55 protein-coding genes, 2 tRNA genes and 1 other RNA gene (2 of these 58 running past the window's edge) are annotated in these 56,136 nt (G+C 56.0%); 42 read left to right on the top strand and 16 right to left on the bottom strand.

Features of this window, described 5'->3' with window-relative positions:
• The 4 genes from BQ8290_RS14530 to BQ8290_RS14515 form a co-directional block, all read right to left on the bottom strand.
• On the bottom strand, window positions 1-150 hold the 5' portion of the coding sequence (locus BQ8290_RS14530; RefSeq protein WP_108791485.1) for a SnoaL-like domain-containing protein. 210 nt of this gene lie to the left of the window's left edge; the window shows 150 of its 360 coding nt (coding positions 1-150); its start codon is at window positions 148-150; the stop codon falls past the left edge of the window.
• 145 nt (window positions 151-295) lie between these two features.
• Entirely contained in the window at window positions 296-889 is a 594-nt protein-coding gene (locus tag BQ8290_RS14525; protein ID WP_108791483.1) for a uracil-DNA glycosylase family protein, read from the bottom strand.
• Window positions 886-2,703: an ATP-binding cassette domain-containing protein gene (locus tag BQ8290_RS14520; RefSeq protein ID WP_108791481.1), complete on the bottom strand. Its 1,818-nt coding sequence runs from the start codon at window positions 2,701-2,703 to the stop codon at window positions 886-888. Before BQ8290_RS14520 ends, BQ8290_RS14525 begins: the two co-directional genes overlap by 4 nt.
• A gap of 83 nt (window positions 2,704-2,786) precedes the next feature.
• Window positions 2,787-4,349 carry an amidohydrolase family protein gene (locus BQ8290_RS14515; RefSeq protein ID WP_108791479.1) on the bottom strand — a complete coding sequence of 521 codons (1,563 nt, stop codon included), beginning with the start codon at window positions 4,347-4,349 and terminating at the stop codon, window positions 2,787-2,789.
• A gap of 133 nt (window positions 4,350-4,482) precedes the next feature.
• Here BQ8290_RS14515 and BQ8290_RS14510 point away from each other — a divergent pair, with 133 nt between their 5' ends.
• The 5 genes from BQ8290_RS14510 (at window position 4,483) to BQ8290_RS14490 (ending at window position 8,622) form a co-directional block, all read left to right on the top strand.
• Complete coding sequence (locus BQ8290_RS14510; RefSeq protein WP_108791477.1) at window positions 4,483-5,238, top strand: SIMPL domain-containing protein; 756 nt, start codon at window positions 4,483-4,485, stop codon at window positions 5,236-5,238.
• A gap of 66 nt (window positions 5,239-5,304) precedes the next feature.
• The gene (locus BQ8290_RS14505) at window positions 5,305-5,655 is read left to right on the top strand and encodes a PepSY domain-containing protein (protein ID WP_108791475.1); all 351 of its coding nucleotides are present in this window, start codon (window positions 5,305-5,307) and stop codon (window positions 5,653-5,655) included.
• 127 nt (window positions 5,656-5,782) lie between these two features.
• Entirely contained in the window at window positions 5,783-6,463 is a 681-nt protein-coding gene (locus BQ8290_RS14500; protein ID WP_108791473.1) for a response regulator, read from the top strand.
• Window positions 6,464-6,638: 175 nt separating this feature from the next.
• Complete coding sequence (locus BQ8290_RS14495; protein WP_337661519.1) at window positions 6,639-7,979, top strand: sensor histidine kinase; 1,341 nt, start codon at window positions 6,639-6,641, stop codon at window positions 7,977-7,979.
• Between the two features lie 157 nt (window positions 7,980-8,136).
• Entirely contained in the window at window positions 8,137-8,622 is a 486-nt protein-coding gene (locus BQ8290_RS14490) for a hypothetical protein (protein WP_337661451.1), read from the top strand.
• A gap of 71 nt (window positions 8,623-8,693) precedes the next feature.
• On the opposite strand, the gene BQ8290_RS14485 is transcribed toward BQ8290_RS14490, so the two are convergent.
• On the bottom strand, window positions 8,694-9,023 hold the full coding sequence (locus BQ8290_RS14485; protein ID WP_108791469.1) for a chorismate mutase: 330 nt from the start codon (window positions 9,021-9,023) through the stop codon (window positions 8,694-8,696).
• A gap of 67 nt (window positions 9,024-9,090) precedes the next feature.
• On the opposite strand from BQ8290_RS14485, the gene BQ8290_RS14480 reads away from it, so the two are divergent.
• The 9 genes from BQ8290_RS14480 to BQ8290_RS14440 all read left to right on the top strand — a co-directional run bounded on the left by BQ8290_RS14480 (window position 9,091) and on the right by BQ8290_RS14440 (window position 19,284).
• Window positions 9,091-10,101: a polyprenyl synthetase family protein gene (locus BQ8290_RS14480; protein WP_108791467.1), complete on the top strand. Its 1,011-nt coding sequence runs from the start codon at window positions 9,091-9,093 to the stop codon at window positions 10,099-10,101.
• Window positions 10,102-10,120: 19 nt separating this feature from the next.
• Window positions 10,121-12,583: an ATP-dependent helicase HrpB gene (gene hrpB, locus BQ8290_RS14475; protein WP_108791465.1), complete on the top strand. Its 2,463-nt coding sequence runs from the start codon at window positions 10,121-10,123 to the stop codon at window positions 12,581-12,583.
• A gap of 86 nt (window positions 12,584-12,669) precedes the next feature.
• Entirely contained in the window at window positions 12,670-12,948 is a 279-nt protein-coding gene (locus BQ8290_RS14470) for an NADH dehydrogenase ubiquinone Fe-S protein 4 (protein ID WP_108791463.1), read from the top strand.
• Window positions 12,949-12,983: 35 nt separating this feature from the next.
• Window positions 12,984-13,078, top strand: an RNA gene (gene ffs / locus BQ8290_RS14465) — signal recognition particle sRNA small type.
• Between the two features lie 119 nt (window positions 13,079-13,197).
• Window positions 13,198-15,021 (top strand): DNA polymerase III subunit gamma/tau, encoded by a 1,824-nt coding sequence (locus BQ8290_RS14460; protein WP_337661450.1) that lies wholly within the window; start codon window positions 13,198-13,200, stop codon window positions 15,019-15,021.
• A 34-nt stretch (window positions 15,022-15,055) separates the two neighbouring features.
• On the top strand, window positions 15,056-15,397 hold the full coding sequence (locus tag BQ8290_RS14455; RefSeq protein ID WP_108792471.1) for a YbaB/EbfC family nucleoid-associated protein: 342 nt from the start codon (window positions 15,056-15,058) through the stop codon (window positions 15,395-15,397).
• Window positions 15,398-15,442: 45 nt separating this feature from the next.
• Window positions 15,443-16,213 carry a hypothetical protein gene (locus BQ8290_RS14450; RefSeq protein WP_108791461.1) on the top strand — a complete coding sequence of 257 codons (771 nt, stop codon included), beginning with the start codon at window positions 15,443-15,445 and terminating at the stop codon, window positions 16,211-16,213.
• Between the two features lie 120 nt (window positions 16,214-16,333).
• On the top strand, window positions 16,334-18,754 hold the full coding sequence (gene lon / locus BQ8290_RS14445) for an endopeptidase La (RefSeq protein WP_108791459.1): 2,421 nt from the start codon (window positions 16,334-16,336) through the stop codon (window positions 18,752-18,754).
• Between the two features lie 257 nt (window positions 18,755-19,011).
• Complete coding sequence (locus BQ8290_RS14440) at window positions 19,012-19,284, top strand: HU family DNA-binding protein (RefSeq protein ID WP_108791457.1); 273 nt, start codon at window positions 19,012-19,014, stop codon at window positions 19,282-19,284.
• Between the two features lie 114 nt (window positions 19,285-19,398).
• On the opposite strand, the gene BQ8290_RS14435 is transcribed toward BQ8290_RS14440, so the two are convergent.
• Window positions 19,399-20,283: a hypothetical protein gene (locus BQ8290_RS14435; protein ID WP_337661449.1), complete on the bottom strand. Its 885-nt coding sequence runs from the start codon at window positions 20,281-20,283 to the stop codon at window positions 19,399-19,401.
• Window positions 20,284-20,318: 35 nt separating this feature from the next.
• On the bottom strand, window positions 20,319-21,116 hold the full coding sequence (gene rlmB, locus BQ8290_RS14430) for a 23S rRNA (guanosine(2251)-2'-O)-methyltransferase RlmB (protein ID WP_108791455.1): 798 nt from the start codon (window positions 21,114-21,116) through the stop codon (window positions 20,319-20,321).
• A gap of 182 nt (window positions 21,117-21,298) precedes the next feature.
• Here rlmB and BQ8290_RS14425 point away from each other — a divergent pair.
• Window positions 21,299-21,384: transfer RNA gene (locus tag BQ8290_RS14425), tRNA-Tyr, on the top strand.
• 24 nt (window positions 21,385-21,408) lie between these two features.
• On the opposite strand, the gene BQ8290_RS14420 is transcribed toward BQ8290_RS14425, so the two are convergent.
• The gene (locus tag BQ8290_RS14420) at window positions 21,409-22,488 is read right to left on the bottom strand and encodes a hypothetical protein (RefSeq protein ID WP_108791453.1); all 1,080 of its coding nucleotides are present in this window, start codon (window positions 22,486-22,488) and stop codon (window positions 21,409-21,411) included.
• Between the two features lie 43 nt (window positions 22,489-22,531).
• On the bottom strand, window positions 22,532-23,626 hold the full coding sequence (locus BQ8290_RS14415) for a phosphotransferase family protein (RefSeq protein ID WP_337661448.1): 1,095 nt from the start codon (window positions 23,624-23,626) through the stop codon (window positions 22,532-22,534).
• Window positions 23,627-23,723: 97 nt separating this feature from the next.
• Here BQ8290_RS14415 and BQ8290_RS14410 point away from each other — a divergent pair, with 97 nt between their 5' ends.
• Entirely contained in the window at window positions 23,724-24,866 is a 1,143-nt protein-coding gene (locus tag BQ8290_RS14410) for a beta-ketoacyl-ACP synthase III (protein ID WP_108791451.1), read from the top strand.
• Here the strand turns inward: BQ8290_RS14410 and BQ8290_RS14405 are convergent.
• Window positions 24,827-25,954, bottom strand: coding sequence for a phosphatase PAP2 family protein (locus tag BQ8290_RS14405; RefSeq protein WP_108791449.1), 1,128 nt, complete (start codon window positions 25,952-25,954; stop codon window positions 24,827-24,829). The genes BQ8290_RS14410 and BQ8290_RS14405 overlap by 40 nt on opposite strands.
• Window positions 25,955-26,153: 199 nt before the next feature.
• Between BQ8290_RS14405 and BQ8290_RS14400 the strand changes: the two genes are divergently transcribed.
• Window positions 26,154-26,903 carry a phosphatidylserine decarboxylase gene (locus BQ8290_RS14400; protein ID WP_108791447.1) on the top strand — a complete coding sequence of 250 codons (750 nt, stop codon included), beginning with the start codon at window positions 26,154-26,156 and terminating at the stop codon, window positions 26,901-26,903.
• A gap of 79 nt (window positions 26,904-26,982) precedes the next feature.
• Window positions 26,983-27,786, top strand: a complete 804-nt coding sequence (locus BQ8290_RS14395; protein WP_108792465.1) for a CDP-alcohol phosphatidyltransferase family protein — start codon at window positions 26,983-26,985, stop codon at window positions 27,784-27,786.
• A gap of 6 nt (window positions 27,787-27,792) precedes the next feature.
• Here the strand turns inward: BQ8290_RS14395 and BQ8290_RS14390 are convergent, their stop codons facing one another.
• On the bottom strand, window positions 27,793-28,071 hold the full coding sequence (locus tag BQ8290_RS14390; RefSeq protein ID WP_108791445.1) for a hypothetical protein: 279 nt from the start codon (window positions 28,069-28,071) through the stop codon (window positions 27,793-27,795).
• Window positions 28,072-28,361: 290 nt separating this feature from the next.
• On the opposite strand from BQ8290_RS14390, the gene rpsB reads away from it, so the two are divergent.
• Both rpsB and tsf read left to right on the top strand, forming a co-directional pair.
• A complete protein-coding gene (gene rpsB, locus BQ8290_RS14385; protein WP_108791443.1) occupies window positions 28,362-29,111 on the top strand; it encodes a 30S ribosomal protein S2 in 750 nt (249 codons plus the stop codon).
• A gap of 121 nt (window positions 29,112-29,232) precedes the next feature.
• Window positions 29,233-30,159, top strand: coding sequence for a translation elongation factor Ts (gene tsf, locus BQ8290_RS14380; RefSeq protein ID WP_108791441.1), 927 nt, complete (start codon window positions 29,233-29,235; stop codon window positions 30,157-30,159).
• 125 nt (window positions 30,160-30,284) lie between these two features.
• Here the strand turns inward: tsf and BQ8290_RS14375 are convergent, their stop codons facing one another.
• Complete coding sequence (locus BQ8290_RS14375) at window positions 30,285-31,481, bottom strand: indoleamine 2,3-dioxygenase (RefSeq protein ID WP_108791439.1); 1,197 nt, start codon at window positions 31,479-31,481, stop codon at window positions 30,285-30,287.
• A gap of 112 nt (window positions 31,482-31,593) precedes the next feature.
• Between BQ8290_RS14375 and BQ8290_RS14370 the strand changes: the two genes are divergently transcribed.
• Window positions 31,594-32,037, top strand: coding sequence for a winged helix-turn-helix transcriptional regulator (locus tag BQ8290_RS14370; RefSeq protein ID WP_108791437.1), 444 nt, complete (start codon window positions 31,594-31,596; stop codon window positions 32,035-32,037).
• 52 nt (window positions 32,038-32,089) lie between these two features.
• On the opposite strand, the gene BQ8290_RS14365 is transcribed toward BQ8290_RS14370, so the two are convergent.
• Window positions 32,090-32,893 (bottom strand): metallophosphoesterase, encoded by an 804-nt coding sequence (locus tag BQ8290_RS14365; RefSeq protein WP_337661447.1) that lies wholly within the window; start codon window positions 32,891-32,893, stop codon window positions 32,090-32,092.
• 226 nt (window positions 32,894-33,119) lie between these two features.
• Between BQ8290_RS14365 and pyrH the strand changes: the two genes are divergently transcribed.
• The 10 genes from pyrH (at window position 33,120) to rpmE (ending at window position 42,740) form a co-directional block, all read left to right on the top strand.
• On the top strand, window positions 33,120-33,842 hold the full coding sequence (gene pyrH, locus BQ8290_RS14360) for a UMP kinase (RefSeq protein ID WP_108791433.1): 723 nt from the start codon (window positions 33,120-33,122) through the stop codon (window positions 33,840-33,842).
• A 3-nt stretch (window positions 33,843-33,845) separates the two neighbouring features.
• Window positions 33,846-34,403, top strand: a complete 558-nt coding sequence (frr, locus tag BQ8290_RS14355; RefSeq protein ID WP_108791431.1) for a ribosome recycling factor — start codon at window positions 33,846-33,848, stop codon at window positions 34,401-34,403.
• Between the two features lie 51 nt (window positions 34,404-34,454).
• Entirely contained in the window at window positions 34,455-35,177 is a 723-nt protein-coding gene (gene uppS, locus BQ8290_RS14350) for a polyprenyl diphosphate synthase (RefSeq protein WP_108791429.1), read from the top strand.
• Window positions 35,164-35,904 carry a phosphatidate cytidylyltransferase gene (locus BQ8290_RS14345; protein ID WP_108791427.1) on the top strand — a complete coding sequence of 247 codons (741 nt, stop codon included), beginning with the start codon at window positions 35,164-35,166 and terminating at the stop codon, window positions 35,902-35,904. The genes uppS and BQ8290_RS14345 overlap by 14 nt, the downstream gene beginning before the upstream one ends.
• Before the next feature lies 1 nt (window position 35,905).
• Complete coding sequence (locus BQ8290_RS14340; protein ID WP_108791425.1) at window positions 35,906-37,069, top strand: 1-deoxy-D-xylulose-5-phosphate reductoisomerase; 1,164 nt, start codon at window positions 35,906-35,908, stop codon at window positions 37,067-37,069.
• On the top strand, window positions 37,062-38,198 hold the full coding sequence (gene rseP / locus BQ8290_RS14335) for an RIP metalloprotease RseP (RefSeq protein WP_443112327.1): 1,137 nt from the start codon (window positions 37,062-37,064) through the stop codon (window positions 38,196-38,198). Before BQ8290_RS14340 ends, rseP begins: the two co-directional genes overlap by 8 nt.
• 202 nt (window positions 38,199-38,400) lie before the next feature.
• Complete coding sequence (bamA, locus tag BQ8290_RS14330; protein ID WP_443112342.1) at window positions 38,401-41,130, top strand: outer membrane protein assembly factor BamA; 2,730 nt, start codon at window positions 38,401-38,403, stop codon at window positions 41,128-41,130.
• A complete protein-coding gene (locus tag BQ8290_RS14325; RefSeq protein WP_108791420.1) occupies window positions 41,130-41,816 on the top strand; it encodes an OmpH family outer membrane protein in 687 nt (228 codons plus the stop codon). Before bamA ends, BQ8290_RS14325 begins: the two co-directional genes overlap by 1 nt.
• Before the next feature lie 42 nt (window positions 41,817-41,858).
• Window positions 41,859-42,347: a 3-hydroxyacyl-ACP dehydratase FabZ gene (fabZ, locus tag BQ8290_RS14320; RefSeq protein ID WP_108791418.1), complete on the top strand. Its 489-nt coding sequence runs from the start codon at window positions 41,859-41,861 to the stop codon at window positions 42,345-42,347.
• Window positions 42,348-42,515: 168 nt separating this feature from the next.
• Window positions 42,516-42,740: a 50S ribosomal protein L31 gene (rpmE, locus tag BQ8290_RS14315; RefSeq protein WP_108791416.1), complete on the top strand. Its 225-nt coding sequence runs from the start codon at window positions 42,516-42,518 to the stop codon at window positions 42,738-42,740.
• A 132-nt stretch (window positions 42,741-42,872) separates the two neighbouring features.
• On the opposite strand, the gene BQ8290_RS14310 is transcribed toward rpmE, so the two are convergent.
• Window positions 42,873-43,508, bottom strand: coding sequence for a 2OG-Fe(II) oxygenase (locus BQ8290_RS14310; RefSeq protein WP_108791414.1), 636 nt, complete (start codon window positions 43,506-43,508; stop codon window positions 42,873-42,875).
• 241 nt (window positions 43,509-43,749) lie between these two features.
• On the opposite strand from BQ8290_RS14310, the gene BQ8290_RS14305 reads away from it, so the two are divergent.
• From BQ8290_RS14305 to BQ8290_RS14260, 10 genes are all read left to right on the top strand, one after another.
• Window positions 43,750-43,826, top strand: a tRNA-His gene (locus BQ8290_RS14305).
• A 65-nt stretch (window positions 43,827-43,891) separates the two neighbouring features.
• On the top strand, window positions 43,892-44,959 hold the full coding sequence (locus BQ8290_RS14300) for a Glu/Leu/Phe/Val dehydrogenase dimerization domain-containing protein (protein ID WP_108791412.1): 1,068 nt from the start codon (window positions 43,892-43,894) through the stop codon (window positions 44,957-44,959).
• A gap of 218 nt (window positions 44,960-45,177) precedes the next feature.
• The gene (ccmC, locus tag BQ8290_RS14295; protein ID WP_108791410.1) at window positions 45,178-45,939 is read left to right on the top strand and encodes a heme ABC transporter permease CcmC; all 762 of its coding nucleotides are present in this window, start codon (window positions 45,178-45,180) and stop codon (window positions 45,937-45,939) included.
• On the top strand, window positions 45,939-46,085 hold the full coding sequence (gene ccmD, locus BQ8290_RS14290; protein ID WP_108791408.1) for a heme exporter protein CcmD: 147 nt from the start codon (window positions 45,939-45,941) through the stop codon (window positions 46,083-46,085). The genes ccmC and ccmD overlap by 1 nt, the downstream gene beginning before the upstream one ends.
• A gap of 19 nt (window positions 46,086-46,104) precedes the next feature.
• Entirely contained in the window at window positions 46,105-46,566 is a 462-nt protein-coding gene (gene ccmE / locus BQ8290_RS14285) for a cytochrome c maturation protein CcmE (RefSeq protein WP_108791406.1), read from the top strand.
• 14 nt (window positions 46,567-46,580) lie between these two features.
• Window positions 46,581-48,620 carry a heme lyase NrfEFG subunit NrfE gene (locus BQ8290_RS14280; RefSeq protein ID WP_108791404.1) on the top strand — a complete coding sequence of 680 codons (2,040 nt, stop codon included), beginning with the start codon at window positions 46,581-46,583 and terminating at the stop codon, window positions 48,618-48,620.
• Entirely contained in the window at window positions 48,620-49,144 is a 525-nt protein-coding gene (locus BQ8290_RS14275) for a DsbE family thiol:disulfide interchange protein (RefSeq protein ID WP_337661446.1), read from the top strand. Before BQ8290_RS14280 ends, BQ8290_RS14275 begins: the two co-directional genes overlap by 1 nt.
• The gene (locus BQ8290_RS14270; RefSeq protein ID WP_108791400.1) at window positions 49,141-49,581 is read left to right on the top strand and encodes a cytochrome c-type biogenesis protein CcmH; all 441 of its coding nucleotides are present in this window, start codon (window positions 49,141-49,143) and stop codon (window positions 49,579-49,581) included. The genes BQ8290_RS14275 and BQ8290_RS14270 overlap by 4 nt, the downstream gene beginning before the upstream one ends.
• Window positions 49,581-50,222, top strand: coding sequence for a tetratricopeptide repeat protein (locus BQ8290_RS14265; RefSeq protein WP_337661445.1), 642 nt, complete (start codon window positions 49,581-49,583; stop codon window positions 50,220-50,222). The genes BQ8290_RS14270 and BQ8290_RS14265 overlap by 1 nt, the downstream gene beginning before the upstream one ends.
• A gap of 110 nt (window positions 50,223-50,332) precedes the next feature.
• Window positions 50,333-52,267 (top strand): KUP/HAK/KT family potassium transporter, encoded by a 1,935-nt coding sequence (locus BQ8290_RS14260; RefSeq protein WP_108791396.1) that lies wholly within the window; start codon window positions 50,333-50,335, stop codon window positions 52,265-52,267.
• 121 nt (window positions 52,268-52,388) lie between these two features.
• Here BQ8290_RS14260 and BQ8290_RS14255 read toward each other — a convergent pair whose 3' ends face one another.
• Together BQ8290_RS14255 and BQ8290_RS14250 are read right to left on the bottom strand one after the other, a co-directional pair.
• Window positions 52,389-52,946, bottom strand: coding sequence for a TetR/AcrR family transcriptional regulator (locus tag BQ8290_RS14255; RefSeq protein WP_337661444.1), 558 nt, complete (start codon window positions 52,944-52,946; stop codon window positions 52,389-52,391).
• Window positions 52,947-53,100: 154 nt separating this feature from the next.
• A complete protein-coding gene (locus tag BQ8290_RS14250) occupies window positions 53,101-55,023 on the bottom strand; it encodes a DUF3604 domain-containing protein (protein ID WP_108791392.1) in 1,923 nt (640 codons plus the stop codon).
• 161 nt (window positions 55,024-55,184) lie between these two features.
• Between BQ8290_RS14250 and BQ8290_RS14245 the strand changes: the two genes are divergently transcribed.
• A protein-coding gene (locus tag BQ8290_RS14245) for a TonB-dependent receptor domain-containing protein (RefSeq protein WP_108791390.1) crosses the window boundary here: on the top strand, window positions 55,185-56,136 show its start. It continues 1,286 nt past the right edge of the window; only the first 952 of its 2,238 coding nucleotides appear in the window; its start codon is at window positions 55,185-55,187; the stop codon falls past the right edge of the window.

The following is a 56,136-nucleotide window of genomic DNA, read 5'->3' as shown; positions in this document are numbered from 1 at the left end:
CAACAACGCCTCGCGCCCTTGTGTACGGGCGGTTTCACCCTCCATGGGTTCAAGGCTGACAATGTCATCGGACCAATAGGCCTGATAGCCGGCTTCGTCTTCTTCGATGAGCAGTTTGACGAAATCACGGGCGATCTGAGTGGTGTTCATGGGGGGCTCCATTGCAAAATCGGATGAGCCGCAAGGGTGATCTTATTGCGGCGCGAAGTCCAAATCTTTTGCGCTTAGGACCGTGTAACATGCGGTCCATGTCTCCGGTTTGGTTCTGGCGCTGTGGCGGTTTGCAATCGCACCGTTATGGCAATCGTTTGGCGACCTCTTTGCGCAATCGCGGCAAAACCTCGCTTTCATACCATGGGTGTTTGCTCATCCACATGCGGACGCGCCAAGAGGGATGCGGCAATGGCAGAATGGGCGCGGGATCGGCGTTGTCCAACCACGCGGTCCGAACACGTTCCGTCAATGTAAGCTTGCGCGTATCGGGAAGGTATTGGGATTGCGCATAGGCGCCAACCAACAGCGTCAATCGGGTTTCTGGCAACAAGGCAAGTATGCTGTCATGCCATGCGGGGGCACACTCTTTGCGCGGCGGAGCATCGCCGCTGTTCGCCTTGCCCGGATAGCAAAATCCCATTGGCATCAAGGCCAAGACATCGGGATCGTAGAACGTATCCTTGTCCATGCCCAACCAATCGCGCAATCGATCGCCGCTATCGTCATCCCATGGCACGCCGCTGGTATGGACGCGGGTTCCGGGTGCTTGTCCGATGATCAGAATGCGCGATTGCGGGGAGAATTGCACCACGGGGCGCGGGCCAAGTGGCAGATGTTCGGCACACAAAGTGCAGGCGGCGATGTCACGATGCAGGGCGGTTGCCTGATCGCTCATCCTTCCACCTGTTCGGCCAGCATCAGCCAGCGCTCCTCTGCTGCGTCCTTCTCCGAACGCGCGTTTTCGATGCCTTTAGAAATGGTGGCGAACCGTTTGGGATCGGAGGTGTAGAGTTCAGGATCGGCAAGGATCGCTTCGCCCTTGGTTATCGCCGTTTCCAAATCTTCGATGCGCGCGGGCAATTGCTCGTAATCGCGTTGATCTTTGTAAGAGAGCTTGTCGCTCTTTGGTGCGGCCTTCTTCGCCGGCGCAGCGGTATCGGTGGCAGATGCTGCCTTTGTCTTGCCTACGACCCGTTTGTTCCGCTTTGCCTCCCAATCGGCATAGCCGCCGGCAACAACGTCAACCGAGCCTGATCCATCCAAACCAAGCGTAACCGTCACTGTCTTATCCAGAAAGTCGCGATCGTGGCTGACGATCAAAACGGTGCCGTCGAAATCTGAAATGACCTCTTGCAAGAGGTCGAGTGTTTCGAGGTCAAGGTCGTTTGTGGGTTCATCAAGGACGAGCAGGTTTGCTGTGCGCGCAAATTCACGTGCCAAGAGCAAGCGGGACCGTTCGCCGCCCGATAGAATGCCGACGCGCGTGTCGACCAATTTGGGGTCGAACAGAAAGTCCTTGAGATAGGCCTGAACATGGGTGCGCGCACCGCGCACATCGATCCAATCGCCACCCTCGGCAAGGATATCGCGCACTGTCGCGTCCGGTTCGAGCAATCGGCGTTGCTGATCGATCATCACGCCGGTCAATGTGCTGGCGCGCGTGATGGTGCCGCTGTCGGGTTCCAACTCCCCTGTGAGCATCCGAAGCAATGTGGTTTTGCCCGCGCCGTTTGAGCCGACCATGCCGATCCGATCGCCGCGTTGAATCCTTAGCGAGAACGGTTTGATGACGGCTCGGCCGTCATAGGATTTTGTGATCTCTTCGGCGACAATCACCGATTTCGATTTGAACTCTGAATCGTTCGCCAATTGCAGCTTTGCCGAACCGCTGTCGGATATCATCGACGCGCGTGCCTCTCGCATTTGATAGAGCTTTTCGAGTCTGCCCTGATTGCGTTTGCGTCGCGCCGTAACGCCGCGTTCCAACCAATGCGCTTCAAGCTTGAGTTTCGCATCCAGCTTTTCAGCGGCTCGAGTCTCCTCGGCATAGACTTGCGCTTCCCAAGCCTCATACCCACCAAAGCCGACTTCCTTGCGGCGCAAAGTGCCCCGGTCCAACCACAAGGTCGCGCGGGTCAATCGTTTTAGGAAGGTCCGATCATGGCTGATCGTGATGAAGGCGCCTTTGTAACGCGACAGCCAATCCTCCAGCCAATCGATCGCGGCCAGATCAAGGTGGTTGGTCGGCTCATCCAAAAGCAACAAATCGGGTTCTTGCGCCAATGCCCGCGCAATCGCCGCGCGGCGCCGTTCACCGCCGCTCGCCGTGGCGGATTCGGTCGCCATATCGATCCCAAGTTGTCCCGCAATCGCATCCACTTCATGCGCGGCCGGTGCATCGTCACCGGCCATTGCGAAATCCATCAATGTCGCAAATGCGCTGAAATCTGGGTCTTGTTCAAGAAACACGATCCGCATGTTTGGTTTTACCCGCCGCGTCCCGCGATCGGATTCAATTTGATCGTCGATCAATTTCAGCAGGGTTGTTTTGCCTGCGCCGTTGCGGCCGATCAACGCCAGACGATCGCCCGGCATAATGTGCAAATCAATAGGTTCCGCGCCCACGCCCGGTTGGGGCCCGCCGAAAAGCCAGCGCGCGCCTTGTTGAAGGCCAAGGCCTTCCCAGGAAAGGATTGGAGGTTGTGCCATATTCGGCGCGAGTTAGGCGGTGGCACGGCACTCGGCAAGAGCGGATGCTTCAATCCAGACCCGCTGCATCCACAAATGGATGATTATGGCGTCGCCTCTTGTAGTTCAACCATGCGCGCGACATCTTCGAGCAAAGCGGGGGCATCGTAGACAATGCCGTCTTTGACGGTCCATCGCACGCCGCCAACGGTATCAATTCGATCCGTTTCTCGGTTGAGTCGACGATGGCCCGTGCCATACAATACCTTGAGATTGGCCAGTGGGTTTTCCGGCACGATGACTAGATCTGCCAACATTCCAGGACGGATAACGCCAAAGGGCGGCGCTTCGCCGGAGGCATCGTACAGTTCCGCCGCGCCGCTTTGCGTTGCGGCCTGTATCACTTCGAGAGGGGAGAGCCCCGCCTCGCGCAGCATTTCCAACTCGCTAATGTAAGAAAAGCCCCAAGTTTGATAAATGTAGCCGGGATCGGATCCCGCTGTGACCCGTCCGCCGCGGTCTTTAAAGTCGCGGGTTAGGGCAAACCAACGCTGGTAAAAGCGTCGCCATGCGATTTCATCTTCACTGGTCCAATCGTGATAATAGCTTCCGTGATTGACCAAGCTGGGTTCGAAAAACCGCATCAGCGATGGCAAGGTGTAACGGTCGTGCCAGTCGGCGTTGCGTGCCTTCATGACGTCGCGGCTGGCGGAATAAATGTTGAACGTTGGTGCAAGGGTTACATTTTCCGCCAGCAACAGATCGACATATTCATTCCACGCATCGCTGCCGGGTTCCACCGCTTGATCGGTGATCCGCGCGGCCCAACTAAACCGGGATTGTTCGTCCAAGTAATTGTAGTCGGGCGGGTATTGGGGAACAGTGCCGTCGCGCAATAAACTTTCAAAGTGTCCATAAAAGTGGGTGATGGATTGCAGACCGGATTTTGCCGCCTGCGCCGCGTTCATCCCGGCTACGCCGCGTTGCCCCAAATGGGCGACGGTGCCCATGCCGATCTTTTCCGCTTCATCAAGACCGGCTCTTACCAATTCGGGCGGGGCGAAATTGAAGAATTTCACCCCGACAAAGCCGCGCGCTTTTGCCTCGCGCACCCATGCGCGCGCGCCCGCATCGGTTGGCGTGAAATCGCCCGTTCCGAACACGGCATAGGGGAATAGACGCGGGGCGGTGATTGTGTTGGCCGCGCTGCGGGCGGCATCCGACACGCCGCGCGCATCAGGAAGAAAGTAGAATGGGACACCGCGCACCGATGTGACCCCATGTGCTAGCCACAATTTATAGCCATAAGATGGCTGGGGCGCTTTGCCTGGGTCGCCATTATGGCCGTGTGTATCTACGAAACCCGGCATCACATACATACCATCCGCTTCGACAACGTGATCTGCGGCGATGGTCGATCCGCCGCCGCGCACGATCCCCGCGATGCGGTTGCCACGAATGATAATGTCCACCGGCCCTTCGGGTGGGGCGCCGGTGCCGTCGATCATTGTCGCGCCGCGTATAAGGAGTGTTTCGTATGGCCCTTCGCCTTCGCCCGTTGGGCGATCCGGCACGTGTTCCATCGTTGTTTGCGCAAAAGAGGGCGCGGCGGTCGAAATCGAGCCGACAAGGCAAAGCGCAACGGCGGCTGCAATGGTGCGGATCATGGTGTTCTTTCCCCAAAGTATGAAATGCGGGTCTAGCGAGGGATTGGGGTAAGCGATACATCTTGAAATCGATATATTCAGTCATCCGTCATCCGCGCCCATGCAAAGGCATCGCAACTAAGAGGAACACAATATGATCAAATCCGCCCCATTTGCCCTTTGCGCCGCCTTGCTAGCATCGACCGGCATCGCCGCCTTTCCTGCCCATGCAACGACGGTGGAGATCGCGGCGGAAGGTCCCGTGATTGAATTGTCGGTGTATGAAACCGTCACGGCCGAACCCGATCTGGTGACAATTGGCGCGGGGGTTTCGACACAGGCGCCCACAGCCGTTGAAGCGATGCGGCAGAATTCGGTAGAAATGCGCCGGGTGATTGATCAAATTTTGGCGCTGGGCGTGGCGGACGAGGATATCCAAACCACCGGCATCAGTTTGAACGCGCAATATGATTATGACCGCGCAAACCAACGACAAGTGTTTCGTGGGTATCAGGTTTCAAACCGTGTGAGCGTGAAATTGCGCGATGTTGATGCGACGGGCGCGGCTTTGGATGCATTGGTGTCGGCGGGCGCGACCAATTTGTCGGGACCCAGTTTCAGCATCGAAGACGACGAAGCGGCCAAGGATTTGGCGCGTGCTCGCGCGGTTGAACGCGCCGAACAAAGGGCGCAAAGTTACGCCGAGATGGTCGGCTATGACGGGGTGAGGGTGCTTTCAATTAGCGAGGCAATCCAAGGCCGGAGCGCTGTTCCACAAATGGAGGCGCGCAGCGTGGCTCTGGATGTTTCTGCCTCGGCGCCTGTGCAACCTGGCCAAGTCAGCACAGGTGTTAGCATCACCATCAAATATGAGATGACGAACGCGAATGGCGAACCGACATCGTCATAACTTAACAGCAAACCCGATCATTATTCACAGCTTGTTCAAGGCGCTGTGTGTAGGCATGATAATACGATGTCACGCAAACGCTCTCTTTTGGCCGGAATGGCCGCCTCTGCCGTCCTAATCGGCCTTGGTGCTGTGTCTGCGGGATCGGCATCCGCATTGGCCGCGGATGGCGCCAGCAATCAAGACCAATCGCGCAGCGATCAAGGCGATGCCCGCCGTGAGATGCGGGCCGGCAATCAATTGTCCTTGCGAGAGATCGAACGCCGCATCCTGCCGCAAATGCGCGGGAGCGAGTATCTGGGGCCGTCCTACGACAGCACGGCGCGCGCCTACCGGCTCAAATTCATTCGCGAAGGGCGTGTGACCTATATTGATGTCGACGCGCGCACCGGCCGCATTATCAGCCGCGCGAATTAGGGTATCGTTTGACAATCTTAAACATTCGCCGGGGGACTAAGCGTGCGATGCAACGTGCCACTCGCTTGACGAGAGCACTGCAAACGCGCAGTCAACAGGCCAAGAATTTACAGAAAAATGGTGGATTATGCGCATTCTGATCGTCGAAGACGAACCCACTCTCGGCCAGCAATTGAAATCAACCCTCGAACAGACCGGTTATGCCGTAGATCTGTCGACGGATGGTGAAGATGGCCACTTTTTGGGCAGTACGGAGGATTACGACGCTTGTATCCTCGACCTCGGCCTTCCCGAGATAGATGGTCTGTCGGTCCTAGGCATGTGGCGCAAAGAGGGGCGTGATTTCCCTGTGCTCGTCCTAACCGCGCGGGATAGCTGGTCCGATAAAGTTGCCGGTTTGGATGCAGGCGCGGACGATTATCTCGCCAAACCGTTCCAAACCGAAGAGCTTATTGCGCGGCTGCGCGCTCTGATCCGTCGGGCATCGGGCAACACATCGAGCGAGCTGACCGCAGGCAATGTCCGGCTGGACACGCGTTCTGGCCGCGTGACGTTGGATGGTGAACCGGTCAAATTGACCGCGCAGGAATACAAATTGCTCAGCTATCTGATGCACCACAAAGGGAAAGTGGTGAGCCGGACTGAGTTGATCGAACACATTTATGACCAAGATTTTGACCGTGATTCCAACACGATCGAAGTTTTCGTCACCCGCATTCGTAAGAAACTTGGTGCAGAGGTAATCACTACGATCCGTGGCCTCGGTTACAGCCTCGACGACCCCGCAGACGCGCCAAGAGCCAACTAAAGGCGCGCGCGACCGCGAAGGGTCCAATCACGGAGCGGGCGCGGTAGACGCGCCTGAACCCGGTGTTGTGCCTGATATTGATCAGAACGCCATTGATGACGGCTCCGTTGGCGAAAGTGCGGTGTCGGGCGGAGCTGCATCCGCGCCCACCTCTCGAGCGAGCCTTGCCCGGCGCATGGGCTTTATCGCAGCGGGATGGATTATCGTTTTGCTTTTGGGCGGCGGCATCGCGCTCGAACGCACTTTGACCTCGCAAGTCAAAGAGAACTTTGATGATCAACTCCAATACCAATTGACCGCGATGATCACGTCGGCGGAGGTCGATTCATTCGGGGCGGTCTGGTTTGAACGCAGTTTGGGCGATCAACGCTATCTTGAGCCCAATAGCGGGGTGTATTGGCAAATCAGCGGCACCGGTTTTGATCCTTGGCCATCGCGCAGCCTTTGGGATCGCACCTTGGACCTTAGAGGTGCAAGCGATGAGGTCGGGCATTTCGACAGCGGGGTTCACTTCTACAACTCCGATCAATTCGAAGGCGAAAATCTGCGCCTTGCCGAACGCACGGTTATTCTGCCGGGCAGCGAGACGCAGTGGACTTTCGCCGTTGCGATGGCGACGGATCCTATGGATGAGCAAATCCAGCAAGTCCGGTCGATCCTAATCTGGAGCTTTGTCGTCTTGGGGCTTGGCCTTTTTGTCATGACCCTGATGCAGATCCGACTGGGTCTTTCGCCCCTGCGCAGAGTTCGCGCCGCAATCCAAAAATTGCGCACGACGGGCGAAAACCGGATCACCGATCCTTTGCCTGCAGAAGTCGAACCGTTGGTCGAAGAGGTCAACGCGCTGCTTGAACACACCGAGCGTCAGGCTGAGGAAGCGCGCACCCATGCGGGCAACCTTGCCCATGCGTTGAAGACACCGCTTACGGTTTTGACCAATGCGGCGACGGCGCGGGCGTCCGACCTTAACGAAGCGGTCTTTCGCGAAACCCGCACGATGCAGCGCCACGTGGATCACCACCTCGCAAGGGCGCGTGCCGTCGGACGCAGAGCCGTGGGCCAAGCGCACACTGATGTCCGTCAAAGCGCAGAAGCCGTGCGGCGGGCGGTCGAACGGCTGTATCCGAGCGGTCGATTGGACATTGCAGGAAGCAAAGACGCAATGGTTGCGATTGAGCGTCAGGATCTGGATGAGATACTTGGCAACTTGATCGAGAACGCGGCCAAATATGGCGGCGGCAGCGTTTTCGTGACGCTTGATGTCGATTCCGTCGAAGGTGAACCCAGCGGTCCTTTGTGCCGTATCTGGGTCGAAGATGATGGCGCAGGTATTCCAGAAGAAGAGCGCACCCGCATCTTTGATCGGGGCGCACGATTGGACACGGGTAAGCCGGGCACAGGCCTTGGCCTAGCGATTGTGCGTGACGTGGCCGAAATTTACGGTGGCTCCGTCACTCTGGGTGAGAGTGAAGATTTGGGTGGCCTATTGGTTGAATTGCGTTTGCCTAGAGCATGATTGACTGAAGCCTAGTGCCCTTGTCACGGCGCGAATATGCGAATTCATCCGGTGTTCAACGCTGTTTTGGGAACAACGCATTTCAAAGGGAGGCACCACAATGATTGTAAGAACAGCGCTTTCATTATCGGTCATGGTTTTGTTGGGGGCTTGCGCAATGGCACCCACCCAACAAAGGTTTGCCGGGGAACGCACCGTCTTTCACAATCCCTACGCATCGCCGGCATTGTCCAACGGCCCAGTCGGTCCGGGGGCTTGCGCAGATCAACCGGCAAGCGATCAATGCTGGATCGAAGGGCTCGTGTATCCCGGTCGCGGCAATTTCGCCTACGATCGAAATGGCAATCGGATTCAATTGTCTCGTTCGGATCGTAGAGAATTGCGCCGCCGGTTTGAACTCATCCGTGATCAGGCGGAAATCAATCGCCGTGTGGCGGAGTTCAACGCGCAGCAGGCGAATTTGCCACCCAATCCCGTTCCCAACGCCCCGCCAATCTTGGATCGCACCGCCGGTGGAACAGGCAATGGGCCGCCCGATCTGGGGCAGCCACCTTTGGAGGGTGGTAATTCAGGCGGCGGGAGCGATGGCCATACACCTACCCCACCGCCGCCGGTTCCTTCGGGTCAAAACCAACCGCGTTGACGCAATTTCGTTAAAACCAATCGACCTAAGCTGAGTGAACGGCAATTGGGCGCGCAGCCGGATCCATCCGATTATTTGCTGCGGGCCTTTTCATGGTGCCGGATCACTTCGTCGATGATGAAGCGAAGGAATTTCTCACTGAATTCCGGGTCCAAATCGGCGGCCTCTGATAGGGCGCGCAGACGCTCAATTTGGCGTTTCTCTCGCTCTGGATCGGCGGGCGGCAACGTCACCTTGGCTTTGTATTCCCCAACAGCTTGGGTGATACGGAATCGTTCGGCGAGCATATGAATGATCGCGGCATCGATGTTGTCGATGCTTTTGCGGAATGTCGCCAGCATTTGATCTTCGCCATCGGATGAGGCGGAGGATGATGACTGGCTTTGCGTTTCATGCGGCATAGGACGACAAATTAGCAGCAATTGAGCGCTTGCCAAGCATCCGAACCTGCCCTTATTGCGCATAACTATGTCCGCAGAAGTCGTTCCCTTGCCTCGTAAACAGCCGACCCTTGATCCTATGCTGGCTTTAACAGCCAATGGGATGAACTCGGTGAACGCTGTTATCCTTGACCGGATGCAGAGCGAAATTCCGTTGATCCCGCGCTTAGCTGGCCATTTGATTTCGGGCGGCGGCAAACGACTTCGCCCGATGCTGACGCTGGCTGGTGCGGAATTGGTCGGGTATCAGGGAACACGCCATCACAAATTGGCGGCGGCGGTTGAATTCATTCACACGGCAACATTGCTGCACGATGATGTCGTGGATGGCAGCGAACTGCGCCGTGGCAAGGCGGCAGCCAACATTATCTTCGGCAATCCAGCGACCGTTCTGGTCGGCGATTTTCTCTTCAGCCGCGCGTTTGAATTGATGACAGAGGACGGCTCCTTAAAGGTCCTCAAAATCCTAAGCCATGCGAGCGCAGTGATCGCCGAAGGCGAAGTGTCGCAATTGACGGCGCAACGCCAAATTGAAACGAGCGAAGAGCGCTATCTGCACATTATCGGAGCAAAGACCGCTGCCCTGTTCGCAGCGGCCAGTCAAATCAGCGCCGTCGTGGCAGAATGCAGCGAAGAGCAAGAGCGCGCCCTAGAAGATTTTGGCCGCAATTTGGGCGTGGCGTTCCAATTGGTCGATGATGCCATCGACTACGATTCCGACGCTGCGGAAATGGGCAAAGACCAAGGCGATGATTTTCGCGAGGGCAAAATGACCTTGCCGGTAATCTTGGCACATGCGCGCGGCGACGAAACAGAGCGAAAGTTTTGGAAAGACGCGATTTTGGGGCATCGCAGTTCAGACGAAGATTTGGCTCACGCCATTTCTTTGATCGAAAAGCACAACGCGTTGGAAGACACGCGTGATCGCGCGCGGCATTTTGTGAACCGTGCAATCGATGCGATTTCAATCTTCCCCGACGGCAAAGCTCGCGCGGCTATGACAGAGGCGGCTCAGTTCGCGGTCGCGCGCGGATATTGACCGCGTTGCTGCATCGGGCGTGAGCCCTGATCTTCCCATTTACGCTGTGCTGCCCGCTCTGCGGGATGCACTTTCACGTGCGGGGGCGGTTGGAGGTTCCGCCGTCCTAATTGCGCCGCCGGGTGCGGGCAAAACCACGGCGGTCGCGCCCGACCTGTTGAATGAGGCATGGTGCACAGGGCAGATTATTCTCACTTCCCCGCGCAGAGTTGCGGCGCGCGCCGCAGCGGAGCGAATGGCGGAGATGTTGGGTGAGCGGCCGGGCGAAACCATCGGCTATATGACCCGCCTCGACAGCAAATCGTCGGCAAAGACCCGCGTGCTGGTCGTGACAGAGGCCATATTGGTCAATCGCTTGATCGATGACCCTGAATTGCCGGGCGTTTCCGCAATCCTTTTTGACGAAGCGCATGAACGGCACCTCGACAGCGATCTGGGTTTGGCTCTTGCATTGGAGTCGCGCGACGTGTTGCGCGAGGACCTGCGCATTCTGGTTATGTCTGCCACGATCGATGGAGGTCGGTTCGCCGATTTACTGGGTGATGACGCGCCGACTATTGAAAGTGAGGGACGCAGTTTTCCCCTGACGATCAAGTGGTTTGGCGCCAATCCTACGCAACGGGTTGAAGAACAAGTTGCCGCCGCCGTGATGGCCGCATGGCGCGATGAAAAGGGCGACATTTTGGCGTTCTTACCCGGTGTTGGAGAGATCGAACGGACGCGAGAAAGGCTGGAAGCGAAATTGCCCGACACGCCGATTATGCCGCTTCACGGTCAAGTCGATCCGGCGGGACAGCGTGCGGCGATTCGCCGCGATGATCGCGGCCGGCGACGGATTGTTTTGGCCAGTGCGATTGCGGAGACGTCACTCACTCTCGATGGTGTTGCGGTTGTTGTCGACAGCGGTTTGGCGCGTTTTGCGGAACATGACCGTGCCGCTGGCACGACGCATCTGGTGACACAGCGGGCCAGCCAAGCGGCGGCGGCGCAGAGGGCGGGGCGTGCGGCGCGACAAGAGCCCGGCATCGCCTATCGGTTATGGGAAGAAGGCGGCCATTTGGGGCGACCCGATTTCGCACCGCCTGAAATTGAGACAGCGGATTTGTCCGCATTGCTGCTCAAATTGGCGAAATGGGGCGAGTCCGATCCTCAAGCGTTGCGATGGCTCGATCCACCGCCAAATGCATCGGTCGAAGCGGCCCGCAGCAATTTGGTGGCGTTGAATGCGCTCAATCCGGATGGACAGATCACCGAATGGGGCGTTGCGATGGCTTCTATGCCCATGGCGCCCACGCACGCCGCGGCTGTTATTCACGGTGCGCGATCTGGATGCGGAGAAGATGCTGCCCGGCTGGTTATGCTGCTTCAAGAGCGCGGATTGGGTGGACGCGGTGAAGATTTGGCGCAGCGCCTATCACGGTGGCACGGCGATCCGTCTAGGCGGGCGAAGAGCGCAGCACGGATCGCAAAGGGCTGGACGCAAAGCGCGGCGAATTTGTCTTTGGCCATTAGCGGCAATGCCATTGGAAACGACTTGGAACCCGCAGAATGTCTTGCGTTGGCGCGGCCCGATTTTGTGGCGAAGCGGCGCGATCCACAAGGCGCGCAATGGATCAGCGCGGGCGGCCGTGGGTTTCAACTGGATCCAGCGTCTCCTTTGGCGCGGGCGGAATGGATTGTGATCGGTGATGCGCAGGGACAGGCAAAGGGCGCCCGCATCACCGCCGCCATCGAATTGTCCGCCCCGCAAGTGGAGCGCTTGTTTGCAGAACAACTTCAAGAGCGATCCACAGCGCGTTGGAATCCCGAAAAAAAGCGAGTTGAAGCGCGACGAGAAAGGCGATTGGGGGCGATAACGTTGAAAAGCGGGCCCGACCCACAACCTGACCCCGATCTGTATGTGGGTATCCTTGTGGAGAATCTTCTGGATAACTTGGGGGAATATATGCCGCCGGGTTTCTTAGAGCGTGTCGCATTTGCCGAGATTGGCGAGCTTTCCGAAGAGAATTTGCGCGCGCAATCGTCAATTTGGTTGGAACCCTTATTGGCAGGACGGCGTGATCTTGAATTGGGGCCAGGGCGATTGTCCGATGCCGCGTTGTCTTTGCTCGATTGGGAAACCCGTCAATGGCTGGATGCTGCCGCACCTATTCAGTTCACCTCCGCCGCCCAGACACAGCACCGGATCGATTATTCCGGCGACGATGCACCCAGTGTGGAGGTGCGCGTCCAAGCGCTTTTTGGTTTGGATGAACATCCAATGGTTGGGCGCGGGCAGGGGGCGACCCCGCTTCTTCTAAAGCTCACCAGCCCAGCGGGGCGCCCAATTCAATCGACCCGCGATTTGCCGGGTTTTTGGCGTGGGTCATGGGCTGACGTGGCCAAAGATATGAAGGGGCGTTACCCCAAGCATCGCTGGCCAGAACAGCCATGGACAGAAAAGCCGAGCCTAAAAACCAAAAACGCCTTCAATCGAACCTGATTTTGGACTAACGCAGCGCTGCGCAGAGGGTTGGACCAAACCACCGCGACGCGGCCTAGGCCCGCTCAATCGAGGAATCAAGAAACATGTCCGCAAGAATTTATCAGCAACCCAAAAGCGCAATGCAATCGGGCAAGGCCAAGGTCGATACGTGGGTTCTGGAATTTGAACAAAGCGAGGCGCGTAGACCCGACCCGCTTATGGGATGGACCGGCAGCGGCGACACGCAGGCACAGGTAAAGTTGACCTTTCCAGACAAAGACGCGGCCAAGGCGTATGCTGAAAAACACGGTATTTCGGCCCGCGTGCATGCCACCCCTGCGAAGACTTTAAAGCTTCAGGCATACGCCGATAACTTCAAGTGAGTTGATTTTCGCGATCGGGCTCTCCATATGGCCCACCGGGAGTCGGGTGGACGTTTGCGTTCGCTCACCGGGTCAGGTCCGGAAGGAAGCAGCCCAGGTGAATTGCTGCGGGTCGCTCGGCTCCTTTTTTGAATGCACCGCGCTTTTTGGGGCGCTGGTCGGGCAGATTGCTCTTCACCTGTGCATTTACCCCAATTCTCCTGCAATCCCGGCGATGACAAAGCGCGCGCAAGCGCCTAGCTTGATTGCGTGACTGATTCCGATCCAAATCTGCCCGAAGACGAAGCGGAGAACACTCCGTCGGCCGCCGAGCTCGAAGCGGCGGGTCAAAATTCTATGTTCGGCGATGCGCCACCTGCCGAACCGGCGGCGCAGCCATCGCCAGAATCGAGGGGTGAACCGATGACTGGTGGGGCTCCAGCACAATCGCCGGAGGTCAATCAGCCTTATCGCGTCCTTGCGCGCAAATATCGCCCGCAAACCTTTTCGGAATTGATCGGCCAAGAACCGATGGTCCGCACGCTAGGCAACGCGATCGAGCGGGACCGGCTGGCGCATGCGTTTTTGATGACCGGCGTCCGCGGTGTCGGCAAGACATCGACCGCGCGGTTGATCGCAAAGGCGCTGAATTGTGTGGGACCAGATGGAACTGGCGGTCCAACGATTGATCCTTGTGGTCAATGCGAGCCATGTCGAGCGATCGCCGAAGGGCGTCACATTGATGTGATCGAAATGGATGCCGCGTCGCACACCGGCGTCGACGATGTGCGTGAGATCATCGAACAGGTCCGCTATGCGGCGGTTTCGGCGCGCTACAAAATCTACATCATCGATGAGGTTCACATGCTTTCCCGCAACGCTTTCAATGCGTTGCTAAAGACTCTTGAAGAGCCGCCTGCGCATGTGAAATTCCTATTCGCCACGACCGAAGTTGAAAAACTGCCGGTCACTGTTTTGAGCCGAACTCAACGGTTTGATCTGCGCCGCATACCGGCCGCTATGTTGGCACAGCATTTCGGCAAAGTGTGCTCCTTAGAAGGGGTTGAGGCGGAAGAAGAGGCGCTGCGCATTATCGCTGCATCGGCTGAGGGATCGGTTCGCGACGGCTTGTCGATTTTGGACCAGGCGATCGCCCACGCCGATATGGATGCAGACGGCAACGTATCGGCAGAACGTGTGCGCGATATGCTGGGCCTGGCCGATAAAAGCGCACAACGGCGTTTGTTGGGTGCGGTGATGGCGGGCGATGCGAAGGCTTTGCTTGATGGGATTGAAGAGCAATACGCTTTGGGTGTTGAACCTCTCGCGTTGATGCGTGCTCTGATGGATCTGGTTCATCGCATTACAATCGCTCAAGTTTCCGGCGGCGAACCCGATGCGCCGAGCGAGGATGAGCGCGCGGCATTGGCTGAATTTGCGTCCAAGTTGAGCACGCCTCAATTGCACCGCTTGTGGCAATTGCTGCTTAAGGGGCATGACGAAGTGCGTCAGGCGCCCGATCCGCTAGTCTCTCTGCAAATGGCGCTTTTGCGCGTGTTGCACGCGTCCGACATGCCGGATCCCGGTAAACTGGCAAAGCGGATTGAAGAATTGGCACAGGCCGGACCAGCGCCCAGCATGGATGGTGCCGGACCAGCGGCCGAAACCCAGACGGGACAAAGCTCTGGTGCTGCTTCATCGGGCGCTGCGGTAGACTGGGTTGAGCTCGTCGACCGGGTCGACAACGCCGGACAATTGCGCGTCGCCCAGATGATGCGCGATCGCGTGCGGGTGATCGAATTGAGTTCAGAACGGCTGATCTTTGAACAGGCCGACGACTACAGTGATGATCCTATCCCTGATATTCGCGACGCTCTTTTTAAATTGACCGGCAAACGGTGGTTGGTGGAACGCGGTTCGGGGGATGCGCAACCATCCCTTCGCGAAGCCAGCGACGCCGAAGCAAAGGCCGCCGAAGAACGGATTCGATCCAACCCGATGGTAAAGGCCGCATTCGAAGCATTCCATGATGCCGAATTGGTCGAACCGCAAAAGAATGTCGCGCGCGCAGCCGCTGGCGGCAAATGGAATTGACCTCAATAGAATTGAATTAAAGGACACCCCCGACATGAAAAGCATGGAAGAAATGATGCAAGCGGCACAGCAAGCCGCTGAGACGATCCAAAACCAAATGAACGATATGCAGGTGAAGCTGGATTCGATCGAAGTCGAAGGAACAGCCGGCGGCGGTCTGGTCAAAGTGCGTGCCACAGCAAAGGGTCGAATCCTTGGTGTCAGCATTGATGACAGCCTGATGAAGCCCGATGAAAAGCATATGGTCGAAGACCTTGTGACCGCGGCGTTCAACGATGCGCGGGACAAATCGGATCGTGTTTCGGAAGAGCAAATGAAAGAGATGCAAGGCGGTATGGGCCTCCCCGCAGGATTCAATCTTCCCGGCATGGGGTGAATTGGGGCGCTATTGGCCCGTCAAAATTTGCGTTGAGATTGAAACATGGGGCTGTTTGGGCCGTCTTTGCCGATTGATAGGGATGAGTTTGAATGGCTCTTGGCGTGCTTTGCGTGGATCGATCAGAAATTAAGCGCGCAGGGCGCGGCGGAAGGCTTTACGCCTCAACTTGTTCTGCCCGGCGACGCCATATTTACCGATGCGGCCACCGCCAGCGATCTTTTCGAAGCCGTGAAACACGCTGCGGGCTTGGGACGCTGGGAATGCCGGTTGGAAAAGGGCGATGCGCGGCCTGAACGGTTGAACACCGGTTTGGATACAGGGCCTTTTTCACACAGCAGCGCGTTGGGTACATTCAGCATCGAAGGCAACACTCCGGTTATCCGATACGATCCAGCTTTGTTAAAGACCCCTGATGCTCTGACCGCGACCTTTGCTCATGAATTGTCGCATTTGCTCATTCATTCGCTGGGAATGCCGCCCGGCGGCGAGCCTTTGGAAGAGCACGCAACGGACTGCATGGCTGTGTACTTGGGCTTCGGCGTGTTTCTGGCCAACAGCGCCCGCAACTTCCGCCAATTCAGCGATGGAGCCATGCAAGGGTGGGAATCGCAAGCCTCTGGATATTTGTCAGAGAATGCGTTGGTCACAACATTGGCGATTTTTGAACGCCGGTTTCAGACGCGGCCCGAAACGCCTCAAGCACTAAAATCCTATCTGCATCCGGTCCATCGCAAGGCTTTGCGGTATTTGGACAAGCGTCATCCGGACGTGAAATCTGATATAGCCAGCATCGAATTGAGCGAATGGGCTTGATTGATCGTGTGCCGAACCGCGCTTTGCACAGTTATTAGATTGCCCCCATTGCGGGCATAAAGACCGCATCCCATATTCATCGAAACGGCGCGCCCAAATGGCGGCCTTGGACAACCATTTATGACACAGCATTTTCCTCTCCTGCCATTGCGCGATATTGTCGTTTTCCCTGGCATGGTCGTGCCGCTTTTTGTGGGTCGCGATAAATCGGTCGCGGCGTTGGAAGCGGCAATGGAATCCAGCAAAGACATTGTTTTGCTGGCGCAACTTGACCCCGGCTGTGATGATCCGGGTGACGATGATTTGTATGATGTTGGCGTTGTGGCTCAAGTGTTGCAATTGTTAAAATTGCCGGATGGCACCGTGCGCGTTCTGGTCGAAGGAAGCGCGCGCGCCAATCTAAAATCGCTCAGCCCGCAAGATGGCTATGTCTTGGCCGAAGTGGCGCTTGACGAGCCAGAAACTGTTGCGGGCAGCGAAGTCACGGCTTTGATGCGTCAAGTGGTCGATCAATTTGGCGAATACGCCAAGCTCAACAAAAAAATGGGCGAAGAAACCAATGTCGATCTTACCGATGTTGATGATGCCGGCGTCCTTGCCGACACAATCGCCGCCGCGCTGAACGCGAAGGTTTCCGACAAGCAATCGCTTCTAACCGAAATCAGCCCGCTGCGGCGCTTGGAATTGGTCATGGCGTTTATGGAAGGGGAATTGTCCGTCCTTCAGGTGGAGCGCAAAATCCGTGGCCGCGTGAAGCGCCAAATGGAAAAAACACAGCGCGAATATTATCTGAATGAGCAGCTTAAAGCGATTCAAAGCGAGCTGGGCGGCAGCGACGGCGAGGATGGTGATGAGATTGCCGAACTCACCGAGAAGATTGAGAAAACCAAGCTTTCGAAAGAAGCGAAGAGCAAAGCGAAGCTGGAGCTGAAGAAACTCAAAGGCATGCAGCCCATGAGCGCCGAGGCGACCGTGGTTCGCAACTATCTCGACGTGCTGTTGGGATTGCCTTGGGGCAAAAAATCCAAGGTCAAGAAAGACATCGTCAAGGCGCAAGGCGTGCTGGACGCGGATCACTATGGCTTGGAGAAAGTCAAAGATCGGATCATCGAATATCTCGCGGTTCAGGCGCGCACGAACAAGTTGAAGGGCCCAATCCTTTGCCTCGTCGGCCCGCCTGGCGTGGGTAAGACGTCGCTCGGAAAAAGCATCGCAAAGGCAACCGGACGGGAATTTGTTCGCCAATCGCTGGGTGGTGTTCGCGATGAGGCGGAGATCCGTGGTCACCGGCGGACTTATATTGGTTCGATGCCAGGCAAAATTGTGACCAACCTAAAGAAGGCTGGGACCAGCAATCCGTTGTTCTTGCTCGATGAGATTGACAAACTTGGCCAAGATTTCCGCGGCGACCCAGCATCTGCGTTGCTTGAAGTGTTGGACCCGGAACAGAACAACAGTTTTCAAGATCACTATCTCGAACTGGATCTGGACCTGTCGGACATCATGTTTGTGACGACGGCAAACAGTCTGGACTTGCCACAGCCTTTGCTGGATCGGATGGAGATCATCCGGCTCGAAGGGTACACCGAAGATGAAAAGGTCGAGATCGCCAAACGGCATTTGATTGAGAAGCAAGTCGAACAGCACGGCCTGAAAAAGGGCGAATTTGAGCTCACCGATGAAGGTTTGCGCGATCTGATCCGGTTTTACACACGCGAAGCGGGTGTGCGCACATTGGAGCGAGAGATTGCTCGGTTGGCGCGCAAAGCCCTGCGCAAGATCCTGGAGAAAGAAACCACGAGTGTCACGGTGACGCCGGACAATCTTGGCGAATTTGCTGGGGTCCGCAAATTCAAGCACGGCATGAGCGAAGATGAACCGCAAGTTGGAGCGGTAACCGGATTGGCGTGGACATCGGTTGGCGGCGAATTGCTGACCATCGAAAGTGTAACGACACCGGGCAAGGGTGAGGTGAAAACGACCGGTAAGCTGGGCGACGTTATGCAAGAAAGCATATCGGCGGCGTTCTCTTTCGTGAAAGCGCGCGCGCCCACTTATGGAATCAAGCCATCATTGTTCCATCGCAAAAACGTGCACATCCACTTGCCAGAGGGCGCCGTGCCCAAAGACGGGCCCAGCGCGGGCATCGGGATGGTCACTTCCATCGTTTCAACATTGACGGGTGCCAATGTGCGCCCGGAAGTTGCGATGACAGGTGAAGTCACATTGCGAGGACGCGTTCTGCCCATTGGCGGATTGAAAGAGAAATTGTTGGCGGCGTTGCGCGGCGGAATAACCACCGTCCTTATTCCGGAAGACAACGTCAAAGATCTCGCTGAGATTCCTGACAACGTAAAAGAAGGTTTGGAAATCGTCCCAGTCAGCCACGTTGATCAAGTGTTGGAGCGGGCATTGACTGATATGCCAACACCAATTGAGTGGACCGAGGCGGACGATTTGGCCTCTCAACCAGGGGCTCAACAGAAAACTGGCCCATCGGGTAGCGGCGGGGCAGGTTCGGACGTGCCAACCGCACATTGATCGGTTAGAGGATCAGGCCTCGGCGCGAATCGCGTCGGGGTCGCATTCAAAATTCGGACAGTGTTGATGGCTGGGCCAGAGCGCATGGTGTGCGGGCGGACTGCGGTCTGTCGCAAAACACCATTTTCTGGCCAAAACCAGCGATTTTCTAGGCAATTTGCCTTTGACAGTTTTGTGAAAAAGGGCTCAACCTACGGCCTTTCGGCAGGGCGAGTCATCTACTACCGAATACGCATATCAAAGAGGGGAACGTAAAGATGAACAAGAATGATCTTATCAGCGCGGTTGCCGATTCCAGTGGCCTTTCCAAGAATGATGCATCCAATGCCGTAGAAGGCGTGTTTGAAGCCATTCAGAAAGCGCTCGCAGGCGGCGACGAAGTGCGTTTGGTTGGGTTCGGCACATTTGCCGTCGCAAAGCGCAAGGCATCGATGGGGCGCAACCCGCGCACTGGCGAACCGATGCCAATCAAAGCGTCGAACCAACCGAAGTTCAAGGCAGGCAAAGGCCTTAAAGACGCCGTAAACTAAGGCGTAAGGCCGCTCAAAGCGTTCGGGCAGCGTTTTGGGTGCACCAATTAGAAAACCCCGCCGGCCATTGTGGCAGGCGGGGTTTTTCTTTTGGCGGCGCAATGCCGACTGAAGTTACCGCGTCATATCGATCAAGGCGGTTGGCGCGGCCTGAGTGCGCGGCGAAATCGTCCAAACCAATTCGTCACCGCGCGCTGTGGGCACGCCGCCTTCATCGGTGTTGTTGGCGCGGATGATGCCACTGGTCACGATCGTGAAAGTGCCTTCCATCACCGCGACTTCGGGCATTTCCGAATTGCCTTGTTCCGCGCCCATAGCCGCGAGACCAGCCATACCGGCCATTCCACCCATCATTCCGCCCATCGGGCTGGCATCGTTTTGAGCGGCAAAGCCCGGCGCATTGATGCGAACCATGTTGGCGTCGCGCAAGTGGATTTGCACGAATGGGTTCATCATGGGGAATCCTTCGATCACGGGAAACATGAAATCATGGCTGAGTTCACCACTGACCGAATAACTGACGTCGAATAGTCCATCGCCTTTGTCTTCAACACGGTCCCACCCTTTTTGGCGCATCAACAGGTCCACCAATTCCGCGGCGGCTTCGGGATCCGTTGGGTCGATGCCGCCCATCATGGCCGACATTTGCTGTGCTTCTTGGGCGGCTTCGGCTGCACGCATTCCTGCGTTGGCATCCCAAGCGGCGCGTTGATCGCTCAATTCGGCCGCGGTGCATTCGCGGTCTTCATACGTATCTTCATCATAACAGTCATCTGCGACGAATTCGTCGGCGGCGGCGCCCATTTCGGCAAGGCTGGATAGGCCGAGGAAAAAGATCTCACCCTCGTAAGTGAAGGTGAAACGATCTTCTTCGGTGAGGATCAATTCGGATGTGAATTTACCGGGAGTGATGAAACAGCCCGAGAGAATCAGGGACAGTCCGGCTAGCAATGCCGCCGCCGCCATTCGTGGTGATCCCATCTTTGGCAAACTTTGCATATTCATATCGTTTAATCCCCCCAATAAGATTTCGTTCAATCCATGCTGCGCGTCGCCGCAGCATACATCGCTATTGCTGCTGCATTCGAAACGTTAAGACTTTCAATAGCAGAAGTGATGGGCAAACGGGCCAATGTGTCGCAATGACCGGCGATATTGTGTCGTAAGCCTTCGCCTTCTGCGCCCAAGACGATCGCCATAGGGCCGGTCGTCATGCTTTCATCCAACGTCGCTTCGGCTTCGCCGGCCATGCCGATGCGCCAATATCCCGCCTCAGCCAAATCATCCAAAGCGCGTGCCAAATTCACCACTCGAACCCATGGCATGGTTTCCAGTGCGCCCGATGCCGATTTGGCGACAACACCGCTTTCAGGTGGTGCGTTGCGGTCCTGGGTCACGATGCACGCCGCGCCAAATGCCGCTGCAGAGCGCAGGATGGCGCCGACATTGTGTGGATCGGTAACTTGATCGAGCACGATGATCGGTTTGTTCGCTTCGCCCGTGGCGAATTCATCGAGGAAAGTGTTTTCCAACGCCTCGCATTCCAACACCAATCCTTGGTGCGGCGCATCTTTGGCCACCAACCGGCCTAGATCGCTGGGATCGGCAAATTCGACCGGGAACCCTTCGGGCAAATCACCATCGAGCGAGGCAATCCCTTCGCGCGTAGCCCACAATTTGCGATGCTGGCGGTCGGGATTTTTGAGAGCAGCCTCAACTGGGTGACGCCCCCAAAGACGCACATGGCCCGGATTCGTCCGGCCCGATCCACGACCGCCCTTCATCCGTCCTGCGCGCCCACGCAATGCGCGTTTGCGTTCAACCTTTGCCATTGAAATTCTCGCTTATCATCTGTGTTTTGCCGTCTGTCGGCGTGCTCTAAATTTGCCCCCTGCCAGTCGCCCCATTGACAGGCAAGCGCCCGTTCGCCATTGGGGCGCCTCTCGGCAGCGCGGTCGAAGTGACCGCGCCCTTTTTTCAAAGCGTGTTATGCGCGTTGTTAAAGCCCATATGTGGACAGGTGGCCGAGTGGTTAAAGGCAGCAGACTGTAAATCTGCCCGCGCAAGCGTACATAGGTTCGAATCCTATCCTGTCCACCATATGGCCCCCTTAGAACAAAGCGGTCACGCAGGGTCGGACAGGCCGGTTAGGGCCAATGGCGCGTAGTCTCCAATCGCCAATTGTTCAAAAGCACCCCAGCCAGTTTCACCCGTTTCGGATTCGACACGGCACATCATTTGAACATGCAGATTATCGGGGCGAATCGGATCAACCTGCATCAGATCAATATCTTCGCGTTCAATTTCCAATTCGCCATGATCAAGGCCATGCCCCCATTTGGGCGAGGTGTATCCAAGCCCGCGCATCTGAAACCGCGAAACTGGGGTGAGCGTGAAATTTTCGTCGCCGACGCGCAGCGTGCTTTCGCTCGGCCATCGAGAACCAGCCTGCAGTTGCGCACTTAGGGTCGCGTCGCTTGTGTGATGATGGTCGCTTTCACCGGCACCATCGGCGACGATCACCGCGCGCGTGTTCCAAGCTGCGCCATCGGGGTGTGCATTCAAGTGGAAGAACACGCTCCGGCTTGGCAGGTTGATAGGTGTCCATTGCCAAAAGAATTGCGGCACCGTTTGCGGCATTTGTGGATCGGCCTGACCAATTGGCCGGATCCCCCAGCTGCGATCGCGTGTCCCATGTGTTTGGGCGGATAGTTCGATGCGCGTGCCGTCTACGCTGACCCACCCATCGTAATGACCGTTTTGAGTCATCCGGGTGTAGTCCATGATCGTGCGCGGACCGCGTTTCCAGGTGAAGCGCGGCTCTTCGATGGGGAACGCGCGACCGGTGAATGTGATGTCGGCTTCGATACCTTCGCCTTTGACCACAAGTCGGAGGCGATTGAGAGGTTCGACAATCTCGATTGCTATACCGCCGCATTGCAGTTCCAATCGTTCCATGCCCATTTTTCGGGAGGCGTGGAGACAGTGTTGTGTTCGAGTTTCACCATCAGACCGGACAACACAGAAATGCGCATCCACGACATCTAGAGCCGGGTAAACGCCGAACGCTAGAGCGAAGAACGTTTCTCCGTCCGGTGAATACCCGTTGAAGAAATAGCGATCGTAGAAATTTCGGTCAGTCCCCGAATAGGCCACCGGTTCCGGCGTCTGGTGGAGCGGGAAATCGTCGCCTTTGCTCAGCATGGGTGGTTCCTTAGAAAATGGATATCTGCGTTCTGGATTACGGTTATGGGTTTGCAAACAGGTCCAGAGCGTTCGTATCCTGAACAAGCTCCAGCGCGCCACGGGCCATTGAAAGGAAGTTGGCATCGCCGCGCGGGGTTCGCACGACGTTGGCGGCGCTAAACACGGCGGTCGATACCCCCTGAATGGCGCCCAATCGGTATCCGTGATCAATGTCCGACCGGCCTAAGGCAACGCCGTGCTTTGCCATCTCCGCGCAATACAAGTTGAGCAATTCGTCTTCTGCGGATCGGCGAAGCTCTGAACCCGTTCCAGCACCAAGGAAATATCCGATATCAACCGCGCCATCTCCGGGCGTTAATGTTTGCCAATCGACAATCGACAACGGGTCCTTCCCGCCCTTTGCATCGAACAACATATTGTCGAGCCGAAAATCACCATGAACGAGGCAATGATGCGGAGCGTCACGTGAAAATATGGGGTCGGCCAACTCACCCATCCGCGCGACGATGCCCATCAATTCAGTAGGGAGATCGTTTGAATATCGTTCCAGAAATGTGGTCGTCGATGTTGGATACAGCGATTTGGCCATTGCGCGAATTTGCGGATCGGGCTGAATTTCGGCTGCAGCGGTGAATTGCGGCTTTCCCCAGCTTGGTCCGTGAAACGCGGCGGCCTGAATAATGGCGTGGCGCGCATCGTCGATCGAACAGCTCGACAATTGGTCCCCCTGCCGGGCGGGGCCCAAATCTTCCATCAACAAGACGAAATCGCCGTTGTCGGCAGCGATGGCGGCGTGGATGGGTTTGGGGGTGTTGACAGGCAAGTGCTGGGCAAAATCTCGATAAAAGCACACTTCGTGCAAATAGAGATTCATCATCTGGGCGGTTCCACGACTGGTGGGATCGCTGGCGGCAAATTTTCCGGCGATGGTCGATGGGCCGCATCCGTCGCGGTCGTATTCGAGTGTGAAACGGATCGAATCGCCCACTTGGCCAGTGCCAATGGGCCGATATTCTATTCCAATCACACGTTGTTCATCGATCATTTCGGCAAGGAAAAGCCGATCGGTCAGCCATTCCGGCGTGACCAATTCGGGGCGTACCGGCCCGGGGCCGTGCGAAATGTTCTCTCCCATAAGCCGATGCTAGAGCGGCATTGCAGAGGCGACAAGACGCCGCGTTTCGAAACCTTGGGCTTGCGAGGTTTATGGGTGGCCCCTATTCGTGCGAACCATGCAAGACTCACTATCCCTAACCGGCCGCCCGGTCATATCCGCAACCGGCCTGTTCACACCGCAAGAATCGATCACCAACGAAGAGCTGGTTGATAGCTTCAACACCTATGTCGAACGGTTCAACGCCGCGAACGCAGATCAGATCGCCGCTGGTGAGATTGAGGCTCTGGCCCCTTCATCGGTTGGCTTCATCGAAAAGGCGAGTGGGATCAAAGCGCGCCACGTGATGAGCAAGGCGCCTATTCTTGATCCGGATATTATGACGCCGCGTTGGGATGAGCGTGGGAATGACGAACATTCGATGATGGCAGAGATCGGCGTGACGGCCGCGCGCCAAGCGCTGGAACGGGCAGGGCGCGACCCCAAAGATGTGGATGCGGTTTTGTGCGCGGCGTCCAATATGGAACGGCCATATCCGGCGATGGCAATCGAAATCCAACAAGCTTTGGGCATTGAAGGCTTTGGCTTTGATATGAATGTTGCGTGTTCTTCTGCGACATTCGGGATCCAAACGGCGGCGGATTATGTCCGTGCGGGTAATGCCAAGAGTGTCCTAGTGGTTAGCCCGGAAATCACATCCGGCCACCTCAATTGGCGCGACCGGGACAGCCATTTCATTTTTGGCGATGTTGCCACGGCGGTTTTGGTTGAAGATTCCAGCATGGCGCCGGCGGATCATTGGGAAATCTTAAGCACCAAGCTCAAAACCGTTTTCTCCAACAACATTCGCAACAATTTCGGTTTCCTAAACCGGGCCGCGCCAGAGAATTCCCAAAACGCGGACAAATTGTTCGTGCAAGAGGGGCGCAAGGTTTTCAAAGAAGTCGTGCCCATGGTCGCACAAATGATCATTGATGAGGCCGAAAAGCTACAAATGGATCCTGCCACTTTGCGCCGTCTTTGGTTGCACCAAGCGAATGCTGGGATGAACCGCCTGATCGCTCAACGTGTGCTGGGCCACGAAGCGAACGATGATGAAAGCCCGACCGTGTTGGACACGTATGGCAACACATCAAGCGCCGGATCAATCATCGCGTTTCATAAACACAAAGATGACTTGGCACAGGGCGATAACGGTCTGATTTGCAGTTTTGGTGCAGGCTATTCTGCGGGCACCGTGTTTGTGCGCAAAATGGCCTGATCCGGGTTCTTTTCGGTCCACTTGTCCCACGCTGCAATGATGCGATGAGACAATGTCCAAATCGCCGCCACTGCGAGCAATGAAACCAAACCGTCCACCGCGTAGTGATAGGCGAGGTGAACGCTGCTCACCCACGTGACAAAGAAGAACACGCCGAAAAACGCGCCCCATTTGGATGAAACCCGACGAACCGCAATCCAGTAAAGGAAGGCGATGGCGCAGTGCATGCTGGGCATAGCGGTGATGCCGCTGCCCAAGCCATTCTCGGCCTGACCATACCATTCAAGCAGCATTTCTTGGACAGGCAGAACCATGATTGGAATTTGTTCGTTCGCCGCGTTCAAATACGCCATCTGAGCATCGAATGTGGAATTGCCCAACATGGGGCCCACGAAACAAGGGCCGACAGAGGCCAGCGCGGTGGCCATCGCGCCGCCGATCAGGGTCCAGCTAAGCACATAGGTTAGGAAAAATTGCCGACGGATCTGGCTGTCGATCTTCGCAAAGGCAAAGAACATAACCCCCGGATACAGCAGCAAAAACCACAATTGATACAGCAGTGCCAAGAAAGCGGTGACGACGGGATAGCCAATAATCGGCTGTAAAACTTCCCACGCATCATGGCCGAAAAAGATCGCGCGGTCCCATTGGATAAAGGCGCTGTCCCACGTGTAGTCGTTAAACAAAGGTATCGCCGACTTCATTTTCGAAAAATACGGCAGCAACACCACCGCCACGCCCAACATGGGTAAACCGGCGGCTACGGTGCGTTTGAAACTGTCGGTTGAATATCGCGCTTTTAGATGTGCGACGGGGCTATCAGGGCGATCGCGATACAGAGAACGTGCGGCATCCCAGCAGGCAAGCACAACCACAAACATGAAGAAAATCTGTGCGTTGGCGATAATGCCGCCAATACCGGGATTGACCCCGTTTATCGCAAGCAGCGTAAGGCACACAGCCATTAGGACGCCGCCGATCACTAGAATCGGAAGTTCCCCAAACCAGCGGGCGACAATAGCTGGCGCATCCGCATCGCGCCCGATCGATGGCGCAGTGGTTGGTTTTTGAACCGAAGCCGTTGTCATTGCTGTGATCGCTGCCCTTGCATTGTGCTGCGCGTTTAAGTCGCTCTTGTGACTTTGGATTTAGGGTAAACATCTCACTAAAGTGTGAATGCGTTGCCGGCTTGGAGGCTGTCGGTTCGGGCGGTTGCCCACCGTTGAATTGCGGCTTGAGTGTTAAGCTTGCTTGCGGGCGAGGGCGCCAATGCCTAGATGCCGAAACATGGCAGGTGAAATTCTCGATAATCAAGGTCGCGGCGAAGCAAGCTGGGGCTGGCCCGCAATCCATCCAGAGGGGCGCAAATACGGTGTGATCGCCGTTGCGATTGCGCTTGTCCCGATGTTCTTTGGCTGGGGCTTGCTCGGTTGGCCGCTATTGTTCCTATCTCTCGGTGTGTTCGCGTTCTTCCGTGATCCCGAACGCGTGGTTCCCCAAGCGGATGACGCCATTGTCGCGCCTGCGGATGGACTGGTCACATTGATCAAGACCGTAGAGCCGCCCGCTGAGATGCAAATTGACGATGGGTCGGGCCATCCCGGACTTTCGTCGGCGGCGGTTACGCGCATTTCGATATTCATGAGTGTTTTCGATGTGCACATCAATCGTGCGCCGATTGCGGGCACCGTTCGCCGGGTCGTGTATGTTCCGGGCAAGTTTGTGAACGCGGATTTGGACAAAGCCAGCGAAGAGAATGAGCGTCAGCATATTTTGATTGAACGGACCGATGGTTTGCAAATCGGTTTCACTCAGATCGCTGGCCTTGTCGCGCGCCGGATCATGCCTTTTGTAAAGCCGGGCGATACCGTCGCTAAGGGGCAACGCATCGGCCTTATCCGATTTGGTAGCCGGGTTGATGTGTATTTGCCGGCTGGGACAGAGCCTAAGGTTTTGATGGGGCAAAAGATCGTCGCGGGCGAAACTATCCTCGCCGAGCGCGGTGCGGCGGCGTTGCTCGAAGGGATAGCGCAATAGCGCATGGTCCCGCTTTGAACTCGCATGGATGCGGGACCGGCTCGTGACGGAACGGGCCAAGGGCAAAAAGCCCGGATCAATGACCGCGCGTGTCGGACCGAAAGCGGATGAAGGCGAAGATGCGCAAGTTTCACCGGGGGGACGTCTATCGCTGCGGGCGATGATGCCCAACGCCATCACGGCCGCGGCTTTGTGTGCAGGCCTAACAGGTGTGCGTTTCGCGATTGAAGGGCAGTGGGCCTATGCGGTGCTTGCGGTCGCTCTTGCCGGTGTGCTCGACGGCGTCGATGGCCGGATCGCGCGGTTGCTTAATGCGCAATCTCGGTTTGGTGCAGAGTTGGATAGTTTGGCGGATTCGCTGTCTTTCGGGATGGCTCCGGCTCTCATTCTTTATATGTGGTCGCTTCAAGATCTGGACCGGTTCGGCTGGTTCGCGGCGTTGGCCTTTGCGATTTGTTGCGCGCTGCGATTGGCGCGCTTCAACGCTCAAATCGATGTTGAGGATCAACCGCACCAATCGGCGGGTTTCCTAACCGGTGTTCCTGCGCCTGTTGGGGCAGGGTTGGCGTTTACGCCATGCTACCTTTGGATTGAAACAGGGATGCCGATTTTCCGCGATCCCATCGTCTTGGCGATTTGGATGAGCCTTATCGCGGTATTGCTCATTTCCAACATGGCCACGCTCAGTTGGGCGGCCATCCGTCCTCGCCGTGATATCCGGCTTCCGCTGTTGGCGTTTGCTGCAATTGGGTTTGCCGCGATGTTGTTGGAACCATGGTGGTCCTTGACCGCGATCAGCGTCGGGTACCTCGCACTGATCCCCTACGCGTTGATCAAATATGGAAAGATCAAACGGCGCCGCGCGGCAGATGCAGCTGCCTAAAAAACCTTAACTGGCGAGTTGTGTAACGGGTGATGTCGCAGGGAGGTGCAGGCGGCGATTCTGGCCGCGCTTTGCCGCTGCCAATGTCCGACGAGCAGGCCTACGAAGGCGAACTTCCTTCGCGCCCACTTGAGGCAAAAAACCCGCGTTCAAAAGCGCCTGCTCTCGTTTCAGCACGGTGTATGCATTCGAACCGCGCAGCCAGCTGTCGAGCAAGCTCAATGCCGTGGCAACGCCGGTGATGACAAACAAACAGGTCAGCGTCAGAGCGATAAGGTCGGGCATGTCGTGTCTCTCAAATCGGAGTGTTCAATCTTTGTTCTCACCCTTTGTTCTATAAGTGTTCTCACCAGTCAAGCGTTTTTGTTCCACTTGTGTTCCGACTCATGCGGTTTGCACTAGATTTTGTGTTTCAAGGGCGCTAATGGCGCGGCCTCGCAAGGAACATTGGATGCGAATCATCCCGATGTTTTTGGCGAAATTCACATGGAAGGCGCTTCATACCGGTGCCGTTTGCGGGAACTCCGCTGAACGGTTCCATGCCTTCCAGAGGAACAACCGGAAAGGAAATACCCATGGCGGCTACCACCGTTACCATGCAGCAATTGATCGAGGCCGGCGCACATTTCGGCCACCAAACTCACCGTTGGAATCCGCGGATGAAGCCGTATATTTTCGGCAACCGCAACGGTGTTCACATCATTGACCTGTCGCAAACTGTTCCGCTTTTTGCGCGCGCTCTCGATTTTGTTGAATCGACCGTTCGTGCTGGCGGTAAAGTTTTGTTCGTTGGCACCAAGCGTCAGGCGCAAGAGCCGATCGCCGAAGCAGCTCGCGCATGCGGTCAGCACTTCGTAAACCACCGCTGGCTCGGTGGGATGCTCACAAACTGGAAAACCATCAGCGGTTCGATCAAGCGTCTCAAGACCCTTGAAGAGCAGCTTTCGGGCGACACCAGCGGTTTCACCAAGAAAGAAGTTCTTCAGCTGACGCGTGAGCGTGACAAGCTGGAACTGTCGCTTGGCGGTATCCGCGATATGGGCGGCATTCCTGATGTGATGTTCGTAATCGACGCCAACAAAGAAGACCTGGCTATCAAAGAAGCGGCCGTTCTCGGCATCCCAGTGATCGCGGTTCTCGACACCAATGTTGATCCATCGAACATTGCATTCCCGGTACCGGGCAATGACGATGCGGCGCGCGCTGTGCGTTTGTACTGCGGTGCGATCGGCGATGCGGCGACTGCAGGTAAAGGCGGCGCTGTTCAAGATTCGGGCGAAGATTTCGGCGCGATGGACACGCCACCTGCCGAACCAACTGCCTAAGCATTCGACAAAGGGCGCACGTCACCATTGTGTGTCAGGCGGGCGTCACAAACCCTAACTAGAGCGTCGGGCATTCCCAAGCGGGGCCCGGCGCCCACACATTTTTACAAAGGAAATCACCATGGCCGATTTCACTATCGCCGATGTGAAAACGCTGCGCGAGAAAACTGGCGCTGGCATGATGGACGCGAAAAAAGCACTGGTTGAAGCCGGTGGCGACATCGAAGCCGCGATTGACGGTTTGCGCGCCAAAGGTCTTGCGACCGCACAAAAGAAATCCAGCCGCACCGCGGCCGAAGGTCTTGTTGGCGTGGCCGTCGAAGGCACTAAGGGCGTTGCTGTTGAAGTGAACTCTGAAACGGATTTTGTTGCGAAGAACGACAAATTCCAAGATTTCGTTCGTCACGCGACGGCGGCCGCTCTTGTATTGGGTTCGGACGATGTCGATGCTCTTAAAGCTGCCGATTATCCAACGGGTGGATCGATCGCTGATAAATTGACCGACAACGTCGCTACGATTGGTGAGAACCAACAGATCCGCCGGATCAAGAGCGTTTCGGTTGGAAGCGGCGCGGTCGTTTCTTACGTTCACAACGCGGCAGCCGAAGGCCTCGGCAAGATTGGCGTTTTGGTTGCTTTGGAAAGCGACCTTGGCGACGACGTTCTGGTGCCTTTCGGTAAACAGCTTGCGATGCACATCGCCTCGATGTTCCCACAAGCGTTGGACGCAGACAGCCTTGACGCTGACGTGATCGAGCGTGAGCGCGCCATCGCACAAGAAAAGGCGGCCGAAAGCGGCAAGCCAGAAAATGTGCAAGAAAAGATGGTCGAAGGCGCGATCAAAAAGTTTGCAAAAGAGAACGCTCTTCTCAGCCAAATGTTCGTTATGGACAACAAATCCAGCGTTGCTGATGTTGTTGCCAAAACGGGTAAAGACGCTGGCGGTTCGATCGTCTTGACTGATTACGTTCGCTTCCAATTGGGCGAAGGCATCGAAGTCGAAGAAGAAGATTTCGCAGCGGAAGTCGCGGCGACGTTGAAAGGCTAAGCCTTAGCGTCTCTACGCAGCCAAGAAATTACGGCCGCCGCAGTGATCCACTGCGGCGGCCGTTTTTTATTTGGGCTGCTCAATCTAGCGGGCCAATTTGAACGCAAGACCCCGCGCAATCGCAATCAAAGCAGGTTCGCGCGCGTCTCATCCCGGTGTTTCTTAAGGTACCGCATAAATGGCGTCCCGCCGGTGCCGACTTCTGTGTCGTTTCCGTCCGTTCTTTTGCCCTGCTTGTTGATGTAGCTGGCCGCATATTCGAGATGGCGGGTGCGGAAATCGGCCATCGCTTGAATGTTCGCGTTATAGGCTGCGTTCAAACCGCCAGATTTCGCATTCTTGATAAAGTCACGAACCGTGCTGTGTTCGCGCACGTCTTCGACGAACTTACGATGGGCCAATGGCCGGTATGCGTGCAACTGATCCAGAAAGGTGCGCAATGGATCGGCTGCGTGTCCTACGCCTAGCAATGCGTCCATGCTGGGAATGATAGAAGATTGAGAGCCAGTTTGGCCGCGGAACGCCTGCGCCGCCGAACCGTACCGTTCGACGCCATGGTAGATGACGCCATCGGGTAATGCCGGGTTGTCTTTCCAACCGTGAATATAGGGGCGCACCCGTTCAAAGTAGATGTATGGATCGCAGCTTTCGGGCATTCGATCGAACAGAGCATTGATCTGTGCCCATGTTTGAGACGTTTGCACCAAAAGCGATTCCAGCAAATCTGGGTCGTCATTGGCCACCGCGCTCAGGATACCGGAAAAACGATCGAGAACTTGGCCTGCGCACGCCTCGATCGCGACATGCACAAGGACGAACCACGCTTCGTCACGGCCGCCCAAGAAATTCTGGATCATCTGGATGTTGTCGAGAGCCAATGGCTTTTTTGGGTCAATGAGAGACCAATTGTCGAGCACATACGAGCTGTAGGTTAGCAATGGTTGTTGATCGAGACAGTCGGCCAGACCGACCATCGGAACGGCCAGGCAAGAAGGGAGGCTGTCTGAAGGAGTCTGCCCGCCCCAAACGTAAGACTGCACCATAAAACTGTAATGGACTGTCGCCATTCGCGCCTGTTGATCCGTCAGCGTCGCGGCGTCTGGCAAGTCGGCGGGATCTGGCAAATGCCTTTTGAGGAAGCTTCGAGCGCTGCCCGACGGCAAGATATTCGGCAATCGCAACGCGACTTTCGCCGCATCGTTCCATGCTCCGGGAAGCTCCACTAGACTGGCATCATAATCGCAAAGAAATCCGCGTTCGGCAGACATGCCATATTCCGCCAGAGGTTTAACCCCGGTCTCGACGCCATTTTGATTTGTCATTGCTGCTCACCCTCTTCTCAAAATATCTCTCGAAGCAATTTTAAGGCGAGATGCGGCGAATATCTTTGTGAAGTTCCTTGTTGGGTGATCATTTTTCGAATATTCTACTGCAATGGACGATAAAGATCGAAGAATTTTGCGTGAGCTTGAGCTCGATGGCCGAATCAGCAACGCTAGCTTGGCGGATCGGGTCGGTCTGTCTGCGTCCGCATGTTTGCGAAGAGTGCAGGAGCTTGAGCAATCGGGCTACATCAAAGGGTATCGGGCGATTTTGGATCGCAGCCGTCTCGGCGGGGAAATCACGATATTCGTAACCGTGAGCCTATCGATGCATCTAGCGAAAGACGCGCGACAATTCGAACAAGCGATTGGCGCAGCCGAAGAAGTGCGTGAGTGCCACAATATCACGGGTTCGGTGGAATACCTCTTGCGGGTCGAGGTCGACAGCCTTGCTCGTTATAAGAAATTCCATGCCGATGTGTTGGGTGTCTTGCCGCAAGTTGCCAGCATCACTTCGCACATATGCCTCGGCTCATCCAAAGATATGCGAGCCTGATGCGTTCAAATTTGGGCGCAGGCCGCGTTGAAACCGTGCGGGTTCTTGGCCGTCACTGTCCCGCCGGGCGCACTTCGATCAACCAAACCTCAGGCTGAGTGAACAATCGCACGGGCAGCAAACTTGTGCCCAGTCCAGCGCCCGTGATCAGTGTCTTGCCGTGTAATTCGCTCACTCCGCACGCAAATTTGTCGCCAAAATCGGACATGGTCATCGGCGATCCACCCCAAGGATAGGCGATCTGGCCGCAATGGGTGTGGCCGGCCAAGACAAGGTCGGCGTTCACCGGGACAGACGGGAATATATCCGGGCTGTGTGATAGCCATAGGCGCACGCCCGACAAATTCTGCATTGCGGCGGTGGTCGCGGCGATATCGGCGCGACCGGTGAAATCGTCATCGACGCCGCCCACGGCAAATGGTCCCATTTGGAGGGCGGAATTTTCGATCACAGAGATGTTGGGATGCTTCGCCAACTCCGCCGATAAAGCAGGCCAATCAAACCAATGATCATGATTGCCCGGCACAATCGCAACCCCGTATGAGGCGCGCAATTCCGCCAAGGGTGCAACGATCTCTTCGGGTGAATAGATCGTGGTTGCTGTCATCTTTTCGCTCACCAAATCGCCGGTGATGGCAACAAGATCCGGCTCCATCGCGTTCACTTGAGCGACGATCCGTTTCAATCGCGATGGCGGCATGTCCGGCCCGGCGACATGGATATCCGTGAGAAAGGCAATCCTGACCGCATCAGTGTTATCGGGCAGGCCGCTGCTTTCGATTGTTATCCGTTGGACCACTGGGTCGCGCATCGTGTCGTGCCACGCTTTCGCCAACACCGCGATTCCAACAATCACCACGATTGCCAAAAGGGTTCGTAACCGACGGTTTTTTAAGAAAGCTCTCATAGGAAAACCGTTTCGACCATCTGGGTTCGATCGTGCAAGCGTCAAAATCCGTAAAATGACAGAACGGTTGTGCCAAACTTTCCTTCTCCAATTGCTTTGCGGCCCCCTTGGCAGGCGCGCACCCTAACGATAGAGGCTGCACAGTCCGCAATTCTGCACCGGAGAATCTCACCAAATGGCACTTCCTGAAATTAAGCGCGTCCTGCTCAAACTTTCGGGCGAGGTTTTGATGGGCGAACAGGAATACGGGATCGACCCGGTCTATGTTGCGCGGCTGGCCGAAGAGGTGAAAGCAGCCAAGGATAGCGGGATCGAGGTTTGCCTTGTGATCGGCGGCGGCAATATTTTCCGCGGAATTTCGGCAGCGGCCAAAGGGCTCGACCGGACAACCGGCGATTACATGGGCATGTTGGCCACGGTGATGAACGCATTGGCGATGCAAAACGCCTTGGAGCAATTGGGTGTGCAGACGCGGGTTCAATCGGCGATCCCAATGTCTTCAGTGTGTGAGCCGTATATTCGCCGTCGCGCTGAACGCCATCTGGCGAAGGGGCGGATTGTGATTTTTGCCGCGGGCACGGGTAACCCGTTTTTCACCACCGACACTGGCGCGGCGTTGCGCGCGGCGGAAATGAACTGCGACGCATTGCTTAAAGGCACCAGCGTCGACGGCGTTTACGACAGCGACCCCAAGCACAACCCCGATGCCACGCGATTTGATCGGATCTCTTATGATCAAGTGCTGTCGGACAATTTGAAAGTTATGGACGCCACGGCTGTTGCGCTTTGCCGCGAGAACGACATTCCGTTAGTGGTCTTTTCAATTCGAGAAAAAGGCAATGTTGCCACCGTCCTTTCGGGCGAAGGCACACAGACAATAGTACAGAAGGACAGTTGATCCATGCCGCAATATGAAAAGGCAGATATCGAACGCCGGATGAACGGCGCGGTGGAATCGCTCAAGGGTGATCTGGGTGGCTTGCGCACAGGCCGCGCAAACGTCGCACTGCTCGATCCCGTGATGTGCGAAGTGTATGGGGCAATGATGCCGCTTTCCCAAGTGGCCACAGTATCCGCACCAGAGCCCCGTATGTTGAGCGTTCAGGTGTGGGACAAGTCCAACATCACCGCTGTCGAAAAAGGAATTGCGCACGCAAACCTTGGTTTGAATCCGATGACGGATGGCCAGACACTGCGTCTGCCTATGCCGGATTTGACGGAGGAACGGCGTAAGGAATTGGCCAAGCTTGCTGGGCAGTATGCAGAGAAAGCTAAGATCGCCATTCGCAACGTCCGTCGTGACGCGATGGAAAGCCTAAAGGCCGACGAGAAGAAGAAAGAAATCTCTGAGGATGAACGCAAGCGGATGGAAGACGAGGTCCAAAAGTTGACCGACAAATTCGTCGCCGATGCTGACGTGGCGGCCGATAAGAAAGAACAGGAAATCCTTACCCAGTAAGGCTAAGAATCGTCGCTTCGACGGAAGTGACGGATAGGAGGGGTAGAGCAGATGGGCGGCGACAGCTCCTCAGGCACTAATACCGATGCGCCAAAGCGCGCGTCTAGCCGTGCCCGCCATGTGGCCATTATCATGGACGGCAATGGACGATGGGCGAAAAAGCGAGCCCTGCCGCGCGCCATCGGCCATCAACGCGGCGTCGAAGCGGTACGACGCTTGGTCCGCGGTCTGGAGCCGATGGAGCTTGATTGCCTCACTCTTTACGCCTTCAGCTCTGAAAATTGGAAACGATCCGAAACCGAAGTCGATGATCTGATGAATTTGATGCGAAAGTTCATCAAATCTGACTTGCCCGATTTTGTCGCCAATGATGTGCAATTGAACATCATCGGAGATTGGCGTTCCTTGGCCCCCGACATTGTCGAAATGCTCGAAGACGCTTTGGAGCAGACCGCCAATGGCACGCGGAAATTGGCCGTGGCGTTGAATTATGGTGGGCAAAACGAAATCGCCCGTGCCGCTATGAAAGCGGCAGAGCAGGGATCGATCACGACCCAAAGCATTGCCGATAATTTGGACACAGCGGGGCTTCCCCCGCTCGACCTGTTGATCCGCACCAGCGGCGAAATCCGGCTTTCCAACTTTCTTCTATGGCAAGCGGCCTATGCGGAGATGTTGTTTGTAGACACGCTTTGGCCAGATTTTAAACCCGAGCATTTAGAACGCGCGCTCGATGATTTTGCACAAAGGGAGCGCCGGTATGGGGGACGTTAAGAGCGAAACAGAGGCGGTACCGTCGGGCGCAATGAATGATTTGCTCGTCCGGTTTATCTCGGCTGTTGCGATGTTGGGTGTATCGATCATCGCGCTGTATTTCGGTGGATGGTTGTGGATCGGATTCGTCGTTTTGCTCGCTGGCTTGGTCTTGTGGGAATGGAATTTGATCGTCGGCAAATTCGGCGGTTCGGCCGTTTCCGAAGTCGCATGGCAATTTATGGGCGCTCTGTATGTCGGTGCGGCTGCCCTTGCGATGGTTCAGGTGCGGTTGAATTACGACATGATTGCCGTTCTCGTGGTGTTTTTGATTCCGGTCATTGCGGTCGATGTGGGTGCCTATTTCTCCGGCCGTTTGATCGGCGGGCCGCGCATTGCCCCTTCGGTTAGTCCGTCCAAGACTTGGGCGGGGCTTGCGGGTGGCGCGGTTGCAGCGGGCATCGTGTGCGTTGCCGGAGAGATGATGGACATTGGCCCTGGCGCATTTGTGCCTGGATACGGTTTAAGCAGTATCGGCGGTGCTTTGATAACGGGCATTGTCATCGCCATCATTGCCCAAGCTGGTGACTTTTTTGAAAGCTGGATGAAACGGCGTGCCAATGTGAAGGATTCTAGCAATCTGATCCCAGGTCATGGCGGCGTGTTCGATCGGTTGGATGGATTTTTGGCGGTCTTCTTCGTGCTCTTCATGATTGCGGTTGTGCCCGCGTTTGTTGGCCTCGCCTAATATGACGCGATCCTTGTCATTGTTGGGTGCGACAGGATCAATTGGTGCCTCGACTCTGGACCTTATCCGTCACAATCGCGACGATTGGCAGGTTGAGGCGCTGACCGCGAATTGTTCTGCGGCGGAACTGGCCCAATTGGCGGTGGAGTTTGACGCTAAGATTGCGGTCGTCGGCGATGAAACCTGTTTACCAGAATTGCGTGAAGCCTTGGCCGGCAGCGGTGTCGAGGCAGCAGGCGGGGCGCAGGCTTTGTGCGATGCGGCGGCGCAATCGGTGGATATGACAGTTGCGGCGATTGTGGGTTGCGCTGGCCTTGCGCCGACGATGGCGGCGGTGGAGCGCGGTGGCACTATTGCATTGGCGAATAAAGAGGCGCTGGTCTCTGCTGGCGACATTCTAAAGAAGGCGGTCGATCGGGCGGGGGCCATATTGCTGCCTACCGATTCCGAACACAATGCGATTTTCCAATGCCTTGCCGGCAACGATATTGGTCGCGTGCGCCGGATCATTCTCACTGCGAGCGGTGGGCCGTTTCGGACTTTAACCGGTGAGCAGCTGCAATCGGTCACCCGCGAACAGGCATTGAAACATCCCAATTGGGAAATGGGCGCGAAAATCACCATCGATTCCGCAACCATGATGAACAAAGGCCTCGAATTTATCGAGGCGCATCACTTGTTCCCGGTGGGCCTCGATAACATTGAGATTATCGTTCACCCGCAAAGCATCGTTCATTCCATGGTCGAATATCGCGACCGATCGGTTTTGGCTCAACTTGGCCCGTCGGACATGCGTGTGCCGATCGCGTCCTGTTTGGCCTACCCTGATCGGATGAAGACACCGCTTACGCCGCTCGATCTGGCGGCGATTGGTTCGTTGACATTTGAAGCGCCGAACGAAGAACTGTTTCCGGCGACCCGCATTTGCCGAGAAGCAATTGAGGCGGGCGGGGCGGCGCCTGCTGTTTTGAACGCGGCAAATGAAATCGCGGTCGAAGCGTTTCTCGCCGGTCAGATTGGGTTCACCCGCATTACCGCAGTGGTAGAAGAGACATTGGCGCGCTATAGCGCCGCTGCGCCGGGCACTTCGGAAGAGGTGCTGGCGATTGATGGCGAGGCGCGCCAACGCGCCCGCGACGCTCTGGAGAGTAGCACCCTTGTTTGAATCGCCCCCTTTCTGGATGTATTTTGCCGGGTTCCTATTGGTGCTTGGCCCCTTGGTCACTGTGCACGAATTGGGGCACTATCTCGTGGGCCGGTGGCTTGGAGTGAAGGCAGAGACGTTCTCGGTCGGATTCGGCAATGAGCTAATTGGGCGCACTGATAAGCACGGCACCCGTTGGAAATTGTCGTGGTTGCCTTTGGGCGGATATGTTCAATTTAAGGGCGATATGAACCCTGCGAGCATTCCAAATGCTAATGCGCCAATTGAACCTGCGCGCCATGATGGCAGTTTTCAAAGCGCTACTCTTTGGCGGCGTGCTCTTATCGTAGCGGCCGGACCGGTCACGAACTTGATTGTGGCGATCGGAATTTTCGCCGCCTTTTATGCGATTATCGGCAATCCGGTTGTGGCAGGCGATGAAGATTCGCGCATGGTTGGGGAATTTGGCGAATATGACGGTGTGTCTCCTGCTCGCGATGCTGGGATGCAGTTGGGCGACACAATTGTTGCTATCGACGGTGATGAAATCGATGTTTTTGATGATGTCCGCAACGTCGTCTTGATCAATCCGGGCACACAGATGGTTTTTACCGTTCTGCGCGATGGGGCCGAAATTGATATTCCGCTCACCACGGCCCGTGTTGATGAAATTGACGGTTTCGGCAATCAAAGCGCGGTAGGGAAAATCGGCGTGGGGCCGGGGCGTGCATATGTCTTTGAAGATGTCGGCGTGCTCGAATCGATCCCATTGGCGACAGCCAAATGCTGGGAGATTACCGGCATGATGGTGACGGGGATAAAACAGATCCTAACCGGCGACCGTTCAATCAAAGAATTGGGCGGCCCGATTAAGATCGCGAAATACTCCGGTGAACAGCTCAGCTTAGGCCTTGTTTCCTTTGTGAGTTTCGCCGCGCTGATCTCGCTTAATTTGGCATTCATCAATTTCTTGCCAATCCCTGCACTCGATGGCGGGCATCTTGCCTTTTACGCCGCCGAAGCGATCCGCCGTAAACCGGTGGGGCCGATGGCGACGGAATGGGCATATCGCACCGGCGTTGCCTTTGTGCTGATCTTCATGGTGGTGGTCACCTGGAATGATGTGACGTCCCTTCTGCCGTTTGGTTGACGCCAACACCGCAGTAAATCGGGGAAAGTGGCCGGACAATCGGGATTGTCGGGCGATAGAAGGGTATGTTTGCTTGATTGCGCACCGCGCATCGGGCATTGGCGGGAAGTGAATTAGGAATGGCGGGGCTAAATTGCCGTGCTGAACGCGCCGAGGGGCGAGGCGCTTTGAATACGGGTTGGACGGGAACATTATCTCCATGATGCGAAGCAACGATACAGGCTCTCAGTCTGTGAGTTCCAAAAGTGCTATCAGCCGTCTGGCGATCGCGTTGAGCTGCGGCACGGTTTTGGCCGGCCTACCTCAGGTCGCGTTGGCGCAGGACGATGGCGTACAAAATGATGGCACGGCGCCAGCGCCGACTGCCGCACCCGCGGCGCAACCTGCGCCCGCGCCGGTTAGCAACACCATCCGCACGATCAGCATCATCGGTGCCGAACGTTTGGAACCGACGACTATCCTTTCCTACATCCGTCTCCGTGTCGGACAGGAATACACGTCAGCCGCCGCCGATGAGGCCTTGAAGGACCTTGGCGCGACGGAATTGTTCTCAAACTTCTCGATCCGCAATGAAGCCGGCAATGTCGTCATCAACGTGACGGAAAACCCGGTGATCAACCGCATCGTGCTCGAAGGCAATGACCGCCTCGATGCCGATAAGATTTTGCCAGAGATCCGCTTGTCACCGCGTCAGATTTTCACGCGGTCTAAAGTGCGCGCCGATGTTGCACGGATTATCGAACTTTATAAGCGTCAAGGCCGCTTTGCTGCGACGGTTGAGCCGAAAATGGTTCAACTTCCACAGAACCGCGTCGATATCGTGTTCGAAATCGTCGAGGGTCCAAAATCCAAAGTCCGTCAGATTAACATTATCGGTAACGAGATTTTCTCCGATAACGATCTGCGCGGAGAGATGGTTACGAAGCAGTCGCGGTTCTTCCGCTTCTTTAGTTCCAACACCAGCTACGATCCCGATCGGCTTGCGTTTGACCAACAGAAACTGCGCCAATTTTACCTGACAGAAGGGTATGCGGATTTCCGGGTTGTGTCCGCCGTTGCGGAATTGACGCCGGATCAACGTGATTTCATCATCACCTACGTTGTCGAAGAAGGTGAACGATACGCCTTTGGTGACGTTGAGGTGGAAAGCCAATTGCGCGACTTTGACAGCGACAGTCTTGCGGCTGGCTTGGTCATGCAAAGCGGTGATTTTTACAACGCCGCAACGGTCGAGGACACGGTTGAGCAGCTGACCGAGCTTGCTGGCCGGTTCGGTTATGCATTTGCCGACGTTCAACCGCGCTTTAGTCGTAACCCTGACGATCTGACGATGGACATCACGTTCATCCTTAGACAGGCGCCGCGCGTTTATGTTGAACAGGTCAACATCAACGGCAACACGCTCACTCAGGATAAAGTGGTTCGCCGCGAATTCCGCCTTTCCGAAGGTGACGCTTTCAACTCTTTGGGTGTTCAGCGGACGACCGCGCGGATCAATTCGCTTGGCTATTTCCAAGAGAATTTCGAAGTCAGTCAGGTCGAAGGCAGCGCACCCGATCGGATTGTCCTCAACGCAAACATCGAAGAACAGCCAACCGGTGAATTGCAATTCTCCGCCGGTTTCTCTTCGATCGAACAATTCATCCTTGCCGGTTCGATCCGCCAACGCAACTTCCGCGGACGCGGTCAAACTATCGGTTTGAGCCTGAACTATTCGCAGTTCCAACAATCGGCTCAAGTCAGCTTTACCGAGCCGTATCTGTTTGATCGGAACATTTCGGCCGGTGCCGATATCTATCGGCGCGATTTCAACAGCTTCAACTTCACCAACAACGATCGCAACACGACGTTTGAACAATCAACGACAGGCGGCACCTTCCGCGTTGGTGTTCCGTTGACTGAATTCATGTCGCTCGTGGGCAGCTACACGCTGAACTATGACGAAGTGAGCCTTGCAGAGAACTTGTTCTTCTCTGATTTGGACGGCGACGGCGTGACCGAATGCGATCCGCTATTGGCTGGTCGTTTCTTGTGTGATGCGGTGGGCAATCGCTTGAGCTCAATTGTGGGGCTCAGCCTGAATTACAATTCGTTGAATTCTCGCGTTCGTCCAACGCGCGGTCGCACAATATCGCTCAGCACGGAATTTGCCGGATTGGGCGGCGATGTGCGCTATTTGCGTTTCCGTGGTCGGGCCCAGCAATTCTGGAACATTGCGAACACCGGCTTCATCTTCTCGCTCTCGCTGGAAGGGGGATCGATTATCCCTCTCCAAAACCGCGGCGGAGCGGCAACCGATGACATTCTGTTGACCGATCGGTTCTTCTTGGGCGAACCGCAGTTCCGTGGCTTTGGCATTCGCGGCGTTGGCCCGCGCATCCTGACGCAGCGGTACATTCTCGACGGAACGAACAACAACATTCTTGATGAGGATGGCAATCCGACATTGGTTACGGATCGCGATTCGATCCGCGACGATTCCATCGGTGGCCGCAATTACTATTTGGGCCGTGCCGAAATTGAAATTCCTCTGGGAACAGGCGCACGTGAGCTTGGCTTGCGGCCTTCGATCTTCTTGGATGTCGGCTCCCTTTGGGGCGTGGATCAACCGCTTCTCCAAGACAACCCAACCGGTATCTCTCAGATTGATGGCGATGGTAATCCACTGTTCATCAGCGTCGATACAGGGGAGCTTACACTTAACCCATTGGCGGATGACGGCGTTACGTCGAACACCCGCTTGATCCGTCAGGGTAGCGCCATTCGCGAGGTTTTCCTCGGCGATTCGCCTAGCCCGCGTATCACCGCCGGTATCGGCGTTAACTGGAACTCGCCATTTGGCCCGTTCCGCATCGATTTCGCGCAAACGATCCGCAAGATCGAAGGCGACGACGACAAAACATTCACGTTTAACGTAGGAACACAATTCTAATGAAACTGACCAAAATGCTCGCCCCGGCTGGCCTTGCGCTTTGCGCTTTGGCTGCTGCTGCTCCTGCCGCCGCTCAGGTTGATGGCCGTTTCGCGACCGCTGATATCAGCCGTGCAATCATCGGTTCGAGCGCGCTGCAAACCGCTTACAATCAAATTGGCACTACATATGCCGCACAGATTGAACAGCGTCAGACAAAACAACAGGAACTGACCACGTTGCTTCAACCGTTCGACGTGAATGGCAACGGTCAACTTGACGAAGGCGAACTGCCTGCTGTGCAAGCGGCACCGAACTTTGCGCAAATTCAAACGCTTGAGCAAGAAGTCGCGGCTCTCACCAACCAAGTGAATGCGGCGCGCGTTTACGCGGTTGAGCAGATTCTGGCGCAATATCCTGCGGCTTTGACCGAAGTCACAACGGCGCAACAGATCGTGATCGTTTTCCAACCCGATACGTTGCAATTTGCGGCCGAAGGTGCGGACATCACCAGCCAGATTTCGACGTCATTGAACACGAAAGTTCCATCGGTTGGGATCGTGCCACCGGCGGATTGGCGTCCATCGCGCAACGCGGCGCAAATCTTCCAAGACATTCAACAAACCTTGGTTCAAGCGCAGCTTCTCCAACAACAGCAAGCAGCACAAGCCGGTCAACCGGCAGCGCAAGCGCCAACCGGTCGTTAATTTTGACCGTAAGCGATTAGGGGCAAGGCAGGGGCACATGGCATGAGCGACACCGATACATCTTCGGAAGAAACGAAAGCGCCAATAGTGGATTACGACATCCACAAAGTGCTCAAGGCCTTGCCGCATCGCTATCCGCTTTTGCTGGTCGATCGGGTCAAAGAGATCCATCTTGGCGAACGCATTCACGCGGTGAAAGCCGTCAGCATGAATGAGGAGTTTTTTCAGGGGCATTTCCCTGGCGCTCCTATCATGCCCGGCGTTCTCCAGATCGAAGCGTTGGCGCAAGCAGCGGCGATCTTGGGTATTGAGACGCTTGAGCTTGCAGGATCGGGTAAACTCGTGATTTTCATGGGCATCGAAGCTGCAAAGTTCCGCGCCCCTGTTACGCCGGGTTGTTTGCTCGATCTGGAAGTCGAATTTCTGCAAAAGCGCAGCCGCGTCTACAAATTCAAAGGCAAAGCGAGCGTTGAGGGCAAGGCGTCATGTGAGGCCGAATTCACAGCGATGATTGCCGACCCACCAAAGTGATGTTGGAATTTCTGACGCTTCGTCAGAGCCCAAAGATCATGTCTATCAATTAGCTGCGCACGCAACGGTCAAAACGCTTGCCATTTTGACCAATTCAGCTTAGGCGCGCCGCTTCTCATTACATAGCACCGCCGGTCGGAACCGGTGAACGCTGATAAGGAATTGACGATGAAAGCCGAAGGCCACCCAGAATATCACACCATCACGGTCAAAATGACCGATGGTACCGAATTTCAAACGCGCTCAACTTGGGGCAAAGAAGGCGACACGCTCGCTCTCGATATTGACCCTACAAGCCACCCGGCTTGGACTGGCGGTCGTCAACAGCTTCAAGAAGGCGGCCGTGTTGCTGCGTTCAACAAGCGTTTCGGCGGGCTCAGCCTCAAGAAATAAGCGCTCAGAGCTTTGCAACAGGCCTTCAATGGCCGTTTGCACCAAGAGGGCGGTCCGTTTGGGCCGCCCTTTTTGTTGGAGCTGTATCGTCTGCACGCGACGCGACGAATGCAAACTTTCAAAAGCGATCAATCACCAGCCCCACGGTTTCTCCCGATACCATTTGGTGATGATGTACTTCGCCCCTTTGCGCACCTTCATCCCATGATGCAGGGTGTTCGGATTGGGTGAGCCATCCGCGCGTGCATTGTTCCAGCACAACATTTTGCCGGTTTCTGGCTGGAACGTCTTTCCGATCGTTTTGAAACGGGTGGCCCCTCCCGCTTCAACCGGGTTCAGATACACCATGAACGTCCAGGTGCGCTGGCCAGAAACGCTGCAGAATTTTTCATAGTCGGCGCCGCCCGGCGTGAAGTAATCGGTGTGCGCTTTGAATTCTTGCCCGACATCGTATCGCTGGCCCTGACAAGGTTCACCGAACGTTGGATCGATGCCGTTCGCCTGTGCCAGAATGCCATTCAATTCGATGACGGCCGCATCTTCGGAATTCAGATCGCACGTTTCGCTTGTACGGAAATAATTGTCGCCGTTCGGATCGGCGATGGTTGATGGACGGCGGTCCTTGTCGATTAATTCGATCAAAGCGTTGCACAGATCAGGTGCGATGAAATCGCGTGCCTGAAAAAGCTCAATCTTGGGGTGGGGGACGCGCTGTACGCCTTGAAGCCCGCCCAGCCTTTCCACCACAGAATCACGTTCACCAGTCATGCGATTAAACTTACGCTCCGCCAACCAACAGGCAAGAGGGTGCAAGGAGGCGAAACAATCTTGCGCGGCAAATGGCGATGCAGTGTTTTTTGCTTTCCTTAGCCGATACTTTGTGCAACAGGCTCGCCCCCGTCCACAGCGGCCTTGACCAATGATGGGAGCTGCGTAAACCGCCGCTCTTGCGTGGGCTTGGCACTGATCGTTCACTTAGTGATGCGGTTGTGCTGGGACGGAAAATATGGCGACCGTAGTTCAATTGGTTAGAATGCCGGCTTGTGATGCCGGAGGTTGCGGGTTCAAGTCCCGTCGGCCGCCCCATTTCCCTCCAAATCCGCCAAACGGGTGTTTTGCCCGGGTCCTGCGCGATTATGTGAGGTAAGCCGATGACCGCGTTTTGGACCGAACCAGATTTTGACGATCATGAGATGGTGCATGTTGTCAGGGACCGAAAATCGGGCCTGATGGCGATTATTGCCGTCCATTCAACGCATCTAGGTCCCGGCGCAGGTGGAACACGGTTCTGGCATTATCCCGATCCTAAAGACGGCCTGCGCGACGCGCTGCGTCTATCGCGTGGGATGAGCTACAAGAACGCGATGGCCGGTCTGCCGATGGGTGGCGGGAAAGCTGTCATTCTAGCGGATGAATCGCGCACAAAAACTCCCGAATTGTTGTCCGCTTTTGGCGACGCCGTCGAAGGGTTGAACGGCCGCTATGTCACGGCCGAGGATGTCGGCATCAGCGAAGCGGACATGGTCGCCGTGTCACAACGCACATCGCATGTGTCCGGTCTACCTGTATCGGGCGGAAATGCGGCTGGCGGTGATCCGGGGCCTTTCACATCCTATGGCATCTATTTGGGTATAAAGGCGGCGGTTCAGCACAAATTGCGCACCGACAGCATGGCCGGGGTTCATGTCGCTGTTCAGGGCACCGGCAGTGTCGGCGGCGGCGTGGCGCGGTTGTTGGCTGAAGACGGTGCGCGATTGACGCTCGCCGATATTCACGCGGATGGTGTGGCGGCATTGGCCGACGAATTGGGCGCAGCAATTGTCGCGCCCGACGACATTCTGACAACCCATTGCGACGTGCTTAGCCCCAATGCCTTGGGTGCCATTCTGGATGATGAAAGCATCGCGGCGTTGAACACGCAAATCGTTGCGGGCGGGGCGAATAATCAACTTGCGCGGACCCATCATGGTCAGGTCTTGTTTGACCGCGGAATTTTGTATGCGCCCGATTATGTCATCAACGCAGGCGGCATTATCTCGGTTGCGACCGAGTATCTGGCGCGGCGCGATGGGAATGTCGCGACGATCGACGATGTTAACGGACTGATCGAACAGATCCCCGATAGGCTCGCGACGATTTGGCAAACCAGCGAGGCCGGTGGTGCATCGCCTGATGTTGTTGCCGACACCATGGCCCAAGAATTGATCGGTCGCGGTTGATTCGCCGATGCCGGTTGGCTCGCTTTATTGGCGAGCGAAACGCGGAAAATCTTGTGCGTCTGCGACTGTGATGGATTGATAAGCGCCTCCAAACTCGCGGAGCGGCGCATTTGTCATTCTGCAAAGCGCGATGTTGCATAGGATCAAAGCGTGCCTTGCGACTTTTGCGCCCTTGCTCACCTCGCACGAAACAGTATGACGGGGCAGGGGATTCAAACGTGCATATTTACGCCAATCCGAAACGATTTTTGTCGCTGGCCCGATGGTTGATGCCGCTTCTGTTTTGGAGCGGTTTGATCCTATCGCTGGGCGCGTTGGCGTGGGGCATGTGGATGGTGCCGCCTGATCGTTTGATGGGCGAAACGGTCCGCATCCTGTTTATCCATGTACCCGCTGCGTGGTTGGGTATGGGCGGTTGGACCGGTATCGCGATTTCAAGCGGGGCATTGCTAATCTGGAAACACCCGCTGGCCGGCATTGCGGCGCGCGCGATTGCTGTGCCCGGCATGGTCTTCTGCGCGATTTGCCTTGCGACCGGCTCTATCTGGGGGCGTCCGACATGGGGCACATGGTGGGAATGGGACGGACGATTGACCAGCATGCTCGTGCTTTTGTTCCTTTATGGTGGTTATATTGCTCTGTCTGAGGCGACCGCGCGCGAAGGCGGGTCTTACAAAATTGCCGCGATTTTCGGCCTCGTTGGGGCCATCAATGTCCCCATCATCAATCGCAGCGTCGTGTGGTGGAATTCGCTTCACCAACCCCCCAGTTTGACCGCAGGAAAAAGCTCGATTGATGCGGTGTTCTTGTGGCCGCTTTTGGCGTCTGTGTTGGGCTTTTCATTGCTGTTTGGGGCGATTGTCTTGATGCGGATGCGCGCATTGATTGCGGAGACACAGGTCGAAGCTCGATTGCGCCGGCGCGCTTTGGATGATGATGCCCCGGCCACCCGTAGCGATACCGCGATGGAGACTGCGTGATGCGCGAGGCGTTGGATCCTTGGCCGTTTGTGATCGGTTGTTATGCCGTTGGTCTGTTTGCGCTCGCTCTGCTGATCTTGTGGAGCTATCGATCCATGCGTCGCGCGGAAAAGCGGCGTGACGAAACAAAGCGCCGTGCGAAATGACAATTAAGGTTATGCGTCGATGAAAGCCAAACACCAAAGAATGACGCTTGTGATCCTTGCGCTGGTTGCGATTGTCGCGGCGGGATTGATTGCGGCGTGGGCACTGCGTTCTCAAGCGAATTACTTTTACCTTCCCGAAGAAATGGCTGCAGAACCGCCTGCGGTCGGTCAGGCTGTGCGTCTTGGTGGAATGGTCCAACCCGGCTCCATCGCAACGCAGCCCGATGGCATCACCGTTAGCTTCATCGTGACGGGCAACGAAGACAGCACAGTGCCGGTCCGTTACAGCGGTATTCTGCCTGATTTGTTTGTCGAGGGTTCCGGCGTCGTTGCCGAAGGCAGCCTAGGCGCCGATGGCGTGTTTCAAGCGACCAATCTGTTGGCCAAACACGATGAGAACTACGTCCCTCGCGAACTTGAGGGATTAGAGGGGCACGAGGGTTCGGATGAATATGCCGAAACCGTCGCAGGTCTGGATTAAGGCGAACCACCACCATGATTGCTGAACTCGGATTAGCGGCCCTTTGGCTTTCAACCGCGCTTGCGGTTTTGCAGATGATATCGGGGGCGATGGGCCTGCGCGATACCGGCGGCAGCGCGCAATTTGCGATGTATGCGCGACCCGCCGCCGTGGTTCAGGCGTTTTTGGCGGTGCTCGCCTTTTTCTTGTTGTTGTACGCGTTTGCGATCACGGACCTTTCGATCAAATTGGTCGCGACCAATTCGCATTCGGCCAAGCCGCTTATCTACAAATTGACCGGAACTTGGGGCAATCACGAAGGCTCCATGCTCCTTTGGGTAGGCGTGTTGGCGCTTTCTGGAGGCCTGTTGGCCGGGTTAGAACGGCGTTTGCCCGAAAAAACGATGAGCGCGACCCTTGCGGTTCAAGGCTTTGTGGCTCTCGGGTTCTATGCCTTTTTGTTGTTAAGCTCGAACCCGTTTGAACGCCTTCCTGTGCCCGCGATCGAAGGGGGAGGGTTGAACCCCTTGCTTCAGGATATCGGCCTCGCGATCCACCCGCCGACGCTTTATATCGGTTACGTTGGCCTATCGGTTGCGTTTAGTTTGGCGATGGGCGCGTTGATGACGCGGCAAGTGACGCCCAATTTCGCCAAGGTTCTGCGACCATGGGTTTTGGGCGCATGGGTGTTTTTGACCTTTGGCATCACGGCTGGTTCTTATTGGGCTTATTATGAGCTTGGCTGGGGCGGCTGGTGGTTTTGGGACCCGGTTGAAAACGCGTCCCTTATGCCATGGTTGGCCGCGACGGCGTTGCTCCATTCGGTTAGCGTATTGGCCGCGCGCGATGCGTTGCGCACGTGGACGATTATGCTGGGCGTGCTCGCCTTTTCGATGAGCATGCTGGGAACTTTCCTTGTTCGGTCGGGCGTCCTGACCAGTGTGCATGCATTTGCGGTGGATCCAGAGCGGGGCAGCTTTATCCTTGCCCTATTGGGTCTTTATATCGGCGGTGCTTTGGTAATTTTTGCGATGCGCGCAGGTAGTATTTCCGAAGGAAAGCGTTTCACCGCAACCAGCCGAGAAGGCGCATTGGTGTTCAACAACGTGATGCTGTCGGCTATCCTTGCCATCGTGCTTCTGGGCACGCTCTATCCGCTCTTGACCGAAGCGTTCGATGTCCGCGTCAGCGTGGGCCCGCCATACTTTAATCCAGCCGGAGCGATCTTTGCGATTCCGATGTTGGTTGTGATGGCGATCGGTCCGTTGCTGCGTTGGAAAAATGACAAACCGGCGCGTATTCAATTCGAATTGGCGTTGGTCGCGGCGGTGGTCATTGCGATCGTCGGGCTGGTAGCGGTTTTGGGCGACTACAGCGTTCTTTCGGTTTTGGGACTTGCGCTATCCGTAGGCTTGGCGATCGCAGCGATCTTGCCATTGCGTGGCAGAAAGCTTCGATTGGTGCCGGTCGCGACATGGGGCATGGTTTGCGCCCACTTTGGCGTCGCCGTCGCTTTGTTCGGGATGGCCAGCGAGAGTGCGTTTACTTCGGAAAAATTGGCGGCAGTTGCGCCGGGCGATGTCGAAGAGGTCGCGGGATGGACGATTGAATTGGACAGCGTCGATCCGGTCGCAGGGCCGAATTGGACCGCCATCGAAGCCCGCGTTTTGGCCGCGCGAGGCGATGAAGAACCCACCGTTTTGGCGCCGCAATCGCGCAATTTCTGGTCTCCGCCGCAACCCACCAGCGAAAGCGCGCTGATCACCCGTTGGGATGGTCAACTGTATGTGGTTGTCGGCGATCAGGCCGGCGTCGATGCCAATGGCAACACCCGATGGCAATTGCGCGTTTGGTGGAAACCGTTTGTGACCTTCATTTGGTATGGAGGATTGTTGGTGGCGTTTGGCGGAATTTTGTCCATTGCCGGCCGTGTGGGCGTCGACTTGAAGCGCCGCAAAGCGGTGGAAATGGGCAATCAACGCCGCGAAGATTTTGATGCGCTGGTGGAGGGAGATGCAATCGACGGGACGATTGACGATCCAAAGGCTGGCCCCATGCCGGAGCCTGCAGAATAATGCGCCTAATCTATGTCATTCCGCTCGCCCTGTTTTTGTTTTTCGCTGGTCTTGCCGGTTATCAACTGACGCAGGACAAAATGCAGACGATCCCGTCGCAGATGATCGAACAACCATTGCCGGAATTTACTTTGGCTCCGGCCTTGGATGGAATGCCCGGTGCGTCGCGATCGGACTTTGTCGGCGGAAAACCGCGCTTGCTCAATATCTGGGCAAGCTGGTGCCTGCCTTGCATCGCAGAGGCCCCGCATCTGGAACGGTTGAAGGCAGAAGGCGTCGAAATTATCGGCATTGCTGTGCGCGACAGGCCAGAGGCGGTTGCCGATTTCTTGAACCGTTATGGCAATCCCTACACCCGGATCGGAGCAGATGATATCTCCGAGCTTATGTTGGAAATCGGAGCGTCCGGCGTGCCGGAAACCTACGTCATCGATGCAGAGGGTAACATTCGATATCAGCATATTGGCGATATCCGGGCGAACAACGTGCCGGAATTGCTTGAGATATTGGAGGACGTGCGATGATGCGGCTTCTTATCGCGATCATGGCATTGTTTGCGGCGCCTATCCTTTCGCAATCGGCCTCCGCTCAACAAGCGATGCCACCAGCGCCTTACGCCTATGTTCAGCTAGACGACCCCGTTTTGGAAGCGCAAGCGACCGAGTTGATGGAAACGCTGCGTTGCCTCAAATGCCAATCGCAAAGTATCAACGACAGCGATGCGCCCATGGCAGGGGATATGCGTCATCAGGTCCGCTCGCGCATTTTGGCAGGTGAAAGCCCTGATCAAATTCGCGCGTGGTTGGTTCAACGCTATGGCGACTACGTCAGTTACGAACCTGAGGTCAGTTCAACGACATGGCCGCTGTTTGCTATTCCGCTTGTATTGCTTGCTTTGGTTGGCCTGATCTTGTTGCGGCGTTTGGGCAAACGGGGCTCTGATACTGAGGAGACAGCCTGATGAGCGGTTGGTTGGCAGTCTTGTCGCTTACCTTGGTGAGCTTTGCGTTGGCGGCATTTATGCTGCGTCTACCGAAAGAGGGGTTTGCCGTTTTTGGGGCGGTGCTGTTGTTCGGACTTGTCGGCTATGCCTGGCAGGGGTCACCGGGCCAAGCCAGCAGCCCGAAAGAACCAGACCTTTCAACCGACCAGCAATCGGGCGAAGAAATGGTAGTGGCGCGCCGTCAATTGTTTGAAGAGATCGCGCCAAGGCCCGATTACCTGATGGTGTCGGATGGCTTTGCCCGACGCGGGCGCTTTGACGACGCAGCAGGGGCGCTGCGCAAGGGCTTGAACGACAATCCGGACCATCTCGAAGGGTGGTTGGCGTTGGGTATGGCACTGACTGGGCATGCCGATGGCAATGTCACGCCGGCGGCGTATTACGCGTATGGGAAAGCCCGCAGCATCAATCCGACCAATCCGGGCGCTGATCTGTTCCTTGGTTTTTCATTCCTGCAGTCGGGTCAGGTGCGGGCCGCGCGGGAGACATGGGCAGGCTTGCTCGAACGATCACCCGAAGATGCGCCGTGGCGCGAAGAAATCGAAGCGCGGGTCGCTCGTTTGGACGAGATGATCGCAAACGCACCAATGTTGCAATAGGCCATCAAGGAAACGGGACCCACGGCATTGTTGCAGGGGCAAAGCCCCGGTGCTAGGTGCCGCGACCTTGGACGGGTGCTAGACCCAGCCACTCGGGATAATCGCACACTATGAGCGAAACATCAGCGCCAATTCCGGCCCCAGCCCATCAACCACCAACAAGTGGCAAGGGGCACAGTGCGTCTAAGAGCGCGTTGGCGGTGGGTGCGATTGGCATCGTGTTTGGCGATATCGGGACAAGCCCGCTTTACGCATTCCGCGAAACGTTTGTAGGCCGTTCCACCGTTCAATTGGATACCGCCCATGTTCTGGGTGTGATCAGTTTGATTTTCTGGTCCATGACTTTGGTTGTTGCGATCCAGTATGTCACGATCCTGATGCGCGCCGATAATAAGGGGCAGGGCGGTTCGCTTGCCTTGGTCGCGTTGATTTCTCGCAGTCTGTCAAAATCCAAATACGGCTGGATCGCGGTGTTGCTGGGCGTGTTTGCGACGTCGCTGTTTTACGGCGACAGCATGATTACGCCCGCCATATCGGTCCTATCGGCGGTCGAGGGGCTCACCGTGGTCGATCCCGGCCTTCAACGATACGTGATCCCGATTGCATTGGCGTTGTTGGTGTTCCTGTTCGTGCTGCAAAAACGCGGCACCGCAAAAGTTGGCGCATTGTTTGCCCCGGTGATGATCGTCTATTTCACGGTCATCGCAGCGTTGGGCCTTTGGCAGATTATCGGCACGCCGGAGATTTTGTGGGCTTTGAACCCCTATCATGCGGTCAATTTCTTTATCCTTGATGGATGGTTCGCCTTTCTCGCCCTAGGCAGTGTGGTCTTGGCGGTCACCGGTTCAGAAGCGCTGTATTCAGATATGGGCCATTTTGGCCGGGGCCCGATGCGATTGAGCTGGTTTGGTTTTGTCATGCCATGCCTGTTGTTGAACTATTTTGGCCAAGGGGCGATGGTCATTGGATTGCCCGCCGATCAAGCGGCCGTAGCCATCCAAAACCCGTTCTTTTTCCTGGCAAGCGAAGAATGGCGGTTGCCGCTCGTATTCCTTGCAACGTTGGCCACATTCATTGCCAGCCAAGCTGTGATCTCAGGCGCGTTCTCGATCACCAGTCAGGCGATCCAAATGGGCTATATTCCTCGCCTGAAAATCCGCCACACGTCCGAAACCGAAGGGGGGCAGATTTACATCCCTGCGGTCAATTGGGCGTTGATGGTGGCTGTCATTATCTTGGTCCTGACGTTCCAAAACTCTTCTAACCTCGCCAATGCATACGGCATCGCTGTGACCGGTGCGGTTACGATTGATACGCTGTTGATGGCGGTGTTGCTTGTCGGCGTTTGGAAATGGAAATGGTGGTACGCCGCACCTGTCGTCATCCTCTTCCTCATTGTTGATGGCGCCTATTTCGCGGCGAACCTTACCAAAGTGCCCGAAGGCGGCTGGTTCCCATTGGCGGTTGGCTTTGTGGCTTTCCTACTGCTCACCACATGGGCGCGCGGGCGCAAGCTGATGCGCGAACGAATGAGCGAGCATGCTTTACCGATGGAGATTTTTGCAAAGTCGGCCAAGAATTCTGCCCTGCGCGTGCCGGGGACCGCGATCTTTATGGCCAGTGCGTCTTCCGGCGTTCCATCGGCCCTTTTGCACAACATCAAACACAATAAAGTGCTGCACGAACGTGTTGTGATCCTAACCGTGGACATCGCCGACGTGCCCTATGTGGACCCGTCCAAACGATGTGAGTTCAAAGACATGGGCGATGGTTTCTACCGGGCGGTTTTGCATTACGGCTTTATGGAAGAAACCGACGTACCGATCGGCCTGAAAGATATGGAACGGTGCGGTGGCGAATTCGATATGATGCACACCAGCTTCTTCCTTTCGCGCCAAACGCTGCTGCCATCCAAGAACCCTGCGATGCCGATTTGGCGAGAGAAGATTTTCGCATGGATGCTGATGAATTCAGCCAGCGCGATGGACTTCTTTAAGCTGCCTACGAACAGGGTTGTTGAACTGGGCAGTCAGGTCGAGATTTAGCGCTGGGTTTTGTGGTGAATGGGATGGCGGCTATCGACCCAAAATCGGTCGTTGCAAGAATGCCCGACATCAAAGGTATTTCTCAGTGTCAATTTCCAATAGCGGCATCTACCCGACAATATCAGGCCCTCGTCCCCAACAGGGCTTTCAGCGCATCAACGATGGTTGGCATGTCCCGAGGATCGGAATGATAGAATGACACCGTGTTAATCGCCCCGACGGTGATAGCCATTAGTAGGTCGCCGGCAATGCTAATGTCGACATCATCTGACAAGTCGCCGCAATCAACAGCCTCTTTGACCAAGCCCCGAAAAACCTTGGACGATTCCTCGCGTAACTCACGCAGTTCAGCGAACTTTTCTGGCTTATCTCGCAACCTGTTCATCACAGCGCCGCTTATTGACTGAAACCCAGATTGCGACCCCTGAAATGGCCGGACTTCGATCAAAAGGTTGTTGTATTTGTCTTTCCAGTCGCCCTCAACATTCACACCGATAGTGATGGCGCGGTTGTAATTGACGATCCTGCCTTTGATCGTTTCGAGGAACAAATCATCTTTTGAAGCAAAGTGATTGTAGATTGCCGGGCCTGACAAACCCGCGGACTTGCCGATGCTCTCCATGCTGACTTCTGCGTAGGAATGGGTGTCGAATTGTTCTTCCGCCGCAGCAATCAGCAAGGCTCGCGTATCTGCAGCGGTCCTTCCCGCAGGCCTCCCTCTTTTGCGGCGCTGCGGTCGATTAATCGTTTTGGCTTTTGCGGTGCCGCTACTCAATCGTTCGTCCTCAAGAAGTTTTTGGGCCTGCGCATCGCCTGCCTCTCACAAGACCGGTTTACGGATTATACCAGATCGGCGAGCTATAGGCGCGCTCTTGTGTGGTTAGCGGGATTTCCGGTTGTGGCTGAACCCCGTAACGGACCGCATCGTAGAGTGTCCAGCGCGGAGTGGGAATCTCCAACGCCCTGACGTAATAGAACGCCGCTTGCTCTGCGTCGAAATCTGGATCGGTCCAACGCACGGCGAGCTGAGCCTCCCCTATGTCATTGGTGTATGTAGCATCAGCAAAATTCACGGTTGATCCGATGGCCGGCAATGTGCCGGTGGCCGGGTCAACGGATCGATCTCCGGCGAACGCGACGTTGTAGATTTCCTCGTTAAGTTCGCCATCTTCACCGCGCCAACCCTTGATCACTTGGACCCGGTCTAGATGTGCGCCATTGGGATCTTTCAGTGCTGCGATAAGAAAACTCGGTGCCTTTCCGCTGCCTTCTAGGATCGCGCCCATGGGCACACCTTTGGCGTAGCCTGCCGATGCCAATTGATCGGCTTCGATATCGCTTTCATCAAAATCCCATCCGGCAAAAAACCGAACGCTGATCCGCGGCCCAGTTGTGGCGTAAACTTCGCGGCGTTTGAAGGCTGCAAAAATTTCCTCGCGGGTGTTCGCCTTTGCCCAAACACCGACATATCCGGATGAAGTGAGGCGCCAATTGTCCCAAAGCCTTCCCCCCATTTTTGAGCCGATGCGCTCTGGGCTGGGTTCGGATTCTACGAACTTGCCCCAAAAATTGTCATCATCGGATGTGGCAAGCCCGGTGTGGGTATCGGTGCTGCCAATCATGCCAAATCGATAGGGATTGATCCCAAAGCGAGCTTGCAGCTCCAACCCTTGTTTTAGAGCTTCGCGCGCATATTCATTGGCGAATACGGCGCGGCGTTCATCCTCGTCTTCGGGCCGTTCCACCATCGAGATATTGGTTTGATCCCAGGTTTCGAAATCGGCAAATTCATCAGTGGGTGAAAGAAGCGGATGAGCTTCGCTGTCGCCCTTAACCTGAGTCATTTCATAGAGCGGCTCCCAGCGCGCTCTTTGTGTTACATATTCAAGATCGAATGGTTCGCCATCAACTTGGAGATTGCCAAACATATTGCCGTTGGAAACATTGCCATTATGGGCAATCGCGATCGCTTCGCCTCCCGTCATCTGCTCATAATTGGCAAGGTAATTCCACAGTTCGAGCGGGTTGTTTCCATCGGCGGCCGAAAATGGAATGGTCTGAAGAGTTTTGTCCTTGCCATCCTTAAACACCACAACCCTGTGTTGATTTCCGCCACCCGGCATCGACGTCCATTCATAGCCTGCAAAGGTTGTGAATACACCGGGCTCATAGTTGCGCTCTGCGGCTTCTACGAGTTCGGACCAGACAGTTCTGCGGAAGGTTTCGGGAGGTTGACGCTCTGCACGCCCGTCTCGCAAAGAAGCGACCACTTCGTCCATTGGGCCGACGGTATCTCCCGCTTCTTCCATCGCGGCCCATGCTCTGCCCAGAGCAGTGTCGACAATGTCCGGATTGTCTTGCTCGATCCCCAGAAAAACGCCGGTATACTCAGCGTGATCGGCAATCATCAGAAAATCTAGCGGCGCGCTCAGTTGAGCGGTTTCCCCCGTATGCGCTTCAATCGGTTCGCCGCGCGCAAATCGGTAAGCATCATCCGGGCCGAGGCTTTTGTTGCCGAAATTGTAGCTGTCGAAGGAATAGAGCGTGTGGACATGAAGATCCCCCCAAAACACCCGCTCTGGATTCTCAGCGACAGGCACATTGGCGGCAGAAACCAATTCGTGATCATCGCTGTTCACTTCCCCGCAGCTGATGAGGGCGAGTGAAGCGGCGCCTATTAGTGCCGCTGTTCGAAAACCAGCACAGCGGGATCGATGCCCCTCGAAATTGTGCCCGCCGTGATTGGTCTTGCTCATCGCTTTCTCCCTCAACTCCCAGAATGCTGCCGCCAAAGTATAGGTCAATCGACATTTGCGCCCTGATACTTTTGTCAATGGCGTCTGTCCGCTCTTAAATTAATTAATACTAATTAAATTGCAATCTCGGTTTGAACGAGGTGCTTTTTCGGGAGGAAAATATGATGAAATCAAAGAGCCTGTTGGCGAATGTTTCGATACTGGCCTGCGGGGCTGCATCCTGTGCATTTGCCGCTCCAGCGTTTGCTCAGGATGCGGACGAAAATGGGGCGCAGCAAGAGCGCTCTGTTGGCGTTCCGGAGATTTTGGTGACTGCTCGCAAGCGTGTTGAACCCCTTCAAGAAGCGCCAGTTGCCGTTACCGCACTGAGCGGCGAAAGCCTCGACCGAATTCAGGCCACTGACCTTTCCGACCTGAGCGGGCGCGCACCCAATGTGACCATCAACCAGATCGGCAATTTTGGCAGCTCGGTTTCGGTGTTCATTCGCGGCATCGGTAATGGCGATCCGGGCTCAACTGTCGATCCATCCGTCGGCCTGTATGTCGATGGCATCTATCTCCCTCGCACAGTGAACTCATCGCTTGACCTGTTTGACGTGGAACAGGTTGAGATTTTGCGCGGTCCGCAAGGCACCCTGTTTGGCAGGAACACCACCGCTGGCGCGATCAACTACCGGACGCGCAGGCCAACGGGTGAAACAGCGGCACGCGGTGCAATCACTCTCGGCAGCTTTGGCCAACGCGACATCCGCGTTTCAGCCGAAACGGCGCTGGTTGAGGATGTTTTGGCGTTCAAATTGTCCGCATTCTCGCAAGAGCATGACGGCTTCTTTACCAACACATTCGTGGGCGGGCCGGGCAACCGCGTGTCGCGCGATGCCGGGCGCAGCCGCACATTCTCTTTGCGGCCAACCGTGCGTTTTACGCCCACTGACACTTTTGAACTGACGATCATCGGCGAATATTACAACGAAAACAGCGACAACCTGCCGACCATCAACATTTCTCAGCCGGGTCAACTTTTGCAGGTTTTTCACAATCCACCGGTCTTCGAAGCCGGAGCGGAAGTGCGCGAATTCCCGTTCAACGTGGAGGGCTTCAGCGACATCGAAG

The organism is Erythrobacter sp. Alg231-14 (genome assembly GCF_900149685.1).
Lineage (GTDB): Bacteria > Pseudomonadota > Alphaproteobacteria > Sphingomonadales > Sphingomonadaceae > Erythrobacter.
This window is presented reverse-complemented; position numbering and strand designations above follow the sequence as displayed.

Coding starts and splice junctions, on each gene's coding strand:
- BQ8290_RS14525 (WP_108791483.1), bottom strand. CDS start 889: ATGAGCGATCAGGCAACCGCCCTGCATCGTGACATCGCCGCCTGCACT.
- BQ8290_RS14520 (WP_108791481.1), bottom strand. CDS start 2,703: ATGGCACAACCTCCAATCCTTTCCTGGGAAGGCCTTGGCCTTCAACAA.
- BQ8290_RS14515 (WP_108791479.1), bottom strand. CDS start 4,349: ATGATCCGCACCATTGCAGCCGCCGTTGCGCTTTGCCTTGTCGGCTCG.
- BQ8290_RS14510 (WP_108791477.1), top strand. CDS start 4,483: ATGATCAAATCCGCCCCATTTGCCCTTTGCGCCGCCTTGCTAGCATCG.
- BQ8290_RS14505 (WP_108791475.1), top strand. CDS start 5,305: ATGTCACGCAAACGCTCTCTTTTGGCCGGAATGGCCGCCTCTGCCGTC.
- BQ8290_RS14500 (WP_108791473.1), top strand. CDS start 5,783: ATGCGCATTCTGATCGTCGAAGACGAACCCACTCTCGGCCAGCAATTG.
- BQ8290_RS14495 (WP_337661519.1), top strand. CDS start 6,639: ATGGGCTTTATCGCAGCGGGATGGATTATCGTTTTGCTTTTGGGCGGC.
- BQ8290_RS14490 (WP_337661451.1), top strand. CDS start 8,137: ATGGCACCCACCCAACAAAGGTTTGCCGGGGAACGCACCGTCTTTCAC.
- BQ8290_RS14485 (WP_108791469.1), bottom strand. CDS start 9,023: ATGCCGCATGAAACGCAAAGCCAGTCATCATCCTCCGCCTCATCCGAT.
- BQ8290_RS14480 (WP_108791467.1), top strand. CDS start 9,091: ATGTCCGCAGAAGTCGTTCCCTTGCCTCGTAAACAGCCGACCCTTGAT.
- BQ8290_RS14470 (WP_108791463.1), top strand. CDS start 12,670: ATGTCCGCAAGAATTTATCAGCAACCCAAAAGCGCAATGCAATCGGGC.
- BQ8290_RS14455 (WP_108792471.1), top strand. CDS start 15,056: ATGAAAAGCATGGAAGAAATGATGCAAGCGGCACAGCAAGCCGCTGAG.
- BQ8290_RS14450 (WP_108791461.1), top strand. CDS start 15,443: ATGGGGCTGTTTGGGCCGTCTTTGCCGATTGATAGGGATGAGTTTGAA.
- lon (WP_108791459.1), top strand. CDS start 16,334: ATGACACAGCATTTTCCTCTCCTGCCATTGCGCGATATTGTCGTTTTC.
- BQ8290_RS14440 (WP_108791457.1), top strand. CDS start 19,012: ATGAACAAGAATGATCTTATCAGCGCGGTTGCCGATTCCAGTGGCCTT.
- BQ8290_RS14435 (WP_337661449.1), bottom strand. CDS start 20,283: ATGCAAAGTTTGCCAAAGATGGGATCACCACGAATGGCGGCGGCGGCA.
- rlmB (WP_108791455.1), bottom strand. CDS start 21,116: ATGGCAAAGGTTGAACGCAAACGCGCATTGCGTGGGCGCGCAGGACGG.
- BQ8290_RS14420 (WP_108791453.1), bottom strand. CDS start 22,488: ATGCTGAGCAAAGGCGACGATTTCCCGCTCCACCAGACGCCGGAACCG.
- BQ8290_RS14415 (WP_337661448.1), bottom strand. CDS start 23,626: ATGGGAGAGAACATTTCGCACGGCCCCGGGCCGGTACGCCCCGAATTG.
- BQ8290_RS14410 (WP_108791451.1), top strand. CDS start 23,724: ATGCAAGACTCACTATCCCTAACCGGCCGCCCGGTCATATCCGCAACC.
- BQ8290_RS14405 (WP_108791449.1), bottom strand. CDS start 25,954: ATGACAACGGCTTCGGTTCAAAAACCAACCACTGCGCCATCGATCGGG.
- BQ8290_RS14400 (WP_108791447.1), top strand. CDS start 26,154: ATGGCAGGTGAAATTCTCGATAATCAAGGTCGCGGCGAAGCAAGCTGG.
- BQ8290_RS14395 (WP_108792465.1), top strand. CDS start 26,983: ATGACCGCGCGTGTCGGACCGAAAGCGGATGAAGGCGAAGATGCGCAA.
- BQ8290_RS14390 (WP_108791445.1), bottom strand. CDS start 28,071: ATGCCCGACCTTATCGCTCTGACGCTGACCTGTTTGTTTGTCATCACC.
- rpsB (WP_108791443.1), top strand. CDS start 28,362: ATGGCGGCTACCACCGTTACCATGCAGCAATTGATCGAGGCCGGCGCA.
- tsf (WP_108791441.1), top strand. CDS start 29,233: ATGGCCGATTTCACTATCGCCGATGTGAAAACGCTGCGCGAGAAAACT.
- BQ8290_RS14375 (WP_108791439.1), bottom strand. CDS start 31,481: ATGACAAATCAAAATGGCGTCGAGACCGGGGTTAAACCTCTGGCGGAA.
- BQ8290_RS14370 (WP_108791437.1), top strand. CDS start 31,594: ATGGACGATAAAGATCGAAGAATTTTGCGTGAGCTTGAGCTCGATGGC.
- pyrH (WP_108791433.1), top strand. CDS start 33,120: ATGGCACTTCCTGAAATTAAGCGCGTCCTGCTCAAACTTTCGGGCGAG.
- frr (WP_108791431.1), top strand. CDS start 33,846: ATGCCGCAATATGAAAAGGCAGATATCGAACGCCGGATGAACGGCGCG.
- uppS (WP_108791429.1), top strand. CDS start 34,455: ATGGGCGGCGACAGCTCCTCAGGCACTAATACCGATGCGCCAAAGCGC.
- BQ8290_RS14345 (WP_108791427.1), top strand. CDS start 35,164: ATGGGGGACGTTAAGAGCGAAACAGAGGCGGTACCGTCGGGCGCAATG.
- BQ8290_RS14340 (WP_108791425.1), top strand. CDS start 35,906: ATGACGCGATCCTTGTCATTGTTGGGTGCGACAGGATCAATTGGTGCC.
- bamA (WP_443112342.1), top strand. CDS start 38,401: ATGCGAAGCAACGATACAGGCTCTCAGTCTGTGAGTTCCAAAAGTGCT.
- BQ8290_RS14325 (WP_108791420.1), top strand. CDS start 41,130: ATGAAACTGACCAAAATGCTCGCCCCGGCTGGCCTTGCGCTTTGCGCT.
- fabZ (WP_108791418.1), top strand. CDS start 41,859: ATGAGCGACACCGATACATCTTCGGAAGAAACGAAAGCGCCAATAGTG.
- rpmE (WP_108791416.1), top strand. CDS start 42,516: ATGAAAGCCGAAGGCCACCCAGAATATCACACCATCACGGTCAAAATG.
- BQ8290_RS14310 (WP_108791414.1), bottom strand. CDS start 43,508: ATGACTGGTGAACGTGATTCTGTGGTGGAAAGGCTGGGCGGGCTTCAA.
- BQ8290_RS14300 (WP_108791412.1), top strand. CDS start 43,892: ATGACCGCGTTTTGGACCGAACCAGATTTTGACGATCATGAGATGGTG.
- ccmD (WP_108791408.1), top strand. CDS start 45,939: ATGCGCGAGGCGTTGGATCCTTGGCCGTTTGTGATCGGTTGTTATGCC.
- ccmE (WP_108791406.1), top strand. CDS start 46,105: ATGAAAGCCAAACACCAAAGAATGACGCTTGTGATCCTTGCGCTGGTT.
- BQ8290_RS14280 (WP_108791404.1), top strand. CDS start 46,581: ATGATTGCTGAACTCGGATTAGCGGCCCTTTGGCTTTCAACCGCGCTT.
- BQ8290_RS14275 (WP_337661446.1), top strand. CDS start 48,620: ATGCGCCTAATCTATGTCATTCCGCTCGCCCTGTTTTTGTTTTTCGCT.
- BQ8290_RS14270 (WP_108791400.1), top strand. CDS start 49,141: ATGATGCGGCTTCTTATCGCGATCATGGCATTGTTTGCGGCGCCTATC.
- BQ8290_RS14265 (WP_337661445.1), top strand. CDS start 49,581: ATGAGCGGTTGGTTGGCAGTCTTGTCGCTTACCTTGGTGAGCTTTGCG.
- BQ8290_RS14260 (WP_108791396.1), top strand. CDS start 50,333: ATGAGCGAAACATCAGCGCCAATTCCGGCCCCAGCCCATCAACCACCA.
- BQ8290_RS14250 (WP_108791392.1), bottom strand. CDS start 55,023: ATGAGCAAGACCAATCACGGCGGGCACAATTTCGAGGGGCATCGATCC.